Raw genomic sequence first — 57,412 nt, forward strand, 5'->3', positions numbered from 1 at the left:
GATATCACGCGCTTCAGACAGCATTTTGGGAACAACACGCCCAAGCAGCATTGTGGCCAGACTTTCGGAAGCTGCCAGCCTAAACGTTTTCCGGCTCGTTTGCGGATCAAATGTAACCTGAAAATTCAAGGTCTCATCGACCTCGATCAAGAGCTTTCGGACCCGGGCTCGCAATCCCTGCGCAAGCGGCGTAAGAACCCTTTTCCCGTTTAAATAAATAATGAGATCGTCATTCAACTGACCTTTCAGCTTTTTTAGAGCAACACTGATTGCAGGCTGACTGACATGGGTTAACTGGGCGGCCTCTGTCAGCGACGACGTATTCAATATGGCATCCAGCGTATAAAGCATATTCAGGTTCAGGCGCCTGAGAGACATGCGGTCCGGCTCATCTTTAGACATCATGAATTCAGGCTCCTGTACTTGTGGCGACGGACTGATCTCTCATTCTATAACGCAACATCTGCTCATCAAGAGCATCGGAAACGAAGAAAAGATCGTTGCAAACCTGAAGGAACCGGCTCTCGCTGTTCCCGTTATCAGGCGCTTTTGCAAGCTTCATGACAAAGCCTCCAAAAGCGCTTGGAAAAGATATACCGCCGCTTTCGATCAGAAGAACGAATAGGATATCGTACCGCGGAACATCCGAGGGCCACTGACGGAGACATAAGTCGGAGTACTGGTAACCCCGAAAATGTTCCTGTTTTCAAGATTCGTGATCCCGAAATTGAATTTCAGCTTTTTGTACGAATACAGAAAATTCATATCAATTTCATGCTGAGCTCCAATCATGTATTTTGGATAATATGAAACCGCAGCACTGCTGCCATTTCCATATACCCCGAACGACACCCCGGCATTTTTAAGAAAACCGCTTTGCAGTGTGTAGCTGGTAAAGAGGCTGTATTTCACCTTAGGCTGTGCAGCCACAATATACTTATTCAAGCTGTTCGAAAGGAAGCGGAACCCTGCGTATGTAAAGCTTCCCGACACCTGCCAGCCCGGCAGAATGGTACCGCTGACATCAATATCCACACCCTGCGTTCTCATGCCAGGGAGAACGATATATCGATTGGTCGAGCCTGCTGCCAGAATAGGGTAGTTGCTCTGATCCAGCTGGTATACGGACGCGACAACATCCAGCTTCTTCTTGAAAAATTGCCCCTTAACACCGGCTTCGAGGTTGGTGGTTGTCTGAGATGGGAGGAGTTTATTGTCTGTGCCGATCGAGAAGTTCGGCGTGAATCCCTTTGTCCAGCTTGCATAGATGGAAATCTGTTTGTTGATATCGACAACGAGACCGGCAATCGGGGAGAGCTTGCTGATGGTTTTGGCGTTTGATGTATTTCCCCACGACCGGTAGCTGGTATTGCGGACCGCACCAAAGAAATGGAAGCGCCCATACTCTATCAGATCCTGGCCATAAAAACCGAGCTGGCGAGACCCGAGGCTGTACTGAAAATCCGTAGCCGGAATAAAGCCCGCAAGATTTGGTGACTTGTTCACAGGAGCCACTGTAAACGTGGTCAGCAAAGATGCTTTCGGAGCATAATCCGATACGGTATAATCCGAATAATTCAATCCAACAGAGATCGTATGCTTCAGCATAAAAGTATGAACTTTTGCACGGAAATAATCATCCGTTGCGTACTGTGTTGAAACCTGTTTGTCGATTGATTCCATGATTAGGTAATTGGTCCCACCAACATGCGCTGCCGGGCCGTACATGTTTACGAGCGTTGTCGAATTGGAAACGTGGCTTCGACTGACAAAAGTCAGCCAGCGATTAATGTTCCAGGTTGTTTCATAGAACCACCGCGTATTCCACGCCGTAATTCCCTGATTATTGGGACCGTATTCTTTTCCGTAAGTCACGATCTGCGGATCCGCCCCTACGGCGGGGATAACGGCATAGCCGGTCTGTGGCTGACGGACCTTCGAATTTTCCACACCGACCGTCACGTCAATTGTACGATTTTTAAATCTGACCGAAGGCGCAACCGAGTATTCTTTTCTGCCTTTATATCCGGCCCAGTTAAGTTTCTGATCCGCAAAATCGCCAACAATCCGCGCGCTCCAGGTCTTGGCGCGGTTCAGTGCTGTGGAGCCGTCTACAGTGAATTTCCGATCGTTGTAGGATCCATACATTCCCTCAACATTCAGAAGGTTTTCCGCGACAGGCTTCTTCGTGACCACATTCACGGATCCGCCCATGTTGTTTCCGCCCGAAAGCAGGGCCGCCGGCCCTTTAAGAACCTCGACACGTTCGACATTCGCCGTCGGCTGCATGGCGCCTGTCGGGTCAAGCATGCCGTTCGTCATGCCGGTCGCTGTCCAGCCACGAACCGTATAGCTGTTGGAGCCCTGAAGATTGCTGCGGTTGACGGTCATGCCGCTGGCGTTTCGCATGGCATCCGCGATGGTCTGGATCTGCTGGTCTGCAATCAGGGCGCTCGTGATCGTACGCGACGACTGGGGTAGATCCCGGATTGAGCCGCCAGTTCTTGTCGAAGACGCAGATGAGTCCACATTGTACTGTGTTTCGGCCTCGTTCCGCTTGGCGCGGACATTCATGCTTTCCCGGTTGGCCGGCCGGATATAGACCGCCCCCGCTTTGTCCGTATAAATGGTATAATCCGTTCCAACGAGGGCCTGTTCCAGCGCCTCGCCCGCTATCCGGGACTTTACCGGCGCCGCATAGACCGTGTCAGGCAAATCCGGCCCAATAGTCACCGGAACGTGCATCCGGAGCGAAATATCTGTAACAGTTTTCTTCAGGGACTGTCGGGGCAGCACGACGATTGTGTCAGAAACCTGCTTGAAGCTGCTCTGCAAAGCCCCCGTCTCTGCTGCGTAAGCAGGAGCATAAGCCCCCATGAGGCCTGCCGTGACATACAGTGATACGTTTCGCTTTAGCAACGAAGTGTTCATATTAACCCCACCATGATTGCGTGGACCTGTTGCACGCAATTCTCAGTCCTTATTCAAAAAATTCCAGAAGCCGATTTGAAGAGCTGGTGCTCTTCAGCATGTACATCGGACCTGATCCTGTGAATTCTGGAGCGTGGAAATAATAATCTGAAACGCCGCCTGTCTTTGTCTGCTGGCTTCTTCATGCTGGATCCGGTGAAAATCCATCATATCCTTATGTTCTTTGGGGTAACGTTCTTCAAGAATTCCAAAAACATGAATGAATTCTTTTGGATTTTTTCTTGTCTTGCGTTCTTCGGTGTGGATCCTGTCGAGAAGCTTCTAGGTTTCCTCGAAACTGATCAGACCCTGCTCACCGACTTTCTGCTGAACCGCAGCGTCCCGGCGCGCATTGATCCAGGAACGGAACGTATCTGCCACGACAGAGCGTGATGTCCGCGGATTCCAGGCCGCCGCTTCAATCACCGCCCCGAACTTGGCTTCCGGACTGTCCGGGACTGCCTGATCTGTTGCAGCAATCGCCTCGGACCGAGCCTTGCGCCATTCCGCAGGCTGAGGCGATTTTCCTGCCAGTTCAGCGTCATGCAACGCCATCACATCCGTCAGGGCAGCGCGCAAAGGGTGATTTTCCGAGAGAGAGGCGATATCTGTCTCCGTCTCTTTCAAGAAATGGATAAGAACAACATTGCCACATGCATTCAGATCCGCACCCACCGGCAGCGCTTCCAACAGAGAGATCTGTGCTGCCTTGGCGTCTTCAGCGGCAGGCAGTGTCACTGCGACCATATCCAGCAGAAGGGCCATCCATTTCGGCAGGCCGAACTCCTCAACCCACTGATCAAGGTCATCGCTCCCCAGCAAACCACCGACCAGACTTCCACCTTTCCCATCCCAGTAAACGGGACGGCTGTTCCAATCGCCCGATGCTTGGAAGGCCTGAGCTTTCTGCAGCATGAAGCGCTTGAGCGCCGGATTATCCTGAAAAGACTGCATCATGGTCAGCACCCGAGGTTACGGTCAATGAAAGCAGCAATGCGGCTTTTGGTCTGAAGACCCGCAAAACGCTCGCGCTCCTCGCCACCTAAAAAAAGGACGACGGTGGGCAGGCCACGAACATGATATTTGCTGACGATTTCTGGGTTCTCATCGGCGTTGATCTTTGCCACCACCACTTCCCCCGCATACGTCTCGGCTGCATCATCCAGAATGGGCATCAACTGCTTGCAGGGCGCGCACCACGGTGCCCAGAAGTCCACCACAACGGGGAGTTCCGAGTTCAGGACGACATCGTCAAAGTTTTTTTGTGTAACAGCGATGATAGTGCTCATGGATCTTCTCTTCTCAGGATCTGGATTTTTCGGGACGATCTCGGTGCGCAAAAGGTGTCATGATCCCTTCCCGCCCACGATCAGATCGTCCACGCGCAATGTTGGCTGCCCTACCCCGACCGGCAGGGTCTGACCGGATTTGGAACACACGCCGACGCCACCATCGAGCATCCGGTCGCTGCCGATCATGCTGATCTGTCGCAGCGTATCCGGACCGTTCCCGAGGATCGTAGCACCCACAACAGGGGCGCTGAGTTTTCCGTTTTCGATCAGGAACGCCTCGGACGCCTCGAACACGAAGCGACCGCTTGTGACGTCCACCTGACCGCCGGAAAGGTTGTCGACATAAAGTCCATGCCCGACGGATGCGATGATTTCCGCGGGGTCCATGGTGCCGGCTTCCATGTAGGTATTCGTCATGCGCGGCAGCGGCAGGGACGCATAGGACTGGCGGCGGCCATTTCCGGTCGGGGCACAGCCCATCTGCCGCGCACTCAGCAGATCGTGCATGTATCCCCGAAGGATACCGTCCTCGACCAGAACCGTCCGATGGCTCCCGACACCCTCATCGTCCATGTTAAGGGATCCCCGGCCGCCGGGAACCGTGCCATCATCAAGGATCGTAACGCCCGGAGCCGCGATCCGCTCTCCGATCCGCCCTGAGAAGGCCGAACTGCCACGCTGGTTGAAATCACCTTCAAGCCCGTGGCCAACCGCCTCATGCAAAAGAACGCCGTTCCAGCCTGCGCCAATGACTACAGTCATCGGGCCTGCGGGCGCGGGGCGGCCTTCCAGCTTCGTCAATGCCGAAGACACAACCTTCCGGACAAGAATTTCGACCGCATCAGGGGTCAGCACCTCATATCCGGCACGTCCGCCAAATCCGGAGCCGGACATTTCACGGCGACCATCGGCCAGAACCGTCACGACAACGGCCAGCTTGACGAGCGGACGGATATCGCCGCTCGAAAACCCATCATGCCGCGTGACCCAAACTGTCTCGTGCGAGGCCTGCACGCTGGCATTGACCGACACGACCCGCGGATCCAGCGAACGGGCGAGCTCGTCGATCGAACGCAGCAGCGCAATCTTGCGATCCGCATTCCAGGACAGCAGCGGGTCCGCAATCCCGTACAGATCCGCCTGTTCGGAACTGCTTTGTTGCATGGTACCAGCCGGCGCGACCGGGGTGGCGTCGCCATATCCTTCGGTCAACTGGCGCGCCATCATCTCCATGGCGGCGCGATCAATCCGCTGGGACGAGGCGAAAGAAACCTCCGCATCCCGCATCGCGCGCATGCCATATCCGAGATCGATCCCGAAGGTCCCGGCCTTGATTTTGCCGTTCTCGATCCGCCAGTTTTCGGACGCACGGGACTGGAGGTAGATATCTGCGAAATCTCCCCATTTCCCCAACGCGTTTTCAGAAACCTTCCGCAGAAAGGCCTCATCCAGCCCATAGCGCTCCACAAGGGCGGAACGCGCGCCTGCAATACGACTGCTCTTCATGCTGTTTTCCGCAAGACCTGACATCTCAGACGCTCCCCCCGACGGACATATCGGCAAGGAGCCACGATCCCGTCCGGAAAGGCCCGCGCTCGACCGTATCCGCACCGACCGCGACGAGACCCGAGAACATTTCCCGCAGGTTCGAGGCGACCGTGACCCCGGCAACCGGATGCACAATCTTTCCATCTTTCACCCAGCCCCCCCGTACCGCGCGGGAAAATGTTCCGGTGGTCAGGTCTGACGAACCGGCCATATGGGTGATCAGGAGGCCGGTATCGAGCTTCCTGAGCATCTCTTGCAGGGTATCGGAGGGGGCTGTCAGCGCACTGGCAATCTCCATGTTGTAGGTCTGTCCGCCATTTCCGGTCGGCGCCATCTTCAGCGAGCGGGCCGAATACAGATCCAGAAAATATCCGCGCAGCACCCCCCGATCCACCACGTTACGGACCGTCCCGGCGATCCCGTCCGCATCATAAGGCGCGCTGGAGCGCCCTCTCAGACGAAAAGGATCTTCGGAAATGCTGACATGTTCGGGGAAAACCGCCTCGCCCAGCGTGTTGGCAAGGAACGAGTTTCCCTGACGCAGCAGCGGACCGGAAACGGCGCGCATGAACTCACCGAGCAGCCCCGTGACCGTAGGCGCATCGATCAGGACGCGATATGTGCCAGTCGGAATCTGCTGGCCGCAGATGGCGCCGAGCGCACGTTCACCTGCGATGCGGCCGACATCCGCTGCCGTTTCAAGCTGCTCCGCACTCCGCTCACTGCTGGACCAGCCTTCGACCTGACGCGCGCCATCGCGCATGGCGATGGGGGAGCAGGAAATCCCGTGCTGGGTCCAGGGAATGGCGCCCATGAAACCTTTGCTCGATGCCAGAAAGGACAGTCCGGTCGAGCTCCACAGGGACGCGCCTTCCGTCTGCTGGATGCAGGGATCAACAGCGAGCGCGCTCTCCTCCGCTTCAAGCGCCATTGCCAGCGCGTCCGGATAGCGGATGCCCCACGTATGAAAAAGGTCCAGATCGCGGACATCGGCGCAGTAGTCGGACGCATCGGAAAACGCTGCAAAATCGTCACGCTCACCATACCGGGCGATATCGATCGCAGCATCCAGAGCGCGCCTGACGGCATCGGGTGAAAAATCCGTCGTGGCGGCGGAAGCCCGGATGCCCTTGCACATCACGCTGATCAGCGCATTACGCCGGATGGAATTGTTCCGCTGAAGGGGCTGCCCGTTTCGCGCGCCCACAGTCCAGTTTTCGGTTTCCTGCAGGGAAATCTGCACATCATCGGCACCCGTAGCCTTCCCGAAGGTGAAGGCCTGATCTGCGATCTGTTCAAAGTCCTGCCGGAGACGGACGATCTCGCTGCGATGAAGCATGTCAGGGCTTCCTGTTTGAAGAGAGGAAAGAAACTGGCGATGTCGGCGCAGTTTCAGAAATGGTGGCGGTCCCGTTCGCGATATGCAGGCGCCTGTCATGCAGGCGCACGATATCGGGGGTGTGCGCCACACTGATGAGTGTCAGATCAGGACGTGCCAGAAGATTGGCGTAGAGGGCGTTTGCCGTGTTCTGGTCCAGCCCGGAGGTGGCCTCATCGAGAATGAGAATGTCAGGGGGAGACACGAAAGCCCGCGCCAGTGCGAAGCGCTGCTGCTCACCGGGCGAGAGACGCTGGTTCCAGTCTCCCCCAATGTCCAGCTTGGCCACGAGCCAGGAGAGGCGGAACTGGCATAGGAGATCCGCACAAAGTTCGCGGGCCTCTTTGGACGGCGGCTGCGTCTGAAGCATCAGTTCCAGAAGGGTCCCGTGCGGCAGATAAGGCAGCTGCGGCAGAAACGTGATCCGGGCATCCTGCGGAAGGGTAATCGTCCCCTCCCCGATACGCCACAGGCCAGCCAAGGCCCGCAGAAGAGTGCTCTTCCCACTTCCGGAAGCACCCGTGATGACCCATTTGTCGCCCGGCGCGATCTCCCAGTGCGCGATCTTCAGCAAAGGAGCGCTCTTACCGGGAAGAGACAGCACCAGACCCAAGACGGAAACGTCGTCAGAGGCGGTATGGCTCAGAGCGATCCCCGTTTCCTCGGGCATCTGAATGGCGTCAAACAGGACAAACAGTCGATCGAAGGATGCATTCGTCTCGGAATACATCGGATACATCTGCATCAGCCAGGTCAGGGAAGAGCTCAGCGTCTGGAACGCCGACTGCGTCTGCATGATGTCGCCATAGGTCATGCGACCGGCCATGTAACGCGGAATGGTCAGGACCAGTGGCAGAACGCGCTGGAAATGGCTGACAATCTGCATGACGAAGGAAATGACGACGCTCATCCGCTGCTGCGCAAAATAGTTGTGCATCACCGCGGAAAGAGCCGTCACGATCCGCAGATGCTCGATCCGGCTGCGGGCCATGAAGGCGATCTGCTCAGCGTGTTTGCGGACGGAGACCAGAATGAAGCGCAGATCGCCTTCATAATGCTGCTGGCGCATGTTCAGGCGCGTCAGCTTGCGGCCGATCCGAAAAATGATCCCGGTCGCGAGAATGGACGTCACATATGCCGCAAGGACGATATCATAGCGCGTTATGATCTCATGTCCGAAGAGATGAAATGTCACAGGCGCCGATCTGCGAACCAGTAACGCGGTAAAAATCGCAATGGAATACAGGGACCGGAGGCTTCCCATGAAGATGCCGAACACGCCGCTGATGACAAGCCGCACATCTTCCGCAATACGCTGATCCGCGTTTTCAACGCGTTCAGCCCGCTCTATGAAATAAAAGCGATCATTGCTGAGCCATGCTTCCGTCAGCAGGACCGAGATCTTGTTGCGCCACAGCATCCCGAGAACGTTCTCAAGATAAACCCCGAAATAAGTCAGGCTGTAGACGAGTGAGCCGACTGCCACGAACTCGATGGCATAGCGGGGGATGACTGCAATGTTTTTGTACTGAAGCGCATCGAACAGCGCCTTGTTGATGCCAGTCTCAATAGCGAAAAGATAAACGCCACCGAACTGGATGCCCAGGCACAACAGCAGGAGCGGCCAAGCTTTTTTCCAGTCCTTCGACAGGAAGAAAGCCCCGACGACCTTGCCTAGAAAATAGATTTTCCTGAAGGAGCGGCTTCGGGTTTCCCATGCAGATACGGAAAAGGAGGTCACAGGCGTTATCATTGAGCCGCCCTATAGCGGAACTGAAGCCCGTAACCGAAAGCCCGGTTTTCGGATGGATTATCATGCCGCATGTCCGTCCGCCCCCCTCTTTGAGAACACAGATGTTCCTGTGGAAGAGGAATTTCCTAACCCACAGAAGAACTGTCCGTTTTAGAAGAGCAACAAATATAACATAGCGCCAAATGAAAAATTTATATAACGTATATAACTCTAGTTTATGGGAGATGCCGCATCCCACTGCAGAATATGCCGCAATCGAAGGGTAGCGTTTCGCCTTACGGGTGATCCTAGCGAGCCGGCCCCTATGCTTTGGCCTCCACGTCCAGCACTTGAATCACATCAGGCTGATTTTCCAAGCATGCTCTCAGGCTAGAGCACATAGCCACAGCAAGAGCCGCGGACTGATTGGACTGAGCTGCGGGAAGGTTTCTCAGTCGCGCCGACAAAGAAATTGCTCATGAGCAGTGCGGAGGCAGGATACGGCGCATTTGCATGCAGCTGACTGAGAGTTGTTCGATGTGGCTTCCATTCATCAGAGTGCCCCACGTGCTCCATTTCAACCCAACAGCGAAATCCGATATAGACTAAATTCCGCCTGCCATAGCACGTCCCGCGTGGTATTTTGTTCCGTGGTCTGATGGGTTGGCAACATCAATGATCCGAACGCTTTCAAAGCCTTCCTTAATCGTTGGCGGCTCGAACAGGTTATGAACAGAGCGTATGGATTTTTCCGGAACCTGCTTGTCGGGAGCCCGCAGCGCGTTTTGCGCAAGCGCAGTGTCGAGAGAAACCCTGATCCAAACGGCTTCCAGCATGGCGTCGGCTGAGCGGGCAATGTCGATGATCGGCTGGCGATGCCGAGCACCTGGGAGAGCTGCGTCGAAGTAAACTTTTTTACGCTGAGGCAGCTGAGTTGCAATCCATGTTGATTTTCCTGCCCCTTGCAAACCGCAGACGACGATCACCGTGGCATCGGGAGTTGTGGAAAGAAGGCGTTGGAGTGCAGCAAAGGCGCATTGCCACGCTTGAACATTTCGTTCGGGCGTCCAGATACGGCCTGTGTCGGTTTCCAAAAAAACGTCCGGATTGATGACGGTGTTTTCTAACTGTCGTGCAGGAAAAGCTGTCATGCTGGCCTCGGGTGCTAATGCGTTTCATCTCTCGGTAGAAAGTCGAGTGACCAATCCCGAGCTGTCACGCTGTTTCCGTGAAAAAAACGCTCGTATCGATCAACTTTAGCGCTGCGGTAATGTTTTTTTTACCGCTGCTTAAAGTAAGCCGGATACTGGCGAGTACAGTAGAAAACCCTCAATGTGCCGTTCGCCCCAAAATTCTTACGCTAAGACACCCTAATGCTCTTAAAAGGTAATTTTCCGCCTTTTCCTGAAAATTACCCATTATTTACCCTCTTTCGTTAATTCCTGTTCTTGGACAACGGCAAAGCAAAGGAGGGAGACACTCGCAAAATTTCATCGCATTCTTGTCTGACCGCTCTGCATCGATTGAGAAAAGTGAGAATGGGCCTATCCCCATAGGCCTTGGAGCTCCCCAAAAACAGCCTGTCAGACCAGCCCTTCAGCTACAAGCGCATGAGTGACTGACAGCAAATGCTGACGCGGACACTCAAGGCACTCGGACGCGTCGGTATGGTTGAGCGTATTATCTGTGCTACGACGCCTCCACAGGTTGAGTATGCATTGAGCGACCATGGAGGCTCGCTAGCCGAGCCTGTAAGACAAATGGCTCAATGGGTACTCGCTCATCTTCCAGTTATTCACGATAACCGGCAGCGCTACGACGAGAACCATTGAGTAAGAACTGGCCGAGATCTCTTTCCCTCAAAAGAAATTCTGCTCAAACGTGTTGTGAAGACTTTCTCATTTTTGGTTTTGAGGTCGCTCTTCTTGGAAAAGGTGGCACCAGCCCCCATAAAATGTTGCTCTGCTTTGATGCCCTGCCCTGAACAAGGCCTTTCCTCACGACTGTCTCGCGCGAAAGCTGATTGCTGGCCACCTGGATGACCTCTGCATACTCCGCAATTGAGTTGCCTATTATAATGATCCGGGTCATCAACGCCGTCCACAACCTGCGCCTCTTCCTCACAGGCAACAATGTCGCCGCGTACAATCCAAGGCACAGTGATGTCGACTCTTCAGAAATAGCAGAGCGAAAATCCTCAGGACAAACATCAATCACATGCCTTTCGCGTTCTCCATGCGTGGCTTTAGTGCCTCGAAAAGTCGAGTGGGTTCTTAATGTCCAAGAAGGTTCCGACGCTCTCAAGGATTTGCCACCGGTTTCGTTCCATAATCACCATGTGGGTGCCTTCACCGATTTCGACCCAGCGTCGAAAAGGCGCATTCTGAAAGCGCGGGAACAGGTTTGCCATTTGCTCAAGGGTGACATCCCTGTCCCATTCGGCATGAATTAACAAAACAGGGACCGTGATGTGTTCCGGCTCGTAGAAGGACTTTCCAGCAGACCAGAACTCTCTGACATCCTGAATCACCCCCGCAGGTGCACGAATAATACCATTCTGTTCTTTAGGATCGCTGGCCAGAATGACCTGGGCCCACTGCTCGAACCATCCTGAAGGGAGCACTTCAGAGCACTTGTCTTCAGAAACACCTTCGAGCCAGTGCTTACGAAACGCCTGAACGTGGAAGCGGCGATAAGCATGAATGGGCCCACCGGGGTCCAGTCGGGAAACCCCCTTGTTGATCCATTGCGGTGCGATCAGTGTCAGCTTCTCGATCTTGCCGTTATTGGCCGCTGTATATGCTCCTGTCACCGTTCCGCCCCATGACATTCCGATCAGGCACAGGCGAGAAAGGGCGTGTTCTGCGAGGATATGGTCAACAGCCGATCCCAGGTCACGCACAGCCGTCTCGGTCCGGACCTGTGGAGGCGCATCTTCCGGAGCGCCCTCCATGCCGGCCGGACGTGTCGAGCCGCCAAAACCCCGTACATTGAGCGCATAAACGTCAAATCCCTGATGGGCCAGGCTGTCCATGAACGAGCCGTCGTCAACGGGTACGTCGAAAAGACTTTCTGCGGGCAATGTGGCGCCATGCATCAGGAGGACGGTGCGATCCGGACCAAACACTTGAAGATCCGCGCGTCTCTTGTGACGAAGATGGAGTGAAATTCCTGCAGTATCGCTCGGGATATGCAGATTTTCCGTAACGATGTCAGTCATCCGATGTCTCCCTGATTTGGCTGTACAAATTCCCATGAAAACCCGTCTTCACGGCGCTTGACCCGCCCCACACCGGTTTCTGCAAAATGCGAGGTGAAGCACAAACTCCCGCTTTCGGCCGCCTGAGCGAGAAACCATCGACGCGACTGCTCGGCAGGCTTGATGAACTCGCAGTAAACGGATCGCAGATCAGGACGATAGACCTGCAACGGGTGATGCATGACATCTCCCGTAAACCAGGCTTCTTCGCCTCCGGACTGCAGACGGATCGAAGCGTGATCAATGCTGTGGCCCGGGGTCGGATGGAAGGAAAAGCCCGGAACGATTTCCTGTCCGTCGATCTCGATGGCCTGCGCCAGTTCAGCTTCGATGACTGGGAGAATGCTGTCCGTATAAACCCGCGGAAGAGGACGATGATTGGGCACGCCCAACACACCAGGTGGCAAGTCCGGAGTCGGGTCGACACCATCATTGCTGGACCCATATTGTGCTTCGACCGCCGAGAAGATGTGGCGTGCATTCGGGAAAGTTGGCACCCATTTTCCATCGTGCAGATGAGTGTTCCACCCAACGTGATCCGCATGAATGTGTGTATGGAGAACGAGATCAACCTGCTCCGGCTGGACACCCATATCAGCGAGACGCTTAAGAAACGGCGTATGGAGATGATCAAGCGCAGGCGCGTCGGGTAAAGGCTTGTCGTTGCCGGTAGCGGTATCAATCAGGAGAGTGAGACCCGGCCGCTGAACAAGCCAGGCATGGGTGCCCTGGGCGAGCAGACCGGTCGCGGCGTTATAGGAGCCTGCGGTCAAACTGGGAGCGAATGTCGCGAGGGTCTCCACATCAATATCCGGATACAGGTGACCGGGATCGGCATTGTTCCAATGAAGTTCGGGGATGCGGGTGATGCGGGCATCGCCTACCTGAAAAGACGGCGTCATTTTTGGCCTCGAAGCGATTGTGTTGCGTTGCATCGGAAGGTAGGGTGCAGCCAGACATCATACAAATCGATCTGAAAAATGAAGCCAATCGATCACTTCAATTTACGGTCTTTCGACCTTAATCTTCTGATCGCGTTTGATGCGCTCGTCTCGGAACGCAGCGTCACGAAGGCTGCGCGCCGTTTGCGTATTCAGCAGCCTGCGATGAGTCATGCACTGGCGACGCTGAGGCATCTTTTAGCCGATGATATTCTGGTACGAACGGGCGCGATCATGCAGCCGACCGCCAAGGCGGCTGCGATGGCGCCGCAGATCCATAGTCTGTTGAGGCAGACGCAGGGTATTCTGACAGCCGAAGACCAGTTTGATCCCCGAACGGAACAGCGGATCTTTCGCTTTGGATTTTCATCCGAACTTGAAGTCTTCCTGATGCCGAGACTGACGGCTTATCTGCAGCATCACGCCCCAGGAATACGGCTACTATCGCGAGGGTCTCCGAGAAACGAAGTTCATGCCCTGCTAGATACAGGCGCACTTGATATCGCAATCGGGTGCTTTGACTTTGGCCTGGAGCGGCACCTTGGGGTGCCGCTCTACGAACAGTCGCTCGCCTGCTGTTTCAATCCTGATCTGATCCGTCTGGAAGCGCCCCTCACCGTTGAGAGCTATCTGGCGCTGCCGCATGTACTCGTGACATTAAAGGACGACATTCAGGGGTGCCTGTCAGACGCGCTGATGCAGATCGGTCAGGAACTGAATGTTGTTCTGGCGGCATCGGATTTCCTGACGGCGCTGGCCACAGCAGCGGCGGCGCCGGTTCTGGCGACGCTTCCCAATCGGATTGCGCATCAGCATGCTGCACATTTCGGTTTGACGGTGCAACCGGTGCCGCTTGAGCTGCGCATACCGGCAGTCTCAATGGTCTGGTCAGCCCGGAATGACCGTGACCCGGCATCTGTATGGCTGCGTGAGCAGGCTGCTTCTCTGATAAAAACCGCCGAAGCAGCGGCTTGAGCTTTCACGCTGCCTGCGGTCGGCACTGAGATATGAAGACTCTTTTCACGCGAAAGATCAGGCTTCGCCCTCCCAATGGATATTTTGCTAGGCTCAGGACCCATTGATTTTCTTGTAAGAATCTGATTCAGGCTCCGTGAGGAGGCTGAAGATGAACGACCTGTACTGGCTGACGGACGAACAGATGGACCATCTGCGGCCGTTCTTTCCCAAGAGCCTCGGCAGACCCCGCGTTGATGACCGTCGACTGTTGAGCGGGATCATTTTCGTGAACCGTAATGGCTTGCGTTGGCGTGATGCGCCCCGGGAATACGGTCCACACAAGACGCTGTACAACCGCTGGAAGCTCTGGGGCGACATGGGCATTTTCATGCGGATGATGGATGGGCCTGTCTGCTGCGAAAGCCGAGCCTCAGACGATCATGATTGATGCAACGTATCTCAAAGCGCACCGTACGACTCAAGCCTGCGGCTAAAAAAGGGGATCCAGGTCGTCTGATCGGACGGACAAAAGATGGCATGAATACGAAGATGCATGCGATTACGGATCAAAACGGGCGACCGCTGAGCTTCTTCATGACGGCGGGACAGATCAGCGATTATACCGGTGCCGCTGCTCTGCTGGACAATCTTCCTGCAGCACAGTGGATGCTGGCGGACCGAGGTTATGACGCCGACTGGTTAAGGGACGCCCTGGAAGAGAAAGGGATCAGGCCCTGCATTCCGGGGCGAAGATCCCGCGGAAAACCAGTCAAATACGACAAGCGAAAATACAAACGCCGCAACCGCATCGAGATCATGTTCGGAAGGCTCAAGGACTGGCGGCGGGTCACAACCCGCTACGACAGATGCCCGACCGTCTTCTTCTCAGCCATCTGCCTCGCCGCAACCGTCATGTTCTGGCTATGAGCCCTGAGCCTAGGAAAGCGGGGCTCAATGTTGGCGAACGTCGTGTCGGGCTGCTGATGAAGCTCAACGGCATCCGCCCCGTGCGCACCCGCCGGCATAAAGTCATGACCGACAGCCGACACACTCAGGGTTTCGTCGCAAACATTCTCGACGGCGATTTCCTGGCCGAAGCCGTCAATCGGGAATGGGCAGGCGATATCACCTACATCTGGACCAACGAAGGTTGGCTCTATCTCGCCGTCGTCATTGATCTGTTCAGCCGACGCATTATAGGCTGGGCAGCGCAACCGGATGAAAAAGGACCGTGCCATCAAGGCGCTTGATATGGCAGTGCATTTGCGCACGCCGTTGCCCGGCTGTATTTTCCACTCTGATCGCGGGCGCCAATATTGCTCCCATGATTTCCAGCAGAAATTAACGGAACACAAAATGACCCCGTCCATGTCCGGCAACGGAAACGGAAACGGAAACGGCTTTGATAATGCCGCCGTCGAGACCTTCTTCAAGAGCCTAAAGGCCGAACTGCTCTGGCGACAAACATGGCTGACAAAGCGGCAGGCGCAACCCCATTGCCATATTCCAATATATCAACGGCTTCTACAGCTCGCGACGACGCCATTCATATCTCGGCAGCATCAACCGGCTCGCTTTCGAAGCTAAAGCCGCTTAACAAGATCACACACCGGCACAAGTCCACAAGACATTCGTCTCTATCGATTGGTGTAGCCCCAGGCTACCCCAGATAGGCCAGAAGGCCCCGATCACGATCCATCACGCAGACGTGAAGCCCGAAAAAATCCCGTCATGATACTTTTCCGTCTGTTTCCTATGTGTTTCTTGCGCCGTTTTTCGGACACAAAAAACCCGACGTATTAGGGCGGGTTTTTTGTGTCCTGGACAGGACTTACTATATGGTTGCGGGGGCCCGCTTCCCCCGCTGTCATAAAACGGGTTCCCCCTTTTTTTTCATTCAAATAGGAAAAATCGAGGATACCCATTAGTTCACCGCGTAGGGAAATATGAACCTCGCCTCGCTTCTCGCCGGGTTTGAGCACGATCCCGCCGATCAACGAGCGAATGGCCTGCGCCGCCTCCATGCCCCCATCCGGGTCGTCCAGCGCTTCGGTGAACCGCTCTACGTTACGCTGGTAGTGAATGGCAATATTTGGATGCACATCTGGGATATCGGCAGGCGCCTGTACCAGACGGTCCATAATGTCTGCTTTCTGGCGTTCCAGTTCGTCCATACGAGCCTTCATGGAAGAATGATGCATTCCGTCCTCAATCGCAACAACAATGCACTTTATGCTGCTCTCGATCTTGTCCAGTATTTTACGGTCGGCTACGGCCTGCCCGCGACGCTCATGGTTTAGCCGGTTCACTTCTTCCGCAAACGCCTGGACGGCCGCGGCCAAGCTGTCGGACGACATCAGCCGGTCTTTCAGGCCTGCCAACACCCGAGCTTCGATCCGCTGGCGCGGGATCGTGCGGTTATTGCGGCACGTACCCCGCCTATGGTGGTTCAGGCAGCCGAACCGGCTGTTGGCGATCATACCTACCCTGCCCTCACAGCACCCGCAGGATAACAACCCGGAAAAGAGGGAAACAGGCCGGTTCGCTAGATGCAGTCTTTTCGCGCGGCCTTCCCGCGTATTCGTCGGACATGGGCCGACTTTTGCCGCTATGGCCTTCTGCCGGTCTTTGACCGCCAGCCACAGCTCGTCATCCACGATCCGCAGGTGCGGAACGTCAGTCCTGATCCACTCGCTTTCCGGGTTTGGTCGCGAGACGCGCTTACCGGTACTGGGGGCTTTCCTAAAATTTTGCCGGTTCCAGACCAACACGCCCACATACAGTTCGTTATGGAGGATTCCCGTCCCACGTGAGACATGGCCCCTAATACTGGTATCTCCCCACGCGCGCCCTCCAGGACCGGGCACTCCATTCCGGTTCAGTTCTGCTGCGATCGACCGGGGGCTTTGTCCTGCAGCAAACTTTCTAAAAATACGGCGAATAGTATCAGATTCCTCGGGAATGATTTCCCGATCCCCCCTGATTGGTTCGCCCGCGGCATTCCACTTTTTGACCGGTCGATAGCCGTAACACAGGCCGCCGCCAGCCTTGCCTTGCTCCACACGGCCCCGCAACCCGCGATGAGTCTTGGCTGCGAGGTCTTTGAGAAATAGAGCGTTCATCGTGCCCTTGAGGCCGACATGCAGTTCGCTGATTTCACCCTCGGCTAAAGTGACGATCCGCACACCAGAGGATTTCAGATTCTTGAACACGATGGCAACGTCGGCCTGGTCGCGCGAAATACGATCCAGCGCCTCCGCCAGCACGATATCGAACCGTCCGGCCTGGGCATCCCTTAACAGGGTCTGGATGCCAGGGCGCAGAATTGTAGACGCACCCGAGAGGGCGGCATCGTCATAGGTGTCCCCAATCTTCCAGCATTCGCGCTCCGCATGTTCGCTGCAGATACGAAACTGATCTTTGATCGAGTTTTCACTCTGATTGTTCGATGAATAGCGAGCATACAGCGCAACGCGGATCATATCAGCTTTCCTCCTTTGATTTATGAGATGTGTGAATTTTATTGTCTGAAGAAATTTTATTATCATTCGCAACGGAGATATTATTCCAATACTCCCTCGCTAGGCGCCGACCAATCAAACAAGATATAGTTTTTACAACCTCAACCAGTCGAGTTTCAGTATCATTTACTGAAAAATTATCATTTGAAGCGGAATAATTAATTTCATTGTTGTTCATTTCATCCTCGCCGGATTGGAATGAACCTTACATATCATAGTTTTTATTGAGTCTAGATTTGAAGGGTACCGTCATTAAAACACGAAAAATTCCCTTGTTTGAGGAAAAAACCGTATTTTTGATGTTTTATCGACGCCAGCGCCAACTTGGAATTTATCTCTATTTTTCAATACCTTGTAAATTTGGTTAAAAAGTTTTTTAATCTAATTTTGTACTCCGAATCGTAGTCACCTCGCGGGCTTTTCGAACGCCCTACATGCGCCTAAGTCCTGACAGAACCGCAACCATGGAAAATGGCTGAATTACAGTCATCTGGCAGATAGTCGCTTCCAGATACGGTAGCAGCAGCATTGCCGGTTACGGTGTCCGAACGAAGCCCGTCGCCTTCGCAGACTAAGCAAACCTTTTTTATGTGAGAAAAACTGGATGTTCTAAGGCAGGGGGTCAGCTCACAGCTTCCCCACATCCCGACAGATCTGAAGAAGACCGCCCATCCGCTGTTGCAGTACGGCCCCGAGCACCATCACACCTTCGAGCAGACGGGCTCCGTCACTGTCCGCCCTCAGGCTTTCCAAGCGGCCTTTCAAAAGGGCATGCTCGATTTCGATCAGACGCAGCACGTCGTGCAGACCGGCATGCAGGTCCTCGAGGCCGGGAGAACGAGCCGGGGGCGGCAGGAGTGGATCTTCAGTCATGACAATCCCTTCGACAAAATGTCGATTTCATGCGAGGATCTGACCATGACGAGTCACGGGCCCCGCAACATTTCAAGTTCACAAAATACGATTTACCGACTTACATATCAAGCGGAATATCGTATTGATGCCTCATTTCTGAATGAGGACAATCAGCGTGGCCCGACAGCGCAGGCGAAAGCGTAGACTTATGGATGACCAGATCCGCCTGATGCGCGACCGTGGCGAACGCCTCCGTGAAGCGGCCCAGACCATCGGCATCACTCACGCCGCCAAGGCGGCTGGTGTGCCCTACACGACGCTGCGTGATTACATGAATGGCGGTGAGATGAAATTCTCCGCCCTGGCGTCCCTGGCCCGGGTCTGCGGCGTATCCCTGGACTGGATCGCTTTTGGCACGGCAGGCGGTTCCCTCTCCGGCGCGGCAGAGGTCCAAACGACATCGACGCGGCAGATCGTTGTCCCCTGGTATGACAATCGTGAAGACGGTCTCCGTATCGGGCGTGACTGGTTACAGCACGCCGTTCCCAGGGATCTGTCCACACTTTGCCTCATCACCAATGAAGGCGATGCCATGGAGCCGACCCTGTCGTCAGGCGATCTGGTGATCGTGGATCGCGGCGTCACTGCTGTGTCAGGCAGTGCGCTTTATGCGCTTGAGAGTGCTGGCACCCTGATGGTCCGCCGCCTCGACCCGCGACTGGGCGGAGGTGTGCGGGTCATTGCCGACAATCACCGCTATCCGCCACAGGATATTGTAGCTGATCGTCTGGACTGCTTCCGCCTGCTCGGCGAGGTCGTCTGGATTGGCGGTGTGCCGCATTCGTAAGGTTCAGCATACTCGACGAAACGCCGACTATTATATTGGGCGTAAAACCGTATTGACAGAGGGCGTAAAACCGTAGATTACTGCTTGCAGTCACGGCGAACAGGCGCTGCAGAATTGTCTGCACCCTGGTTTCGAGGAGCTGGCAATGATCTCTCTGTCTGATCCCTTCCATGCAAAATGTCAGGACCCTGTTGTTCGGGCGACCGGTGTCCGGCGCACGCCAGGACACGCCTGACATGCTGCTTATGGGAGCTCTCCTCTTCGTCGGCGCCGCTCTTGTCATCGTGGGGATCAGGGTCTGGTTTCAGGCTGTGGACTGGCTCTGTGAGAACGACGTCTTCCCGCCAATGATCATCATGCTCCTTGTGGCTACGATCACAATGATGCTGTTCAACCCTTGATGAGAGGCGAAAGAAACTGATCATGGCACCTTCTGGCAACGCCTCTGAAAACGGGCACGGTGATGATACGCAGAAGGCGGCCTATCTGGAAACATATGGTGAAGAGGAAGCCGAGACGCTTCAGATGCTGCGATACGCGACGTGGATGGACGCGGGCATCTGCGTCGTCTGCGGCGTGATCATGGGCCTGTTATGGCATTCGCTCATCATGTTCTGTGTCGGAATGGGAAGCTGGATTTGTCTTCGGATGGAATTCCGCAAGCAGCGCAAGGCCGCCCGGCTGCGGCGACAGCAATACGGTCTGGACTGAACAGACAGCCGTCCATCGTCCGCAGTCGGCTTACAGATATTTTCTTTCAATAAAACTGTTCTCATCAAAGAACGGAGAGGATTTTCCATGTCCAAACGCATGCTCAAAACACTTGCCGCCACTCTGTCTCTGACCGGGCTGATCGCCCTGACGGGCTGTGCCTCGGAGGGCAATGAAGCCCTCAAAAATGAAACGACCGCCTCTATCGATCAGAAGATCCAGGATGGTGTGACAACCAAAGAGCAGATCCGCGCGCAGTTTGGCGATCCCCGAGAAAGCACTTTTACCGACAGCGGCCACGAACAATGGCGCTACTCGTTCTCCAACGCCTCGTCGGATGCCTCCAACTTCATTCCACTATATGGAGACCTGCATCAGGGAACTCATGGCACAGAGAAGACCCTGACCGTACTCTTCAACGGTGACGTCGTCTGGCACCACACCATGAACTCATCTGCCGTCAAAACGGGGAGTGGCCTCTTCTGAAACTGAGAATACCCCAACTCTCAGACGGCTTCTCCAGCCTGCGACTATCTCGAACGACTTCATGTCTTGCCAATGATCAAAAAGGTAATTCCGTGAGGCACCTCTTTCTTGCACCACTGATAACGGCCCTCCTTTTGCTGCCTTCGGCTCACGCACAGAGCGACAGGCAGGCCATTGCCCAGGCCCACTGGCTCAATAGCGATCAGGGCCGCCCGGTCACGCCTTCTGACACCTTACTCCTCAAAGCAGTCCCTGACCTCAAGAAGACAAAGAGAGGCTATCAGGATATGTGCGACACCCCTGTCACGCCCAAAATCCTGTCTCTCGATGTCGGCGGCTCTCTGGGGAGGGTGAATGTCGTCATTGAAGAGGACTCTGCCTGCTTTGGAGGAGCCGGTGCAGACTATACGATCCTCGACAAAGACCGGCATGTCCTGTGGCAGAATTCTGCCGCTGGCATCGCAACGCTCAGCAGTCGTCACGATGGCGTCCAGGACCTGACCTTTGCCGGGCCTGGCATGAGTGTTCCGATCTGGAGCTGGAATGCGGGAAAACACAGTTTTGTATTCCGCAAGACTGTCGAGACACAGTGAGCGCCCCCGGTATGGACAGGAAAGACATCGATTTCGAGCAGATCCGGGCGCGACTGCACCGGTTCTGGCAAGCTCCGGACGAACTGACTCTGGGAGCCTGGCTCAGCGTTCTGCTCAGCGGCATCTTTTCCTGCGCCTACCGGCACGTCGAACGGGACATGTCCTGGGTCCAGAAAACGGGTTTCAGTGGATTTCATGTCATGGGGTTTGCGCTGTGGCTGGCGATTGCCGCTTTCGGGGCAGCCTGTCTGAGCCGCAGACGCGCTTCGTTTAATGTTCCACGCCTGTATTGTGATCGGGCCGCTTATGCACTGGCGCTGTTCTGCCTGATCAAAACCTATGTCTTTCTGCAGTCATATCAGACCCAGACGCAGAATTTCTTCTTTTTCTTTTCCACGTTTCATCTTTACTTCACACCCGACTTCGGGATCGTGTTCATGCTGGCAGCCCCCTGCCTGCTGTGGCGGGCAACACGGGTCGAGAAAACTGTCCTGAATGACATGCCAGACGATTCGAACCCGGATCATCTTTCTTCACAGGATGATGAAACGCTGTGAAAACGTGCCAGCCCCAAACCGGAGCTGGCACGCGGCACTCAGTCTTCTTGGCGGTTGCTCTGCAGCATGCGCAACAGAGCGATCACGGCGCTGATCGCCGGAACGTCCTGTGGCAGACTGTCACGATAGGCCACCAGTTGTGGCAGAACCATCTCGAACATGATGGCGTTGCGATCTTCCTGGTCGATCAGTTTATGCTGTGTCATGAACATTGTTCTCATACTTGGACTTGACACCAGAACTGCAGGCGTGAAACCTAGCAGTACAATCCGGAAGGATCTTCATGGGGATGAGGGGACAATCCCTAATCAAAACCTTCCAAATACTTCTAAGTGCTCTTCCTTTCTGTCATGCGCGTGCGCCCGCACGCAGGGGTAGTTGCGGCGGCGAAAACCTGCTCTGACACCCCCTGTCATGAGGTAACCGTGAGGTGCCTCTATCGTCGCGAGCGCTGTTTCATCGTCATCCGGGCATAGGCCGCCTGGAACGCCTCTTCGCAGATGGCGACCAGCCAGCCGGGATGCGCCATCATGTCGAGCCAGATGATGCGTAGCAGAGGCCGATCCGGTTCACTGAACCAACGCTCCTTGATTGCCAGACGCTCGAGGGAATGCTCTTCAACATCCGTCTGGCATTCGCGATCTGATCCCAGCATGCCCATGACTTCGAGATAAACCAGAGGCGTGTCGTCATCCGGAGCGCAGATGCCGAAATCACTGCGCAGAAACCGCCCTTTTTCCAGCAGAGGGTGACAGCACAGATCCAGATCGTCAGGCTGTAGGCGCCGCAGGGTTTCCCAGACGATGCGTTCCGGGTTGGATTCCAGCTCAGTGCCGTCAGAAGCGACGTGGCTGCCCTCTGGCAGGTGGGCATACCGACGTGCGAGAGCCCCCAGCAGACGCCCCCAGTCTCCGGCATTCCCGGCAAGTTCGGCCAGATGATGCGCCTGCGGTCCGCAATACCGCATCATCGGCGAGACCGGGGGCGCGCCCAGTTCCTTGGTCAGCTCCGCCATGATCCTCAGGTCCTGCGAGGTCGCGTCCCACACAGAAATGCGACGGGTCTGGCGGAATGTATGGCCGCGCATCCGGGCGCGTGAAGAAAACTGTCTCATTGTCAAAGATCCTTTGGGCCCCGATCGCCTGAGGGCAGATCAGGGCTGAGTATTGATGGAAAAATGTGTTTGTCTGGTCAGGTTCAGGACAGGGGCGACCGGTCAGCCACCTCCTGAAGTCCTTTTTCAAAGCCCCGCAAAAGCTGCCGGAGCAGCAGCACATGGCCGTCCAGCGGACGGCCAAAGGGCATGGTGTCGGCAAGACCATGATCGCGTGCGGCCAGAAGGGCTGGCAGCAATACGTCGTGCATCTGCAGCCAGACATCGACCAGCCGGTCCAGTCCGGTATCGGAGGGAGAGAAATGTTTGGGTGTCATGAGGCAGGGACCCTGTCTGTCTCGTTCCTGCAAGACGCAGATCGACACCGGCCCACCTTGAAGCGTCCGATGACCAATTGAGTGTTCAGGAACGGAAGGAATGAAAGATTTTGGAAAGCGGCGTCTGATTGCCGAATTTCAGCCGTTTCGGGACGGATGATCGGGATCATCCGGAAGTCCCAGCTGATCGAGGCTGGCCCGCAGGTTGTAGCCAGGGGCGCAATCGGTCGCGAACCAGTGAGGATCGACCGCCAGACCATTGATGACAGGCGCAGGCTCGACATCGGTCGAAGAGGACAGACCCAGAAGATCGACCGGGTTGAGGATCTGCAGCAATGCGTCAAGCAGCATCCGGTCCTGAGCCGAAGCCGACAGGCCGACGAGATCCTCGGGCTCCAGTCCTCTGTACAGGTTCTTCAGAGCCGCATGCAGCACGAGGCTCATCGGTGTATGGAACATCAGATCAGGCCAGACTTCTCTTGCGCTGCGGTAAAGACACAGGCTCGGCAGAGCGAGGGCTGTATCGCCCGGTATGAGCCAGCGACGCAGAAAGTGCAGATTGAAGCCCGCAACCGCCTGAGGCGGCATCCATCCCCTCTTGGGGAAACACCAGAGGCTCCTCAAAGCAAAGTCGTCCCGAACCGCTGTGATGGAGATCCAGGGTCCGATAGCGGGTCTGGATCGCGGAGAGGGTCAACGGGGTCCAGCGGAAGTCCTGAATGATGAAATCAAAAATGCTGCCATCCCCGAAAGCCAGGATCGGCTTGTGGGGGCGCCAGCTCACAAGCCGGATCCGAAGTGACGACACCTGCATAAAGCCAGTGCGCGCACGAAAACGCTCAAGCCGTTCGGCCTGAGATACGGAAGAAAGCAATGTCATGATGTCTGTCCTGAAAAGACCAAGCTAAAGAGAGGGAAATGCGTGATAGAAAAACCGTCTCTTTACTCAGTGGGATTGAGGGGAGAATTGCCCTCATCAGAACCCATGAAAGCATTGGCGCCCTGACCCGCCCTGCCCTATCTCTTTTGGTCCCTCTGTTTTGAACGATGCAGATTTTGACCTGTCAAAATCGCGCTGCTCAGCGCGCATCGTTCGACCGCTTGAGGCCATTGCATCCGCCTTATAGAAAATGGCGGTTATCCGCTGTTTTCTCCGCGTTTTGCGTATGCACCGCATACCAAAATGCAGTATCGTGCCTTAAATCGTAGGTTCATTTGGTCGGAGCAGGCTTATTTGCACCATGAACCGACTGGGCACAGGTTTTTTTGGGTCGTTATGACACCAGGACGGACAGATCGTGGCACCCGGCGTCATGCTGTCATCGGCATTTTATAATCGTGCTGTGACAGCTTGAGTTATAGTGTCATCTGCTGTCATGACGGCATCACCTTGTCGACACTCTATGCTGTCAGTTCAGCTTTGTGTCTGATTTTATTGAAGGTTTTTTTAAACACGCTCTGGACGCAAGGCCGCTCTCAATACCGATCCCGCATTGGAACACTCATGCATTATACGAATGACGGAAATGTTAATGAGCACATATCGTTTGCCAACCGCCCCGCTATCATTGCACAAAAACTCATCATTACGGTTCTTGGGCAAGGCTCATCGAAAACTAGGATGGGTGGCAACACAATTAAGGCGATAATTGAACTTCTGCTTACGCCCTCATCCCAGACATACGAGCCGCATTGATTGATGCTTGAAAGCGGCCATCGATGTGATTTCGGGCAGCATGCAGCTATACTGTGATAGATGTACGGATTGGCAATTTCTCTTGCAAAAGATAAGCTCGTTGCATGACCTCGCTGCGCCCAAACCTTATCAAGCGAATTGATCGTCTGCCCAAGCCGACTTCAGCTGCTGCCGCTCTGCAGCCATTGTTTGAAGCTGTAAGTAACGCAATTCACTCAACGCAAACGCGCTTCCGTGACACCGTCCAAAAGCAAGGTCGCGTTGTGGTCACAATTTCGACCAACCGAAAAAAAGAGGGGGTCTGGGCGACTGTCGNGCGAATTGATCGTCTGCCCAAGCCGACTTCAGCTGCTGCCGCTCTGCAGCCATTGTTTGAAGCTGTAAGTAACGCAATTCACTCAACGCAAACGCGCTTCCGTGACACCGTCCAAAAGCAAGGTCGCGTTGTGGTCACAATTTCGACCAACCGAAAAAAAGAGGGGGTCTGGGCGACTGTCGAGGACAATGGACTGGGTCTCGATACGTGCAACTGGGACGCCTTTACCACAACTGATACCGACAACAAGCTCAGTATTGGCGGCAAAGGCGTTGGCCGCCTTCTTTGGCTTGACTGCTTTGAGCATATACAGATCACAACAGTGTATCGTGAGGGCGAGAAACTTTCTCGCCGCAAGTTCACGTTCCGTCTCGCCAATGATGATCAGATAACCGATTATCAGAGTGAGGCTGTTCTACCAACTTCCGACACTTCGTTCCATGTCCGGTTCAGCRGATTACGAGATAACGGCTACCGGGCCAAGTTCCCTGGACGAGATAGTTTTATCTTCCAACACATCACGTCGCACTTCCTACCAACTTTCATAGGGAATCATTGTCCAATAATCGACGTCCATATTGGTGATGAGACCCAGCACTACCCGGCCGATATCGACAAAATCGTTTATCGCAAAGAAATGCCCGTTGAGTTGAATACGCCGGCTTATGGAAGCCTTTATCTCACTCTTATGGAGTGCGACAAGGTCGCAAGCTCTGACCTGAAGGGTTCTCATTTCGTTCACTTCATAGCACATGATCGCACAGTGCATTCCCAGTGCATCGACGGTAAGCTGGGCCTCAAATATTTTGGTCCTAACGGCGACAGGGTTTTTCACGCCATCTTGACGGGTGAATATCTCGACAGCAACGTCAATCAAGAACGCACAGCTTTTATGTTTGAGGACGTCGTTCTTGAGCGAATTATCAACGATGTTTGTACCGATATGATCGAAGCATTCCTCGCCGAGCMACTGGCTCGGCTGAGTGGTGAGCAACGCAAGATCATCGGCCAAATCACGCAAAGCTATCCGTCTGTCGCCTTYGGCGACACCAACGAGTTGCAAGCAAAGCTACCATCCGGTGAGTTGAGCAGCGATGCCATATATGGCCATCTATCTCGCGAGCGATTTCGGCGCGATCAGCGGCAGGCTGAGAAAATCCGATCGGTACTGACCCGCCTGAAAGACGGCGAGGCCACCGTGGAAACCTTTAGCACTGCCATTGCTGATGCTAGYAAGGCAATCGAAGACGCGGAGCAGCGYAGCCTTGCCGAATACATCATCCGCCGCAAGGTAGTGCTCGATTTTATTGAAATTCTTTTGCAAAAAGTTCGGGATGATAACCGTGACAGTGCCTATCAGCGAGAGGACGTCTTACACTCTTTTATTTGCCCGCTACGCATCAACACACTTACTGATGGGCGCAGGAAAGTCGAACCAGCTACGTCACACGATCTCTGGATCGTCGACGAGCGGCTGACCTTCGCCCAATATTTTAGCTCAGACGAGGAGTTCAACAAGCTTTCTGAAGCGATTGACAGCAATGAGCGGCCTGATGTCCTTATCTTCGACTATGTCCACGGACTGCGGCAAGTCGAGGAGCCTTCCAAGGTGCTTCTCGTCGAATTCAAACGGCCGGGACGCACGTCCTACGCCGATGACGAGAATCCCCAACTTCAGGTCGAGCGCTATGTCCGCCGTCTCCAGACCGGGAGCATGTCCGATGTCAAAGGGCGGCCAATCAAACTCGATGACCGCACCGTGTTCTACTGCTTTATTGTTGCCGATATCRTCGGTAAACTCGATGAATGGACCTATAGCTGGCAAAGGACCGCGGATGGCCGGGGKCGTGTCTACCAGCCCCGGGATGGCTTTCGCGGTTCGATTGAATTGGTCGGCTGGGATGCTCTCCTGGCGGATGCGCGTGGTCGCAACCAAGCCTTCTTCGATAGAGCCGGGATCAGCGGAGAGAGTTACTTCAGCGCCTGAATTCACATACCTTCTCAACCACAGGCACATGCCGCCCCGTCTACGATAATTAATTACCATAAAGATCAATCATATAACGGGCATTTTTTCGGATTGGCTGTAAACGTCCGAGCCTGATCGTGTTGTCGACCGGGTGTCCTCTACATGCAGTCTTCCTTGCCTCGGAGCGATTTGGTTATCAATGGTTTAAGTTCATCTAGAATAGGTTCGGTGACGGCTCGGGTATGGAGGTGATTGTCGTAGTGACCGAACTCGTGACATCCGTTTATTTTAATATCAACACAGGAAATAACAGCAATGCAGAAATTTCTTGTTACTTTTGACATTCACGGCGGCGATCAAGGCTCTAATATATATGCAGAAATCTACAAGGATATTAGGCAAAAATATGGAAAAGAAGGATTTTGTAAGGACTTTGGACAATTTTTCTTTCTCTCTCCCTCTCTTTCTTTTTCTTCTATCCCACTCTTCTTTCTTTCTACTCTCCCCTCCAATTCAAATAGTGGTTTAAGTTCATCTAGAATAGGTTCGGTGACGGCTCGGGTATGGAGGTGATTGTCGTAGTGACCGAACTCGTGACATCCGTTTATTTTAATATCAACACAGGAAATAACAGCAATGCAGAAATTTCTTGTTACTTTTGACATTCACGGCGGCGATCAAGGCTCTAATATATATGCAGAAATCTACAAGGATATTAGGCAAAAATATGGAAAAGAAGGATTTTGTAAGGACTTTGGACAGTTTTGCATTGTCAAAACCACTCATGATGTAACTGCGATCCGAAACTTCGTTCGAGATGCGGTCAAATCAAAGTCAAATAGATACCCTTATGACTCCGCTGATATAGTTGTATTTACTGTCGGAGATAAAATTGCCATTATACGCGGCATAGAAAATGGCAAATTAAATGATTTTGCACGTTTTTTTAGAAATGCCGATTGAGGCGCATTGCTATGCCAATTACCCATGCTTCCGCATCGGACCCAACCTACCCGACGGACTGCAGCCGCCTTCATGTCGGACAATCCGAAGCACAAACAAATGCTCCCAAAGCGGACGACGTTGGCCAAGCTTGCCTGGGTGACTTTTATTTTCTCAGGTGAGCATCCATGCCCGACGGGTTCAGGACAGTCCGAACTGGTGTTTCTTTTCCGAAGGCTTGATGAAGCGCGTGGTGAGCAACAGAGCGCCATGAAACAAGGCGAGCAGTCCGAATGTTTCGGCGAATGCCGTTGACGCCACGTGCGGCGCGCCAATTGCGGCCAGTCTCCACCCGAGGAATGTGGCGCACGCTGTAATCAACATCGGCCCTCCGATCCTTTGCATGATGTTCAGCGCAGTCGTTGCCATCGGGATATCCGCGCGTGCGATCGAAGCGTATCCCGCACTCATCGCCGGAATGCCGACGGCGCCCGCGCCGCCGCCACGCAACAACAATGCTATGGTCAGCAGGACGACGTTCAGACCGCTATAAGCAAGCACCACCAAAATCACTGTTCCGACCAACGACAAAAGAGCCCCGCAACCGGTCAGATTGCGCGCGTCAAACCGGTCACTCAGACGGCCAATGAGCGGATAGACGCACATCATCCCCAGACCCAGTGGCGCCATGAACAGACCCGTCCGCTCGGGCGAGACACTGCAGACATGGATCAGCCATACGGGTAGAAGCATCTGACCAGCGAATGACACCCCGTTCGTCAGAAACATGATGACCGCCGACACAGAAAAGGCGGGTGCACGCAGCAGCCGCAGATCGATCAGCGCGTCATCACCCTTGTGTCGAGCGGATCGGACATACAGGACGAACAGCACGAGAGACGCACCCAGGGTCGCTGATCCGTAGGGTCGGGTGACATGATCCATGCCGTAGAGAAACGAGACGAGGGCGGGTGCGAGCAATCCGAGCCCTGTCAGATCAAGCGGTCGGGGGCGCTCCTCATGTCTGTCGTCCGGGAGAAACAGAACGGCGAGGATGAAGGCCGCGAGCCCGACCGGGACATTGAGAAGAAAGATCCATCGCCAGGACGCGAGGGAGAGAATGGCGCCCGCGACGACGGGTCCAAGAAGCGGCGCGAGCAGAACGGGCGCCGTCATTGCGCTCGCGACTCTCGGCATCTGTCGGCCCGCTACACGGGCAACCGTCATCTGCGCCATAGGGGCGAGCAGGCCGCCCGCCATGCCTTGCAGTAGACGGAATATGATCAGAGACGGTGCAGACCACGCCAGTGCGCACAGGCCTGATGTCAGTGTGAAGGCACCGAAGCACCATAAATAGACCGCTCGCCCCCCGAGGCGGCTTACGAGCCATCCGTTCAGCGGCAACGTCAGGGCGAGAGCCAGCAGATAGCCGCTGACCACCCATTGAATGTGCGAAAACGGCGCGTGCAGGGTCGCGACAAGATCGGGAAGCGACACATTGACGATCGTGGCGTCCAATTGCGCCATGAAAGACCCGATCGCCGCGACGCTCACGATTTTCCAGGTGCCTGGAGGCAGTCGATCCGAGCCTTGGGTAGGCGACGATGTTCCGGCGTTCATGAATGATCTCGCCGAGAACCGCGAGACGCGCTAGACATCCGCCCTGCGCTCAGGCATCCAGCGCGATCACCTCGCTCGTCGTTACACGGCCCAGACGGGGGAAAATCTCCTCGCAGGCAAAACGCTGCATCTGGTCCGTGAAGGTAGACATGACATCCTCGGCGAGCACGACATTATATCCATGCTCATGCGCTGCTCTGGCAGTCGATTCTACGCCCAGATTGGTGGCGATTCCGCCTAGCACGATGGTCGTGATACCGCGTCGCCGCAGCTGAAGGTCAAGATCCGTGCCGTAGAAGGCACCCCACTGCCGTTTCGTGACACGCAGATCGGTTGGCTCGGCAAGTCCGTCAACGAGTTCTGCCCAGTCCGGCGCGAAGCCTCCGGGCGGCGAAAAGTTGCGATCGACGACCGCATGCACGGCATCGGCGAAATCTGGTGCGAACGCTACATTAACCAGAATGACCGGAGCCCCGGCAGCCCGGAAACGCATTGCGAGTTCTTTCGATCGCTCAACAATTAAAGCACCCGGTGTCGGAGCTAAAGGAAGCCCCGTGATGCCCTTCTGGAGATCGATCAGGACGAGAGCCGTCCTGGTGGCTGGAAGCGAAATCATGGCAAGACCTTCCCTATCGGCATTAGAACCGCCATCCCGAACCGTTGTCCGGAACACACGGAAACGTTAATAAGTTGAGCATATACTCAAGCAGGAGCATTATTTGAGGATGGACTCAAATTCGTCAAGGGGTAAACGAACGTCTCTTCAGCCGCTGCGCGCGGCTGGGCGTCAGCGCGTCGAGGAATTACTGGAGGCCGCGTCCGACCTCATGGCGGAACGAGGTTACGAGGCGACAACTATGGCGGAGATCGCCGCGCGCGCCGGGGCGAGGATCGGCTCGCTCTATCGTTTCTTTCCGAATAAGGAGGCGGTGGCGGACGCTTTAGTGCAGCGCCATATTGCCATTCTGGCAGACGAATACGCCGCACTCGCCAAACGTGCGGCCACCCTCTCGCCGGACGCTCTGGCGGATATTTTGATCGAACTGCTTGTCACGCTTCATCCTCGCGTGAAATCTCTGTCCGCGCTGATGGAGGCGCGGACAGACAAGATGGAGATCCGTGATCGTGCGCGAGGACATGCTATAGTCGGAATTTCGGCGGCGTTGCGTGTCTGTGCGCCAGGGTTGGATGAGGGGCTGGCGAGAGATATCGCTGCGGTCGTTCTAAACACTATGAAAATCTTGCGCGGCATGCTCGCGAAGGACGCTCCCACGACGCCAAGCGCGCCTGACGAGCTACGGCGGATGAACCGTCTTTATCTTTCGGACCGGCTGGCACCCTTCCGAAATATTTGAGCCCGTGCAACAGATATGAAGCCGTAACTTCCTGGATTGATTAGGCTCAGGACCCATTGATTTTTGTGGGGAATTTTGAATCAGGCTCTGTGAGGAGACTGAAGATGAGCGACCTGTATTGGCTGACGGACGAACAGATGTAGCGTCTGCGGCCGTTCTTTCCCAAGAGCCACGGCAAACCTCGCGTTGATGACCGCCGTGTGCTGAGCGGCATCATTTTTGTGAACCGCAATGGTATGCGCTGGCGTGATGCGCCCCGGGAATACGGTCCGTACAAAACGCTCTACAACCGCTGGAAACGTTGGGGCGCCATGGGCATTTTCATGCGGATGATGGATGGCCTGTCTGCCGCGAAGGCTGAGCCCCAAACCATCATGATTGATGCGACGTATCTCAAGGCGCACCGCACGGCTTCGAGCCTGCGGCTAAAAAAGGGGATCCAGGCCGCCTGATCGGTCGCACCAAAGGTGGTATGAATACCAAGCTGCATGCGGTCACCGATCAGAACGGACGACCGCTGAGCTTCTTCATGACTGCGGGACAGGTCAGTGATTATACTGGTGCCGCTGCTCTGCTGGACAGTCTTCCTATGGCACAGTGGATGCTGGCGGACCGAGGTTATGACGCCGACTGGTTCCGGGATGCCTTGGAGGAAAAAGGGATCAGGCCCTGCATTCCGGGGCGAAGATCCCGCGGAAAACCAGTCAAATACGACAAGCGAAAATATAAACGTCGCAACCGCATCGAGATTATATTCGGAAGGCTCAAGGACTGGCGGAGGGTCGCAACCCGCTATGACAGATGCCCAAATGTCTTCTTCTCAGCCATCTGCCTCGCTGCAACCGTCATCTTCTGGCTATGAGTCCTGAGCCTAGCACTACTTTGGCAGAAAATATTGGGGAAGGGATTCCCTTGGGCGGCGATCACTGATTCATAGGAGACTGGCTATGATGAGGGCTGGCGATGGACCGGGATTGGCGAGAGGATCTGGAGGCGTGGCTCGCGCCGTTTATTGAAGCCCTCGGGCACAAGGCACGGGCAAGGATGTGCCCGGCTTATATCGCCGGGCTGATCGGGCCGGGAGATCGCAAGAGCGTTCAGCCGATGGCCGCGCGCGCAGATGAGATCAACTACGATCGGCTGCACCATTTCATCGCGGCCGGTATCTGGGACAGGGCCCTTGTCGAGGCAGCGCTGGTGAAGGCGGCGGATCGCCTGGTTGGCGACGAGGCGGGTTTCCTCGTGATCGACGATACGGCGCTGCCCAAGAAGGGCACCCATTCGGTCGGCGTGGCACCGCAATATGCCTCGTCGCTGGGCAAGACGGCCAACTGCCAGTCTCTGGTTTCGGTCACATTGGCGTCGCGCGAAGTGCCGGTGATGGTGGGTCTACGGCTCTTCCTGCCCGATGAATGGACCAGCGATCCGGAGCGCATGGCGCGGGCTCATGTGCCGGAAGATAAACGAACGTCCCTGACAAAACCGGAGATTGCGATCGAGGAGATCGATCGGGTCATCGCCTCAGGTGCCCGTTTCGGCTGCGTGCTGGCCGATGCCGGATACGGTTCCAGCGGCCCGTTCCGACAAGCGCTGAGCCAGCGCGGCCTGTCATGGGCGGTCGGCCTGTCCCGCCGGCAGAATGTCTATCCTGCCGACGTGGCGCTGGTTTTCCCCAACGCAAAGGTTGGCAAACGTCGTAAATATCATGTCCCGGATCAGTCGCCGGTCGCTGCCCAAGCATCTCTGGCCACGGAAAAATGGCATAGGGTCAGCTGGCGCCGCGGCACCAAAGGCCGGTTGGCGTGCCGTTTCGCGGCGCGCCGCGTCCGGATCGCCGATGGACACAAGCACCGCATGCTCGACAATCGCGTGCAGTGCATGCCGGGCGATGAGGTCTGGCTCGTCGGCGAACGCCGGGCAAGCGGCGAGCAGAAATATTACGTGTCGAATCTACCGGCCGAAGCGAGCCTCAAGACGCTTGCCGCGGCGATCAAGGCCCGATGGATCTGCGAGCAGGCCCATCAGCAACTCAAGGAAGAACTGGGGCTCGACCATTTCGAGGGGCGGTCATGGAGCGGACTGCACCGCCACGCCTTGATGACCATGATCGCCTACGCGTTCCTCCAGTCCCGCCGCCTCAAGGCAGCGGGACGGAAAAAAAAGAATCGGTGCCCCACCGCCGCAGCCGAGCATGCCGGCCATCAGGCAAGCCATCCTGGACCTCTTTACGCAGCCTCACCCACGGCGATGTCCCCACTGTCAAAAACTTCTCGCCAACACCGCCAAGCCTGTTCTGCCAAAGTAGTGCTAAACACCTAAGAATTTCAATAAACTGTTCTTCGATCCCGCCAAGTTCAGTCCCTGTTCTGTGCCCAGATTCTGGCAGCAGCCCTGTCCAGAATGATCGTGGCATTGTCATGCAGGCGGATCGCCGAGGCGCTCACGGCCTCGCTTACGGGACCGTTCAGGGCCTCATCGACGATCGCCGCCTTCCCGTCCCCGACGGCCACCAGCACGAGGCAGCGTGCATCAAGAATCGTCCCGACGCCCATGGTCAGGGCGCGTTCCGGGACCCGCTCCGGATCGTTGCCGAACATACCGCTGTTCTGGCGGCGTGTGACCTCATCGAGATGCACAACCCGTGTCCGGCTGTCGAACGCGGAGGGCGGTTCGTTGAAGCCGATATGCCCGGTCTCGCCAATGCCCAGAAGTTGCAGGTCAATGCCATTCGCCGCACGGATGGCCGCTTCATAGCGCGCGCATTCCGCCTCCAGATCCGGCGCGACACCATCCGGAACATGTGCCCTTTCAGCAGGCATGTTCACATGCGCGAAGAGGTGCTCCTGCATGTAGTGGTGGTATGAATTCGGGTCTGTCGGCTCCAAACCAGCATATTCATCCAGATTGAAGGACGTGGTGCCGGAAAAATCCAGTGCATCTGCTGCATGCCGCTGCACCAGAAGCCGGTAGATATTCTCCATTGTGCGGCCCGTCGCGAGGCCAAGAACAGGCGCCGGAGACCTGCGGATCTCGTCCGCGATCATGCCGGCGGCACGGCGGAAGGCCTGTTCGGGACTGTCGGTGACGATGACATTCATGGGCTTTATCATTCCTGTATGACGTTCACGCCCGGCGCGCGCCGTTGACCCAGACTTCGAGGACCCTGAAGCCTGTCATCAAGAACCGTGAAATCTGCCAGAAGATCCGGCGCAATAGCGCCCCGGTCATGCAGGCCGAGATAGGCGGCGGCATTCGTACTGACCAGACGCGCGGCCCTGGGAAGGGACATTCCGGCGTCGATGGCATTGCGCAGGGCCTGATCGAGGGTCAGGACACTTCCCGCAAGGGAGCCCCCCGGCAGTCGCACCACGCCGTCCCGGATCATCACGTCCTGACCGCCGAGCTGGCTGGGGCCATCCAGTTCGCCGGTGCCGCGCATGGCGTCCGTCACGAAGAGCAGCCGGTTCCCCATCACACGTTCTGCCAGACGGAAACTGGCGGGATGCACGTGATGGGTATCGAAGATCATCTCTCCGTAGGCCACATCGCTGCACATCAGCGCCGTAACCGGGCCCGGTCGCCGTCCCTCGATGGAAGACATGGCATTGAACAGATGGGTCGCTCCCACCGTCCCGCCCGCCGCACAGACCAGACAGATCGCTTTTTCCGTCCCCTCGAAATCCGTGGTGGTATGTCCAAGACTGACCCTGACGCCTGCCTTTGCAAAGGCCTGCATGGCGGCGGATGCGTGCTCCAGCTCCGGCGCAATCGTCACGACACGGACACAGCCGGTCGCAACAGCTTCAGCCACGCGCCCGGCGGTCGGCTCGATATTGAAAGGCGGCTGGGCACCCAGCTTGTGCGGACTGACAAACGGCCCTTCCAGATGCGCGCCATGAATGCGGGGGCCATTCTGCACACCTCTGTCATGGACCGTCGCAACGGCCCGGAGAGCGTCCATGACATCCGGCCAGGGTGCGGTTGATCGTGGTGGGCAGAATGGTTGTCGTGCCGTGGCCGAGATGGAAACGGGACAGGGTTTCAATGGCCGCCACACCATCCATCGTATCGGCACCGCCGCCGCCATGAACGTGACCATCGATGAACCCCGGCAGGATATAGCGCTCTGAGGCCTCGGACAGCGGAGCGATGTCGCGGATATGGCTGTCGAAGCTGACCCGTCCAGACACGACACGGTCCCGCAGGACGATCCTGCCATCGAGATGCGACATCATGGTTTCTGATCCAGAGGCAAGAGGCCGGTCTGACCATAACGCCGCGCATAGAGCAGAAGGGCAAGGTAGGACGGCAGGACAAGCAGGGCGAACATCGCCTGAAAACCGATGAGAGGCTTCAGGGCGACATAGATCTGCGGGATGATGGCCCCGCCGCTATACGCCATGACCAGCAGGGCGGACGCCAGAGGCGTCCATGCGCCCGCGCCGCGGATGGCGATCGGGAAGATCGAGGGCATCAGCATGGCATTGGCGGCCCCAAGGAGGGCCACACACAGAACCGAGACATAGCCATGTGTCAGGAAGGCTGCGATCGTGAGCAGTCCCCCCAGAACGCAGGCCAGTTCCATGAGCCGCTCCTGCGTCAGGATGCGCGGCACGATCACGAAGCCGGTCACGTACCCTCCGAGCATCGCGGCGAGGGTCAGAGACGTGAAGAAACGGGTCTGGCTGAGTGGCAGGCCGAAGCCCTGCCCATAAGTGCCGATGGCGTCTCCCGCCATGACTTCAACACCAACATACACAAACATGGCGGCAATCCCGAAGACCAAATGCGGCCGGAAAATACGCCCGCTGCTTTCCAGCGGTCCCGGTAACGCTGGCGCCTGAAGATCGGGCAACCGACAGATCGCCACACCGATTGCGGTGACAAGCAGGATGGCGGCCATCGCCATGTAAGGGGCATAAATGGCGTGGACAAACCCGGCGAGAAGTGCGTTGCGCGCCGCAGGATCGGTCGTCTCCTGCGCGCGCTGGGAAATGCTGCCGATATCCCCCATGACCAGCGTCGCCAGCACGATCGGCGCGAGGATCCCGGCGCATTTGTTGCACACACCCATGATGGCAATGCGCTGTGCAGCACGCTCAGACGGTCCAAGCAGGCTGACGAGAGGGTTGATCACAACCTGCATCAGCGAAAGGCCCGCCCCCATGACCAGAAGACCGGTCAGTGCCCCTCCGTAAAGGCGCATGGCGATGAACTGTCCAAACAGCGCCACGCCTGCCGCGCAGAGAAGCAGCGACACCGAAAGCCCCCCACGCAGACCCAGCTTCCGGGCAACAAAGGACGCAGGCAGGGAGAACAGGAAATACGAAAAATAGAACACCATCGGGACGAGAAAGGCGCTCGTATCGCTGAGATCGAACGCGACACGCACGAACGAGATCAGCGGTCCGTTCATCCAGGTCACGAACCCCATGATGAAGAAAATCGCCGCCGCGACACCCAGAGGCGCCAGTCCATAACGACCGGTTAGCCCTCCGCCGGACTGCTGTGCAGACCCGGTCACGACGTCAGTCCGGCGGCACGAAGGGCCTGGGATGTCCGCTCGATCCACGCGTCATCAGGGTCCCAGCCCGCCATGCGCGCGGCATTGAGCAGCCCACCCCCCACAGGAGGAAGACGTGGGGGAACAGGCGCGCCATGCCGGGCCGTGATGATGTCGCGCAGGAACTGGCTCTGGAAAGTTCCGCCGGCGTAACTCCACGGCAACGGGGTCCCGGGGAAGCGGCGCTGGGCGGCATCGATATGGTCGGAGAGATGTTCCGCAGCCTGACGCATCAGGCGTCTGGCCGGCTCAAGACCCTGTTCGGCCAGATCCGACACATGCCGGGCAAGAGCCGCGACACTGGTCCGCGGGTGCTGGAGCGTTCCATACCATTCCAGCAGCGCCGTCCCACAGGCGTCCTTCTCGACCGGCAGCCCCATGGCGCTCGCAAACGGTGCGAGAAAGGCCTGATCCGCCTGGTTGCGCCCGTCCAGAAGCATGGTCAGAAGCGCCAGCGCCTGACGACCGATCCAGAAAGCACTGCCCTCGTCTCCGAACAGACCGCCCCAGCCTCCAACCTTGATCTGCCTTCCTCTGCTGTCCGTCGCCCATGCGACCGAACCGGTGCCGGACAGGAGAAGAACCCCTGCCTGTCCACCGAAAGCCCCGGTACACGCCATTTCCACGTCACCGGTGAAGCTGACAGGGCGAGGAAAAGCTTCCTTTACGACCGCTTCCTGTTTGCGGCCCAGCACGCGGGTTTCGCCATATCCCGCAATCCCGAGCGCGAGCCCCGCCGCCGTGGCGGGGATCTGCGCGAGCAGGGACCGCAGAACAGTCTGCCAGTCGCTCTGGTCAAACGGATTGGAGCCCGCAGCCCGGACCACGGGTCCCAGCGTCCCGTCGCGCCCCAGAACCACCAGAAGTGTCTTGGTCCCCCCGCCATCTATCGCGGCAATACAGGAGGCGGTCGGCGACACGATCGTCGGGGAGGCCGGATACCGGATCTTCATGGTCGGGTGTGAGGCTGGCATGTCTCAACGTTTCGGTTGGAGAGGCAGAAGCGAGAGGGAATGTACGACATTGCACGCTGTGCGCAGGGCATATGGAGCTATTGGGCGAGCGTGAACACGAGCCTGGAAAAATGGCCCACATCATAACGGATCACGACGTCTTTTTGATCGCCGGTATGTCCGACTTTCCTTGCATCGGTCTGGACCTGAATGCGCATATTGCCCGCAATCCAGAGGGTATTGCTGATTTTCAGCGTGTCCGGACAGGGATCATGCAGTGCGAATGTCACATGCCCCTGCCAGGATACTCGGGCTACATCCTGTTGGATCATGACGTCTGCTTCCGGCGTATCGGAGATCCGGAGGGTGCTGATATGTCCGCAGGATGCCCGCCACTGCACGGCGAGCGGATGATACTGCGATTTCCTATCCACGCCGCGCTGCTGATCTGCTGTTTCCCCGCCGAGCAGTATGTCCCGCTCCACCCGGGCACTGACGCTCCGGCTGTTGTCGATCCGTCGTGTTACGTCATGCGACTGTCGGAGTGTCAGAAAATCATTTCTGAGACCGGAAGGCAGTGTGGCCTTGAGAAAGACAAATGTTGGCGCAAACCACAGATCCGCCAGATGAGGGGTCTCAACTGTCATGGTCGCCGGGAGCGGGGCGCTCGAACGTGGCACGAACGTCCCGATCCAGTCCCCCAGTAACGCGACGTAGCTTTCCATATCCATCCCATAGGCACGGTCATAAGGACCGGAAAGGTTTTTCATCGGGGCGCTGTAAAATGCGGCGATGTCCGTCCACAGATGTCGGGAAATGTCTTCTCCCTCTGAACGCATCACCGTGGTCGATCCATAGCGCCGCCACAGGCCCAGCCCGAACAGATCCACGCCGTAATAGGTTGGCGAGTTATATTCCATGAAAGACTGGTGCTGATGGAAGATGGCCACCGTGTCGTGGATCCATCGGTCCCGGATAGCCGCCAGTGCTCTGTCGTGTCTGTAGACTGCATCCTCATCGAGCAGTTGCCCGAACATGATCGCAATATTCGTATAGGATGGGGAAAGACGTCTGTTGTGTAACTCGCCCTGCACAGCCTGATGAATGGACTCATGAAGACGGCTGCGCAGGTCCGGCGTAAGGCGGCCCCCGAAGACATGCAACATCAGCGCGAACTCTGAACCGATGAATTCCCGCCAGTTGGGATCATATTCATTCCAGGCAACAGCTTTTTCCGTTGGCAGGGGTTCGTCGGGAGAACGGCGGAAACTTCCGGCCCATGCAGCCTCATCTTTCATTCCCTCAGACGCCGGATACTGATTGTCGAGAATGACGTTCATAATACGCTCTGCGCGCTGCTGGTCGGTGGGGCCGTGACGCATCATGAGCCCAAACGCATACCAGCTGCTTTCCCGGATTGGATGCGAGACCGGATGCGACGAGCTCAGCACCGTGCCGCGCAGCAGGCCAACAGCAGGATCATAGAGACCGTCCATGGAGACCATGGCCTCGTGGAAAATCCAGCTCTGACGGACATCACTGGCGGCCCGGGTTTCAGGAGTACTCCATGCCGGAAGCGGGATCATCGCACTGGCTCCAAGGAACAGGGAGAGCGCAAGGGAGCGGCGGGATCGTAACGAGCACATGGACGCAATATCTCCAGTCAGGAACATCTTCAGATTTTCAGAAAAATGCGTCGCCGCCAGAGCAGCAGGTTCAGCACGAAACACAGCCCCACATAGGTCACAGCCCAGCCCAGTGTGGCAGTTTTCCCCGCACCGAATAGTCCGAAACTGTGGTCATAACTCCACTGCCATAACGTGACGGGAACTGTGCCTTCACACACGCTCAGCGTCGTCATCAGTCCGTGGGCAAGCTCTGAGAAAACATAGGCGACAATGGCGTTTGAACCGAAAATGACGGCACCTGTGCACATTTTCTGAGCCAGACGGAAGCGCTCCTGGATCCGACGGATATCAAACAGTTCAATGCAGGCTGCGAGAAACAGGAATGATGCGCCTGCACATACCAGCGCATAGGAACTGGTCCAGAGGTTCTTGTTCAGGGGAAACATGAAAGACCACCCCGCACCGGCGATGAGTGTCGTGCTGCCCAGCCAGAGCAGGTGCCGCACCTTCTGCCTGCTGTCGCGGTTCTGCATCACGAGGCCGCCCATCAGCCCGAACAGAGTTGTAGCAAGGCTCGGGATCGTACTCAGGAGCCCTTCTGGATCACGAAAGCCATGATGGAGGCGCCCGGTATGAAACAGGGTCTGCGTCATGGAAACAGAGGCCTGATCCAGCCAGTTGGCAAGATTGTCATGAATATCGAGCAACGGAATATCCGATCCCGGCCATCCCAGTCCGGGAAGCGGCGTTCTGCACAACAGGATCCAGTAGAGCAGCAGTAGCCCTGCGGCCGTGAGGGCGATGGATCGGAAGGATCTGACGTAAAGGTAAAACAGGACTGCGACAAAATAGCAGATGGCAATGCGCTGGAGGACACCGAAATACCGCATCGTTGCCCAGCCGAACGTTGGAAACACACTGATCAGGAGTCCGATCGCAAAAAGGACCAAGGCCCTGCGTGCTGCGCGTCGCAGGATTGCCGCATGAGGTGTCTGCTCGCGTAAAGGTCGTCGCATCGCGAAAATTACGGCGCTTCCCATCAGAAACAGGAAATTCGGAAAGACCATGTCTGTCAGGGTCATGCCGTTCCAGGGACTATGCTGAAGCTGCGAGAACGTATGGGCCGCATCCATGCCGTCATTGACCAGAATCATAAAAGCAATCGTCAGGCCCCGATCAACATCAATTGCGAGCGAACGATCAGACCGGGTCTCAACGATGGAAACATCACGCGCTGTACCGATAAGAGTCATGAATTGATGGCCCCGCTCATTCTGGCAGCCTGCGGCCGCCGGAATGACTGTAAGAATGCAAAAAAAGACGTGATGGCCACCCTCACAGACCGGTCGAAATGGAGGCCATGATGCCGAAATTCGAACCGACATTGTAATTGGGAGAACTTCCGGAAATGGTCGTGCCATAGATGCCTTTGTACGAGCGGGCATTGGCAGTGACCCCGGCAATACCTGACAGATAATTGTTGCCGCCCATATTCTGCACGTTCAGCTGGATCTGGGGATGTTTGAAAACACCGAGCTTTGGGGCGATTCTGTAACCAAGAGTCGTATTGGCCACCACGTAACCCGGCATTTTTTCGTCGTTCATGAACGTCGCGTACTGGGAGGACAGATACCGGAGTTGGAAATTCCCGAAGAAGCGTCCGTCATCATAGGATAGTCCAAGAGATGCCGTGAAATGCGGGCTCTGTACGGCGGTTTTGCCTTTTGTCGGGAGGTAGTCGCTGCCGACCTGATAGTTGTTGTCGATACGCGCATCCAGATACTGGCCGGAGACGTAGGGGCTGAAGTGATGCCAGGGGTGCAGGCCGAATTCCACCTGTGCGCCCCTTACGGTTTCACCTCCCACATTCATCGTCTGGTCGATCAGCGTAGTTGTGCCCGCAATATAGCCACTGGACGTAACCTGATGGTTCGTCAGATTCAGGTTAAACAAAGACGCGGACACATTATAGAGGCCGTGATGGCGAAATCCGATTTCCTCACCGATTGTATATTCGGGTTTAAGTGAGCCTGGCTGCGAAACGGCAGTGGAGGAGGACGGATCGAAGTCCTGCACCTGTGTCTCGCTGCTCCCCGGAACGCGGAAAGCCGTCGTCGCATTGAAATAGACCTGATCGTGCTGCGTGACGTCGAAACTGGCCGCGAGTTGTGGAAGCGGCTCAAAATAATTCTTCACACTCTTGTACGGGTCGGCGCCTGGCATGTCTTCGGTGGCCTGACGCGAGACCATGGCCGCCTTGATACCTGCTTCGAGATGCAATCTGTTCTTCAGAAGATCCAGTCGATCGGACAGAAACAGTGCATTGGTCTGCTGCATCAGGTTGAGGTTGTAACCCCTCAGGACTTTGCCATTTTGCAGGATGATGGGATATTTTCCATCCATATTGGCGACATTGCCGTTCAGATCTACCGTGGAATAGGAATTTTCTTCCCAGTGTGTGGCGTAGGAATACCAGTATCCGAAAGACAGTGTGTTATTTCCCCGCTTCCAGTCGAGCGAAGTCGTCAGGCCGCTGTTCTTTGCGTTGTAATAACCGATCCCCATGGCCGTGACGTTACCATTCACCGTATAGGGTTGGTTGAGCGGTCCTGCAGGTTCGGTTCCGTAATAACTGCCATCTGCGGAAAGATTTGAAGCGCCCGTAGCGGGTGAATACTGAAGAACGAAGTACGGCGTCGCGTTGAAGGATAGCCCCCTTCCCAAATCGAGATGAAGCGGCGCTACGATCGTTATGCCATTCCGGTTCTTGGTCTGGAACTTGTAATAAGCCGTATCGCCGGGTGTATATTCTTCATTGAAATTGAAGCTGCGTCCGTACTCGTTCCACTGGCTCATGTTCGGCCGACGGACAGCATTCCAGAAAAGGCGCGTGTAACTGAAAACGACCCCGAACGAGTTCGACTTGCCCCACTCCTTTACGAATTTTGCATCGGTATGGTAGCGCTGCAAGACGCCAAAACCACGATCCATATGTCCATGCGTATTGGAAAAGGACAGAAAACCGCGAATACCTGAATGTCCGATGTCGCCGGTATCGAAGCGGACGAATTCCTTGTTAACGGAGTAATTTCCGCCCATCAGATCAAGATATCCGCCCATTTTGTGGGACGGGTCGATCATTTTCGCAGAAATCTGTCCACCCACGGTATTATACAGCGGTGCCGTCAGATCAGGTGAACCCTGTGCCACGGTAATACTGCCAATATTTTCGTTATCGACATAAGTGGACGTGAAAGGTTCGTAATTGAAGGCGTCGGCAACCGGTGCTCCTTCGAACAGATACCCCACTTCCGTCTCATTCATTCCGCGCATCGAAAGTGCGTCACCCGTTGCCCCCATAATATCCTGGCTCTGATAGGCAACGCCCGGCATAGCGGAAATGAGTTCGTTTATGTTGGCTGTAGGGGACTGTTTCGCCAGATAGTCCCGGGTCACCGTGCTCTGCGAGCGTGGAACGCGTTGCACAGCCATCATGCCACCGCCTGGCGTCGTATTCGTCACCCCGTTTGCTGAAGCAATGCCGGCATGAATGGTCATGGCTTCTTCGGATGTTGCTTCAAGCGACCGGGCCGCAGGCTTTCTGGAGCCTGCAGGCATGCTGCTTTTCTGACCCGGACTGACAGTCCTGGAAACAGGTGCCTTGTGAGAATGCTTCGTGTCCGTCGCCGCGAAGGAGGCACTGGCGTTCATTGCTGAAATACAGCTTGTCGCAATGAGTAGGCGTCGTTTTATAGGCCGCATGACAAGACCTCATTCTCAGAAAGGATTGTTCCGGATTCAACACATATTCGATCTCGAATTAATTTCCCATAAGATATTATATCCTCTAAATAAATTTCTTAGAGAACTTATTGGTGAGCAAAAAGCCATGAATGAAACAGCTTTCCTCGACGGCATCGCACGAAACATCGTGGCGCTTCTCGCGCGGCAGGGGGGCATGACCCGATCGGATATCGCCTCTGCACTGAAGCTGAGCAAAGGACGGGTGTCCGTCATTACTGGTCAGCTTCTGTCACGGGGGGTCATTGAGGAATATGCCTCTGTTCCCAGTGGGCGCCGTCCTTCATCCCTGCTGCGGCTTCACCCGAAATATGCATCCTTCATCGGGGTCAGCCTGCATAACCGGGAGGCATCCGCAGTCGTTATCGATCCTAACGGTACCATTCTCGCCAAAACTTTTTTCGAGCGCGGAGATGATTATGAAACGACCATCCGCCGTATCAGCGATGCCGTGACGACTCTCCGCAATGAGTGTGCGCCGGAAACGAATTTCCAGGCGGTCGGGGTGGCGCTCCCTGCCTATGTTTCGATGGATAAGCAGGTCTGTATTACGTCATCGGTTCTGGGATGGGAGAATCTTGACGTCAGTGCGGCCATTTCAGAGGAAGTCGGACTGCCCGTTTTTGTCGAGAATGACACGAATGCTTTAGCCGTTTACGAGAGCATGTTTGGCAGCATGCGTCAGATTCCGGCATTTGTCGTCATGGCGGTGGGGGATGGTATCGGGGTTGCCTATACGATCGGTGGCTCGGTTCATCACGGGGAATATGGCGGTGCCGGAGAACTTGCGCATCTTCCCGTGGCCCAAAGTCTGTCACAGGAGTTGCCGCGTCCGTGTCGATGCGGCAACAAAGGCTGTCTGGAGACGGTCTCTTCATCTCAGGCCATAAAAACCCGCGCCCGAGAGGTCGGTTTGCCGTCAAATATTCATCTGATTTCCACAAAGGCGCGTGAAGGTGACCCTGAAGCACTTCGCATCCTGCACACTGCCGCCAACAGTCTCGGTTATGCTGCGGCCAGCCTTATCCAGATCTTGGATCCGCGTCACATTATCGTTGCGATTGATGATGACTTGCTGCATGGCGTTTTCGCCGCCGTCTTGCGTCAATTTGTTGAACAGAACCTGATGCCAAGTTTCAACCGACCGGAACGTCTTCAGTTGACCTGTTACGATACGCTGGTGTGGGCAACTGGCGCAGCGGGACTGGCTTCAAGAAAACATCTATTTCGGTCATGTTAGGTGTTTGGTCCCGGGATTTGATGGTGTGATATTTTCACGTGAGTGGAAGGAAGCCTTATGGGACAGAACCGTCATGGCAGCGCCACGACCACGCACGCCGTGCGAGCAGCACTACAGCGATCGCAGGCTTCGCTCGCGGCGCTGAGCAAGGAATTCGGGATCAACCCGAAAACAGTTGCAAAATGGCGCAGGCGCCAGACTGTCGAAGCTCAGAAAACTGGCCCTAAAGAGCCTCGTTCAACGAGCCTGACAGAAACCGAAGAAGCCATGGCAGTCGCTTTTCGTCGACATACGTTGCTACTGCTGGATGACTGTCTTTATGCCCTGCAGGCCAGCATTCCCCATCTGACACGTTCGGCCCTGCATCGCTGCTTTCAGCGTCACGAGATCTCACGGCTTCCGGACATGGAGGGAGACAAGCCAAAACGACAGCGCTTCAAACGCTATCCGATTGGCTTTTTTCACATCGATATTGCCGAAGTCCAGACGGCTGAAGGCAAGCTGTATCTCTTCGTTGCTATTGACCGGACAAACAAATTCGCTGTCACACGACTGGTCGGGAAAGCCGATCGGAAGACAGTGAACCGCCCCGGGATTGGCGGAAACCTGATCCCACAAATCACGCGATCATAGGAATTGGATCCATGGCCGCGTAAAACTGATATTTGGGCTCAGCTGGCGTGATTTCTCTGATGGACTGAGGATATAGCGGTTGTTGAACCAATCCGCCCATTCGAGAGCCGAGTATTCGGCGGCTTCGAAAGATCGCAATGAGCCGGGTTTTTGGATCAGTTCGGTTTTGAGCAGGGCATAATGGTCGGGGTCAGAGGGCCGCCATAACCGTCGCCTCTGCCGTTGAAAGCAGAGGGAGGCGTTCAAGGGAAAGGCTGTCAGGTCTCCTTTCACTCGTCTGCTGTAAAAACGCGGTCAGTCGTCATGCTGTGCCATCCCTGCATTCCACTTAGCGGCTCTTCTTCTGGTGGCGGAGGAACCGCGGCTGTTGACATCGCAACCAGTCCATTCACTGGAAGTCTGGCCAGCAAGACATCCAGCAGGGTTTCGGCAGAGGCGAACCGGGCCAGCGGCCCGGAGCGGGTCATCAACGGAATATTTTCCGGTACCAGTTCGATGGCGGATAGCTGCAGTCCGAAGTCGGCCACCCAGGGGCAAAGCTGCCGAAGGCCCCGGTAAAGACACAGATTAAAAGGAGGCTGGTCATGAGGCCCACCCAGTATGCGCCTCAGAAAGCTCATGTGATAACCTGCCAGAACCAGAGGCACCGGGCGTCCGACAGGCATCAAACTGCGAAAGAGCCTGTCACTGATCGTCAGATAAGGACGGCCGTCCTCATCGAGACTTTCTTCAAGCTGTCCCGACCGACAGGTAACGTCCGTGAGCCACGTCATTCCTGCGCCGTCCTCGAAGAAGCCTTCGCGACAGCACAGGGTGATGGAGGCGCCGTGATACGGCACCTCCCACGCGGCTGGCGTGATGTCCACGAGACAGATCCGTCCGGCGGGCCAGCGCGGCAGATGAACAACGCCTTCCATCATGGCGCTCTTCTGCGGAGTTGAGCCACGATTTCCAGAAAGCGCCGCCTGAGACCATTGGGGTCGATCAGGTTATCCAGCCACCACACGTCCGGTGCTTCCAGACCATACGCCCTGTAAGCACCCAGCCGACGATCCAGCCCTTCCAGAAGCCGGGCTTCATAGGGATTGCGCACGACCCGGTCTCGACCGCAGCATCCCGCAACCTCGACATACCGAACCCGGTCCTGAAACCGGATCCCCAGATCGGAGAAGAAGAGTGCCGGTGCCGCGATCTGGATGTGAGGTTCGACGTCCAGTGTAATGTCGGATGGGATGATCGGACGCAGCGCTTCCCAGACAATCCGCTCGGGCGTGGAGTTGAGCTGCGTCCCATCTTCAGCAATTTTCCCTCCTGTCGGCAGATCATTCCAGCACGCCATGGCCGCTTTGATGACTGCCGCCCAGGCCCAGGTTCCGCAGTCGCCAAGCCGGGTCAGGTGTTGCCCCGCCGGTGTTGGAATATAACGAAACAAGGAGCTGGGCGGCTGAGCCCGCAGACGCAGGCTCAGTTCGCGATAGAGGCTGAGGTCGTCCGGTGTTGGCTCGAAAAATGAGCGCACGACAGAGCATCCAGCCGTCGGGGTGCTAGAGGAAGGAGAGAGCAACATGATAGATTGTCCTGGCTCTGTTGCAAAATTCGATGTGCGGACGTGATGAGGTCTTTGGGGGGCTACTGCTTACCGGACGGCTTGGGAAAGGGGGATTCCGAGCGCGGTGAAACGATTGAGTATGGCGACGCGGACGTGAAATTCAGTGATCTGACGGTCGAAGTCCCGCGCAGCCAGGCGTTGGCCCAGAAGTTTGATACAGTGCATTTTCGTCTCGACACGGCTCCGCCGATGATAACCGCTCCACCGCCGCCAGATGACCCGTCCGAAGCGTTCAGAAGCCTGAAGGGCTTCATTCCGGGCGATGGCTCCCAGATGACGTGGGGCTCCACGGTTTTGCGTTCTTCCGAGGTGGAATGATGGCCTGGGCCCCGCGTTCCGCGATGGTCTCATGACATCTCTTTGTGTCGTAAGCCCCGTCGGCCGTGACGCTGCCGATGACCTCGTCTTCGGGTATCTGATCCAGAAGAGCGGGCAGAACCGGCGCATCACCGATTTCGTTCCCGGTAATCTCCACAGCCCGGATTTCCATCGATCCTTCATCAATCCCGATATGGAGCTTGCGCCAGATCCGGCGTTTCGAACCACCATGCTTGCGGGTGTGCCATTCGCCTTCTCCCTCGACCTTGATCCCAGTGCTGTCGATCAGAAGATGAAGCGGCCCACCCGAGCCGCGATACGGGATATCGACCGCCAGGGATTTCTGACGGCGGCTCAGCGTGCTGAAATCCGGGACCGACCAGGTCAGTCCAGCTAGGCACAGCACACTTTCGACGAAGCCCGTTGCCTGTCTCAGGGCCAGGCCGAACAGAACCTTCAGCGTCAGGCAGGTCTGGATTGCGACATCGCTGTAACTCCGCCGACGCCCCCGGCGCCCGGTCGGCAAGCCTTCCCAACTCATCGCCGGATCGAACCAGACCGTCAGCGAGCCACGTTTCTTCAGCGCCGCGTTATAGGAAGGCCAGTTCGTCGTCCGGTAGGTCACAGTGTTGATTTTCACTGAGAACTGACCCGGGTAGGGCGGAAATTTTCATCGAGATTTGACCCATGCCTTCACACTCCCCGGCAGCATCTGCTGGGGGTTTGAGGAGTGATTGACATGGAGCTTCTGAGTGTGATCCGTCGGTGGCACTGCCGGGATCATCTTCCGATCCGCGAGATCGAACGCCGGACGGGACTGTCACGCAATACGATCCGGAAATATCTCCGGGCACAGAGTATTGAACCGCGGTTCCAGGTACCCGAACGTCCCAGCCGACTGGACCCGTTTGCTGACAGGCTGAGGGGATGGCTGGTCCTGGAAGCCGCCCGATCCCGCAAGAACCGGCGCACGGCACGACGACTGCATGAAGACCTTGTGGCACTGGGTTATGATGGGTCCTACGGACGGGTAGCCGCTTTCATCCGGCAATGGAAACACGAACAGCACCAGGCACGCCAGACAACGGGTCGGGGTGTTTTCGTGCCCCTGTGCTTCCAGCCCGGGGAAGCCTTCCAGTTCGACTGGGGCGAGAACTGGGCGATAATTGCCGGGCATCGCGTCAAGCTGCAAGTTGCCCACACCAAACTGTCCTTCAGCCGGGCCTTCATACTCAGGGCTTATCCTCTGCAGACCCACGAGATGCTTTTTGATGCGCTTACCGAGGCCTTCCGCGTGCTCGGTGGCGTGCCACGGCGGGGTATTTTTGACAACATGAAAACCGCCGTGGACCGGATTGGCTCTGGCAAGGCACGTCAGGTCAATCTGCGCTTCATGGCCCTGGCCAGCCATTATCTGTTCGAGGCGACCTTCTGCAATCCGGCAGCAGGATGGGAGAAGGGGCAGATCGAGAAGACTGTGCAGGATGCTCGACGCCATATCTGGCAGGATCTGCCTGCCTTTCCTGATCTGGGGTGCTGAATGCCTGGCTGGAAGCCCGCTGCCTGGACTGCTGGGAACGGCTGCAGCATGCTGAATTGCCGCACAGCGTCTCCGAGGTCCATGCCAGTGAGCGTCCTCACCTCATGGTGCCGGGGCGTCCCTTTGACGGGTTTGTCGAACAGACCAAGCGCGTCTCACCAACCTGCCTGATCCAGTTCGAAAGCAACCGCTACAGCGTGCCGGCCTCCTTTGCCAATCGTCCGGTCAGCCTGCGGGTTTATCCCGACAGGCTGCGCATTATCGCCGAAGGGCAGGTTCTGTGCGTGCATGACCGGATCATCACGCGTTCGCATGGTGTGCCAGGCCGCACGGTGTATGACTGGCGGCATTATCTGGCGGTCATCCAGCGCAAACCGGGCGCCCTACGCAATGGCGCGCCGTTTACCGAATTGCCCGCTGCCTTCCGGACCCTGCAGGATCAACTGCTCAGGCGGCCTGGAGGCAACCGGGAAATGGCTGAAATCCTGGCCCTTGTGTTGCAGCATGATGAGCAGGCTGTCCTCTGCGCGGTTGAACTGGCACTTGAAGACGGCGTGGCGACCAAGACCCATGTTCTCAATACGCTTCATCGCCTGATCGATGCCAAGAGAACCGTGGTTCCCCGGCTTGATGCCCCACAGGCCCTGGTGCTCGAACACGAACCGCGCGCCGATACAGGGCGGTATGACATCCTGCGAAGAGACAGCCGCCATGCGTCATGATCCTGCCGCCGCTTCACTTGTCGTCATGCTCCGTGGATTGCGGATGTATGGCCTGTCCCAGGCCACGGCTGCCCTCATAGAGCAGGGCGCACCTGCCTTCGAGGCGGCCATCCCCATCCTCTCACAACTCCTGAAGGCGGAACTGGCCGAACGCGAAGTGCGCTCCATCGCCTACCAGACAAAGACCGCCCGGTTCCCCGCCTATAAGGACCTGTCCGGGTTCTCCTTTGCCGATACGCAGGTCAACGAGCCCATGGTCCGCCAGCTCCATGGTGGGGACTTCATCGAGCGTGCTGAAAATGTCGTACTGATCGGCGGCCGGGAACCGGGAAAACCCACCTGGCGACCGCGCTGGCCATCTAGGCGATTACCCATCACCGGAAGAAGGCGCGCTTCTGGTCAACGGTCGGCCTGGTCAATGCGCTCGAACAGGAAAAACCGCCAACCGGGCCGGGCAGATTGCCGACCGGCAGCTCCGTCTGGATCTCGTGATCCTTGATGAACTCGGTTATCTCCCCTTCAGCGCGTCTGGCGGCGCCCTGCTGTTCCATCTGCTCAGCCGCCTCTACGAGCGCACCAGTGTCATCATCACAACCAATCTGAGCTTCAGTGAATGGGGGGATGTCTTTGGTGACCCGAAGATGACGACGGCGCTCCTCGATCGGCTGACCCATCACTGTCATATCCTCGAGACAGGAAATGACAGCTACAGGTTCCGCGCCAGTACCGCTGCGTCAAAAAACAGAAAGGACAGAGCCTCTTCTTGACCGCCCGCCTCACTATGCCTGAAATAGCATCTGGCAGGGTCAATTCCTGATGAAAAACCCGGGTCAGTTCTCAGTGAAAATTAACACTGAAGTCGGCTGTGGGCAATTACGAAACGAACAATGATGATTGGCGCGAAGCGCGACCGCCTTCTTTGTCCTAGGGGAGAATTCGTCGCGGTTACTCATCACACCTTAATATTCGAATAGCGGGCTTGCTGCCAGCATTCCGAATACCGTTTCCGCTTACATTGTCCCGCTAATCAAAGTCTGCTGGTTGTTGTGGTGCAGCCATCCCCAACAGTCCATTCCTCGCCCGGTCTCGCCATAAGGCGAATGTCCGGTATCCGCATTCGCCGATCGTAAGCTGACTGGCAGGAATCCCCGCCTGATCCGCCTGTCTGCTCAGTGATGCAGGAGCAGACAGGCCGCAGTCGCCTACATCTCGGTCATAAGCAGAGCCGTTCAAGTTTCCGGAAAGCGGACGGTCTGCAATAGTCCTCGTTATCCGCCGATATCCTCGTCCAAACTTCTGATTGCTGCATCTGCAGCTGATCAGGAGAAAGTATCATGGAAAAGAAAACGCGTTTTCCATCACCTACGCTGAAGGCGTCCGTGCCTTGGAATGCAGGAAAAATGGTTGGCGCCAAGCGGGCACTCAAAGAAAAGCACGTCTGGGCTATTCGGTTCTGGCTGGGGAGCGAACAGCGCGTCAGAGACAGAGCTTTGTTTGATCTTGCTCTCGATAGCAAGCTCAGGGGCTGCGATCTTGTCAGCCTTCGTATCGGCGACATCGTTACCAGCGGTCAGGTGCGTCATCGAGCCATGGTCGTCCAGCAGAAAACCCGAAGACCGGTGCAGTTCGAAATTACAGAAACAACGCGGGAAAGTGTGCGAGCGTGGCTGGAACATCGCGGTGGTGGTCTGAATGAGTATGTTTTTCCCAGTCGCTTAAGTGCCAAAGCTCATCTGAGTACAAGGCAATACGCCCGGCTTCTGGATCAATGGGTTCAGGCGATAGGACTTATCCCCGGGGAATATGGAACTCATTCGCTCCGTCGGACTAAGGTTGCCATGATTTACAAACGAACCGGTAATATCCGAGCCGTGCAGATTCTGCTGGGCCATACAAAGCTGGATAGTACAGTTCGATACCTTGGGGTGGACGTCGAGGACGCTCTGGCATTGTCGGAAGCCACGGATCTCTGAAATCGAATATGCCTCGGGAATTCTCTACCTTCTCCTTCTGTGTACATGCTATGATGACACACAAGGAGAAGACCATGAGTCAGCATCTTTCAGATAACGCACCAGCCCCACAGAAAATCGGTGTTCGGGAGTTCCGGGGAAACCTGACAGCTTATCTGCGTCAGGTCAGACAGGGCAGTACGATCCTCGTGACGTCTCATGATGAGGTTGTCGCTGAATTGCGGCCGCCGGCTCCTTCCTATCGCCCCCGCCGTCAGCCAGGAGCTCTTCGAGGACGGATCAGAATGAGCGAAGATTTTGATGAGACACCACCGGACATTCTTGAGAGCATGGAACGCGACCTGTGAAGGTTCTGCTCGATACGCATGCGTTGCTCTGGTGGCTTTCGGACTCCGACCGGCTGGGTGAGAATGCACGAGAGATCATCGCAGATCCGGCCCACGATATTCTGGTGAGTATCGTGTCATTATGGGAGATTGCGATCAAAATCCGTATCGGGAAGCTGGATGCGGATATGAACGATATTCTGGCAGCCATTCCTGGGGAAGGTTTCTCGCTACTACAAATACAGCCCGCACACCTGCAGATCCTGATGTCTTTGCCTCTGCACCATCGTGATCCGTTTGACCATCTCCTGGTGGTGCAAGCACAGTCCGAGCACGCCGCATTCCTTTCGGAAGACGGACAAATGGATCACTACCCCGTCAAGCGAATATGCTGTTCGTGAAGCAAACTGCCGTCAGATTACGCCGTCTTCTCGGTCGTGAAGGCCGTCACGGGAACGTACATAAAGCGGAAACCGTTTTTTAGACTCTACCCATTTTTAGTTATTGGCCCTGCCTATCGGGGAAGGCGAAGACATTTAGGGTGCTCGGGGCGCGTGCCCTGATTAGGAAGCGCCTCAAAAAATTAATACTCTCAAAAATAATTTTGGAACAGACGGTCACTATTCATTCCTGAGGGCGTTATGTGTCTCTAACTATCAGGTCTTGGTGTCATGTCTGATCTCACAAATATTAAAAAAGGTTCCGAAATCATCGGGGCTGATGGCGTTCACATGGGTTATGTGGCGAAAATAGAGAAGCATCGCATACAGATATCCCAGGATGATCTAAAGGCCAGCCCACGAAGATATATTTCGGTGGGTCTCATCGCTGATATTGAAAACGGAACGGTCAGGCTTTCTGCCAATGCCGATGTCGCTATTACATTGGAAGACTGAGAGTGTGGTGGCAGATCAATTAGCCGTTAATGGAGGTCTTGCTCCGAATTTTATTGGAGTAATTACTGAATAGTATCGAAATTAAACATAATATTTTAAAGGAGATGTCTGATTTATAAAATAACAAACATCTCAAGGGTGGCCTTTTTACTTGCAAGTATTCTCCTGATCATACTTGCATCATTACTCATTGTATCCGGCGCTATCGGATTAATATCTGCATTCATATTATCTCTGAATGATGGAAGAGAAGAAATTGTTCAGGCAATCAGCTATGTTGTGATCGCCATAGCAGTTTTTGACGTTGCCAAGTATTTTATAGAAGAAGAAGTTTTACGCTCTCGGGAAAAGCAGTCCCTCTCCGAAGCACGGGTCAGCCTCACAAAATTTATGACAACAATTATTATTGCCGTCTTTATCGAGGGGCTTGTGGGAGTGTTCGAGCGAAGCGGAAAGGCACCCGAAGACATTCTCTATCCGGCAGCCCTGTTGGTGGTAGCAACTTTTATGGTCATGGCATTAGGGACGTACCAAAAACTCAGCGTAAACGCTGAACGGGAGAAAAAGGAAAAAGATCTTATCGGATGAGCTGAGCGGCCCCTTCTACTCTGCAACACAGAGATGTCTCGCTTCAGTTTTGGGGCGCCATTGAATTGTGTCGGACTGGTATTCCGACGATCTATGTCTTCTGAAGCCGGGCGCCCCAGTCCCGCATACTGACAAGAACGGGTTCAAGAGATCGTCCAAGTTCAGTCAATTCGTATTCGACTTTCGGCGGAACCTCTGGATAGACAATACGATTGACGACGCCGTCTGCCTCAAGCTCCCGTAATTGCAGTGTGATCATCCGGGCTGTTGCCGAAGGCACCAAACGGCAAAGCGCATTAAAGCGCAGTTTACCTTCCAGCAAATGAAACAGCAGGACCGGCTTCCAGATCCCGCCGATAACGGAGAGCGTTGCTTCCACAGCACAGCCCGTGCGACCAGCCTGTCGGCGACGGCCTCTACGGGGGACACTATCATCCATGATAGTACATGTTCATTTTGTACGTACTCCTGCCAGTAACCAGATAAGGATATATGTCGTTAGGGAAAAGGAGAATCTCCATGCGACGCTATATCCTGACAGAACATGATCTCCCGAAACTGACACTCGTCCATAGTGAAGACCCTCGTCCGGGCCATGGCGAAATTGTCGTCGATCTTCGGGCGGCATCCCTGAACTACCGCGACCTCATTATGGCGCAACGCTTCAGCGATGTGGTTCCGCTGTCGGATGGCGCTGGAGTGGTTTCCGCCATGGGTGACGGTGTCGAGGGGCATGCGATCGGCGATCGTGTCGTGATTGCCTTCATGCCCAAATGGCTGGACGGTGAATTCACGGACGCCAGAAGGGCAAGCCTTGGCGGCCCAGGCTTTGATGGGGTTCTGACCGAGCGGATCGTGGTGCCCGCAACTGGCGTCGTACGTATTCCTGACGCCATGACTTTCGAGGCTGCCGCCACGCTTCCATGTGCAGGCGTTACGGCATGGTCCGCCCTGTTCGAGCGACGCCCCGTCCAACCGGGGGAGACCGTGCTCCTTCTTGGTACCGGAGGGGTGTCGATCTTTGCACTGCAACTTGCCAAGATGGCAGGCGCCCGTGTGATCATAACGTCCAGTTCGAATGAGAAGTTAGAACGCGCCCGGACCCTAGGTGCCGATCACCTGATCAACTATCGCACTGTGCCAGACTGGGAGAACGAAGTTCTGCGTCTAACAGATGGAGTGGGTACGGATCTGGCTGTCGATGTCGCTGGCCCAGCAACGTTGAACAAAACGTTAAAATCGACCCGCCTCGGCGGCCGGATCTCGCTTATGGGCGTCCTGACGGGTTTTGAAGGTCCGGTCGATACGGGCGTTCTTCTTGAAAAGCGGATCACGCTCCAAGGGATTTATGTTGGTCCGGTCGCGTCCTTACAGGCCTTGGTCAAGACGAACATTACACCGCAGATTGATCGCGTCTTTCCGTTTGAAGACGCAGAGGCTGCATACGATGCTCTGCGGGTCGCAGAGCACTTTGGTAAACTGGTAATACGGATCGGAGAATGACAACCTGATGCACAAACGTAAACCAGAGAGGCGGTAATCGCCTTCTATATCGAGCATATGGGAAGCGGAGATCAAGGCACAGGCTGTTCAATCCGTACGACACATTCCCTCCAGCAACACGTCCAACGCTGCCTGAACTGGCTCCGACCCAACCTTCTCTTCCAGAAGCTGTCCACTAATTGCCAGCATCGCGAGACCATGCACCTGCGCCCAGCCTGCTGCCGCCAGCGCGTTGATGGTAATCGGACGGAAGCTGCCGTCCTGTTGTCCGTTTTTCAGAAGCTGCAGAAGAATTCCGAATGTCCCCATGGCTGTTGCATGTAGATCAGGGTCCGCTGATTTGTCGGCGTCTGTGCTGAACATCAAACGGTACAGGCCGGAATTTTGAATTGCGAAAGCAATACAGGCCCGCGCTCCAGCAACGAATTTCTCGCGCGTAGAGGACTGTGAGGAGGACATAGCCTGCGTCATGGCCTGACCGAGCCGAACAAAACCAATCCGGGCCAGCTCCCGCAGGAGATCCTCACGATCGCGGAAATGCTTGTATGGAGCTGCGTGACTGACACCTGTGCGTCGCGCGACTTCGCGCAGCGTGAAAGTCCAGCTCTGGTCCGTGGCCAGCATGGTGAGGGCTGTCTCGACCAGGGCATGGCGCAGATCGCCATGATGATAGGGACGCTCTTTCGTTTCACTCATCCGTGAGATCCATGTTTACAGAAGAAACTTTGTTGACGTCAGATCGTCATACTCCATATCCTGCCCGCATAAGTTTCCCGTGTAAACATGGAGGACGCAATGTCCGATGTTACTCCCGCTGACCTGCACCGTATTCTCGACCGCCAGCGTGCCGCCTTCATGCATGACGGACCACCCGACCTGAAACAGCGCCGCACCGATCTGCGGCGCCTGAAAGCCGAAATCCTGAAACGGCGGAGTGACATCGTGCGCGCCCTGAAAACGGATTTCGGCCAGCGATCGGAACGGGAAAGCGCCATCGTGGAACTGATCCCGCTGGTGCAGTCGATCAATTACATGATCGCGCATCTGGGACGCTGGATGAAACCGGAACGCCGTCATGTATCGGCCTATTTCCAGTGCGGTCGCGCCTGGGTGGTCCGGCAGCCTGTGGGCGTCGTGGGGATTATCGCACCGTGGAACTATCCGGTCTCGCTGGCCCTGGTGCCGCTGGCGACAGCAATCGCCGCCGGTAACCGGGCCATGCTCAAACCCTCGGAATTCACACCGGCCACATCGGCGGCGATCGGCGAGATCGTTCAGGTCGTCTTTCCGCCCGAGCAGGTTTCCGTCGTCACGGGAGACGGCGAAGTCGGCGCCGCGTTCTCGGCTCTGCCCTTCGATCATCTCCTGTTCACCGGCAGCACAGCAGTCGGAAAGAAGGTCGCAGAGGCGGCGGCACGCAATCTAACCCCCGTTACCCTGGAACTGGGCGGCAAGTCTCCCGTGGTGGTCGAACCCGGTTTTTCCATACAGCGGGTGGCAAACCGGGTTGCGTTCGGCAAGCTGACCAATGCCGGGCAGACCTGCGTCGCGCCGGATTATGTGCTGGTTCATGAAAACGACAGGGACGCTTTTGCCACGGCCTGGCAGGAGGCCGTGCAAAAGCTGCATCCGGGTAGTTATGCCGGGTCACCCGATTATACAGCAATCCTCAACCAGCATCATTATGAACGGCTGAGCGGTCTGATCCGTGATGCTGAGGAGCATGGTGCACAGGTCATCCGGATGGGCAGCGATTCAGCCGCCAGCCATGTCCTTGCGCCGGTTCTCATACTAAACGCCAAACCTGAAATGGCGGTCATGCAGGAGGAGATTTTCGGACCGGTCCTCCCGGTGCTGACATACCAGACTCTCGACGAAGCAATCGGCTTCATCAACGCGCGTCCCCGGCCTCTGGCCCTGTATTATTTTGGCGACAACCGCGTTGAGTGCGACAGGCTTCTGAAGCGCACGGTTTCAGGGAACGTCACCATCAACGGCACATTGATGCATTATGTGCAGGACGATCTGCCGTTTGGTGGCGTGGGAGACAGCGGTATCGGAGCCTATCATGGGAAAGAAGGTTTCATGGCGCTCACTCATCCTCGTGGCCTTTACAGGCAGGGCCGCCTCAATGCAGCAACGCTGCTTCAGCCGCCGTTCGGTAAATTCACCGACGCTATCACAAATTTTATCCTGCGATGACAACGCGCGTTCTGCTTATTGGCGCCACCGGTCTCATCGGACGTCTCGTTGATGCGGACCTTTCCGCGCGCTCCGGCATTATCGTCACCAGCCTGACACGTCGGAAAGCATCCGCATCCGATCATGTCATTGATTTCGAGCATCTGTGTACTGCGCCGGAAATGACATTGCGTAATGCGGTCCCTTCCGGAGCTGACGTGGCGATTTCCTGTCTGGGCACGACCATCCGGGCTGCCGGATCGCAGGCGGCGATGTTTCGCGTCGATCACGATTACGTCCTCGCTTTCGCCAGAGGGGCGCATGCGTCTGGCGCGCGTCAGTTCATTCTCGTTTCCTCCGTGGGAGCGGGTGGTCCCGGTTTTTACCTCAGGACCAAAGGCGCAATCGAGCGCGACATCAGGGCGCTCGGTTTTAGCCGTGTGGACATCATACGCCCCGGCATGCTGCTGGGTCAGCGTGCGGAGGCACAACCGATGGAGGCGATCGGTCAGCGACTGGCTACGGTACTGACGCCGCTCATGGTTGGCAGACTTGCCGGATATGGCGCCATTCACGCAGAAACTGTTGCGAAGGCGATTGATGGGCTTGTGAGCCGGGCAGCCGATGGATGCCGGACATATGACAATGCGGACCTGCGTCGCATCGCCAGTCAAACTGCCAACTCATGGAATGACCCGGTCAGAACCACTGAGATCAGAAATTAAGCGGACGGCCAGCACTCGCCTATATCCCCGACACTGGGATCCTTCCAGGACGGAGCAGAGAGCAGACATTATATAGCGGTCTAAGCACAAAACAGACGCGGCATCGCGTGAGAGTGTTTCTCGACAACGGTGTCTGCCGCACTTATGCGTATCTACTTACCCGACCTGCATCACGACAAAGAGAATAAGACCAGTGAAGTCTTCAGTTTCCGCCGTTCTAGACCCCAGAATATGGCT

General features: G+C 56.0%; 53 protein-coding genes and 7 pseudogenes (2 of these 60 cut by a window edge). 28 read left to right on the top strand and 32 right to left on the bottom strand.

Annotation, left to right across the window (positions count from 1 at the left end):
* From KP707_RS11005 to KP707_RS11045, 9 genes are all read right to left on the bottom strand, one after another.
* Positions 1-351, bottom strand: the 5' portion of a protein-coding gene (locus tag KP707_RS11005; RefSeq protein ID WP_215751851.1) for a LysR family transcriptional regulator. Its footprint begins 543 nt before the window's first position; only the first 351 of its 894 coding nucleotides appear in the window; its start codon is at positions 349-351; its stop codon lies off the left edge, out of view.
* A 58-nt stretch (positions 352-409) separates the two neighbouring features.
* Complete coding sequence (locus KP707_RS11010; protein WP_215751850.1) at positions 410-562, bottom strand: hypothetical protein; 153 nt, start codon at positions 560-562, stop codon at positions 410-412.
* Between the two features lie 47 nt (positions 563-609).
* A complete protein-coding gene (locus tag KP707_RS11015) occupies positions 610-2,931 on the bottom strand; it encodes a TonB-dependent siderophore receptor (protein WP_215751849.1) in 2,322 nt (773 codons plus the stop codon).
* Between the two features lie 321 nt (positions 2,932-3,252).
* Positions 3,253-3,927, bottom strand: coding sequence for a hypothetical protein (locus KP707_RS11020; protein ID WP_215751848.1), 675 nt, complete (start codon positions 3,925-3,927; stop codon positions 3,253-3,255).
* Between the two features lie 2 nt (positions 3,928-3,929).
* Positions 3,930-4,259, bottom strand: coding sequence for a thioredoxin (trxA, locus tag KP707_RS11025; RefSeq protein ID WP_215751847.1), 330 nt, complete (start codon positions 4,257-4,259; stop codon positions 3,930-3,932).
* Between the two features lie 57 nt (positions 4,260-4,316).
* Entirely contained in the window at positions 4,317-5,768 is a 1,452-nt protein-coding gene (locus KP707_RS11030) for a metallopeptidase TldD-related protein (RefSeq protein ID WP_215751846.1), read from the bottom strand.
* 25 nt (positions 5,769-5,793) lie between these two features.
* A complete protein-coding gene (locus KP707_RS11035; RefSeq protein WP_215751845.1) occupies positions 5,794-7,149 on the bottom strand; it encodes a TldD/PmbA family protein in 1,356 nt (451 codons plus the stop codon).
* A 1-nt stretch (position 7,150) separates the two neighbouring features.
* Positions 7,151-8,929, bottom strand: a complete 1,779-nt coding sequence (locus KP707_RS11040) for an ATP-binding cassette domain-containing protein (protein ID WP_215751844.1) — start codon at positions 8,927-8,929, stop codon at positions 7,151-7,153.
* 596 nt (positions 8,930-9,525) lie between these two features.
* Entirely contained in the window at positions 9,526-10,071 is a 546-nt protein-coding gene (locus tag KP707_RS11045) for a hypothetical protein (RefSeq protein ID WP_215751843.1), read from the bottom strand.
* Between the two features lie 477 nt (positions 10,072-10,548).
* On the opposite strand from KP707_RS11045, the gene KP707_RS11050 reads away from it, so the two are divergent.
* Positions 10,549-10,752 (top strand): helix-turn-helix domain-containing protein, encoded by a 204-nt coding sequence (locus tag KP707_RS11050; RefSeq protein ID WP_215751842.1) that lies wholly within the window; start codon positions 10,549-10,551, stop codon positions 10,750-10,752.
* A 413-nt stretch (positions 10,753-11,165) separates the two neighbouring features.
* Here KP707_RS11050 and KP707_RS11055 read toward each other — a convergent pair whose 3' ends face one another.
* Complete coding sequence (locus KP707_RS11055; protein WP_215751841.1) at positions 11,166-12,140, bottom strand: alpha/beta hydrolase; 975 nt, start codon at positions 12,138-12,140, stop codon at positions 11,166-11,168.
* Positions 12,137-13,081 (bottom strand): MBL fold metallo-hydrolase, encoded by a 945-nt coding sequence (locus KP707_RS11060; RefSeq protein ID WP_252348858.1) that lies wholly within the window; start codon positions 13,079-13,081, stop codon positions 12,137-12,139. The genes KP707_RS11055 and KP707_RS11060 overlap by 4 nt, the downstream gene beginning before the upstream one ends.
* Positions 13,082-13,159: 78 nt before the next feature.
* Here KP707_RS11060 and KP707_RS11065 point away from each other — a divergent pair, with 78 nt between their 5' ends.
* The 3 genes and pseudogenes from KP707_RS11065 to KP707_RS16840 form a co-directional block, all read left to right on the top strand.
* A complete protein-coding gene (locus KP707_RS11065) occupies positions 13,160-14,095 on the top strand; it encodes a LysR family transcriptional regulator (protein ID WP_215751839.1) in 936 nt (311 codons plus the stop codon).
* Between the two features lie 151 nt (positions 14,096-14,246).
* Positions 14,247-15,004, top strand: a pseudogene (locus KP707_RS11070) (IS5 family transposase).
* A 5-nt stretch (positions 15,005-15,009) separates the two neighbouring features.
* Positions 15,010-15,674: pseudogene (locus tag KP707_RS16840) on the top strand (IS3 family transposase); the annotation flags it as partial.
* A gap of 202 nt (positions 15,675-15,876) precedes the next feature.
* On the opposite strand, the gene KP707_RS11085 reads toward KP707_RS16840, so the two are convergent.
* Positions 15,877-17,559, bottom strand: coding sequence for a recombinase family protein (locus KP707_RS11085; protein ID WP_215751836.1), 1,683 nt, complete (start codon positions 17,557-17,559; stop codon positions 15,877-15,879).
* Positions 17,560-18,225: 666 nt separating this feature from the next.
* Entirely contained in the window at positions 18,226-18,471 is a 246-nt protein-coding gene (locus KP707_RS11090; RefSeq protein WP_215751834.1) for a hypothetical protein, read from the bottom strand.
* A 190-nt stretch (positions 18,472-18,661) separates the two neighbouring features.
* On the opposite strand from KP707_RS11090, the gene KP707_RS11095 reads away from it, so the two are divergent.
* The 6 genes from KP707_RS11095 (at position 18,662) to KP707_RS11120 (ending at position 21,647) form a co-directional block, all read left to right on the top strand.
* Positions 18,662-19,300, top strand: coding sequence for a LexA family transcriptional regulator (locus KP707_RS11095; protein ID WP_215751860.1), 639 nt, complete (start codon positions 18,662-18,664; stop codon positions 19,298-19,300).
* 170 nt (positions 19,301-19,470) lie between these two features.
* Positions 19,471-19,701 carry a hypothetical protein gene (locus KP707_RS11100; protein WP_215751833.1) on the top strand — a complete coding sequence of 77 codons (231 nt, stop codon included), beginning with the start codon at positions 19,471-19,473 and terminating at the stop codon, positions 19,699-19,701.
* 22 nt (positions 19,702-19,723) lie between these two features.
* A complete protein-coding gene (locus KP707_RS11105; RefSeq protein WP_215751832.1) occupies positions 19,724-20,011 on the top strand; it encodes a hypothetical protein in 288 nt (95 codons plus the stop codon).
* Positions 20,012-20,098: 87 nt separating this feature from the next.
* Positions 20,099-20,497 carry a hypothetical protein gene (locus tag KP707_RS11110; RefSeq protein ID WP_215751831.1) on the top strand — a complete coding sequence of 133 codons (399 nt, stop codon included), beginning with the start codon at positions 20,099-20,101 and terminating at the stop codon, positions 20,495-20,497.
* A gap of 92 nt (positions 20,498-20,589) precedes the next feature.
* Positions 20,590-21,090, top strand: a complete 501-nt coding sequence (locus tag KP707_RS11115) for a hypothetical protein (RefSeq protein ID WP_215751830.1) — start codon at positions 20,590-20,592, stop codon at positions 21,088-21,090.
* 11 nt (positions 21,091-21,101) lie between these two features.
* Positions 21,102-21,647 (top strand): hypothetical protein, encoded by a 546-nt coding sequence (locus tag KP707_RS11120; RefSeq protein ID WP_215751829.1) that lies wholly within the window; start codon positions 21,102-21,104, stop codon positions 21,645-21,647.
* A 38-nt stretch (positions 21,648-21,685) separates the two neighbouring features.
* On the opposite strand, the gene KP707_RS11125 is transcribed toward KP707_RS11120, so the two are convergent.
* From KP707_RS11125 to KP707_RS16850, 5 genes are all read right to left on the bottom strand, one after another.
* Positions 21,686-21,853, bottom strand: a complete 168-nt coding sequence (locus KP707_RS11125; RefSeq protein ID WP_215751828.1) for a hypothetical protein — start codon at positions 21,851-21,853, stop codon at positions 21,686-21,688.
* Positions 21,854-22,083: 230 nt separating this feature from the next.
* Complete coding sequence (locus KP707_RS11130) at positions 22,084-22,761, bottom strand: hypothetical protein (RefSeq protein WP_215751827.1); 678 nt, start codon at positions 22,759-22,761, stop codon at positions 22,084-22,086.
* 83 nt (positions 22,762-22,844) lie between these two features.
* Positions 22,845-23,078, bottom strand: a complete 234-nt coding sequence (locus KP707_RS11135) for a hypothetical protein (RefSeq protein WP_215751826.1) — start codon at positions 23,076-23,078, stop codon at positions 22,845-22,847.
* Between the two features lie 138 nt (positions 23,079-23,216).
* Entirely contained in the window at positions 23,217-23,537 is a 321-nt protein-coding gene (locus KP707_RS16845; protein ID WP_252348859.1) for a hypothetical protein, read from the bottom strand.
* A 4-nt stretch (positions 23,538-23,541) separates the two neighbouring features.
* Positions 23,542-23,958, bottom strand: a complete 417-nt coding sequence (locus KP707_RS16850; protein ID WP_252348860.1) for a hypothetical protein — start codon at positions 23,956-23,958, stop codon at positions 23,542-23,544.
* 3,416 nt (positions 23,959-27,374) lie between these two features.
* Here KP707_RS16850 and KP707_RS11145 point away from each other — a divergent pair.
* Both KP707_RS11145 and KP707_RS11150 read left to right on the top strand, forming a co-directional pair.
* The gene (locus KP707_RS11145; RefSeq protein ID WP_215769417.1) at positions 27,375-27,632 is read left to right on the top strand and encodes a hypothetical protein; all 258 of its coding nucleotides are present in this window, start codon (positions 27,375-27,377) and stop codon (positions 27,630-27,632) included.
* A gap of 63 nt (positions 27,633-27,695) precedes the next feature.
* The gene (locus tag KP707_RS11150; RefSeq protein WP_215769418.1) at positions 27,696-28,022 is read left to right on the top strand and encodes a hypothetical protein; all 327 of its coding nucleotides are present in this window, start codon (positions 27,696-27,698) and stop codon (positions 28,020-28,022) included.
* A gap of 180 nt (positions 28,023-28,202) precedes the next feature.
* On the opposite strand, the gene KP707_RS11155 is transcribed toward KP707_RS11150, so the two are convergent.
* A complete protein-coding gene (locus KP707_RS11155) occupies positions 28,203-29,621 on the bottom strand; it encodes a DHA2 family efflux MFS transporter permease subunit (RefSeq protein ID WP_215751753.1) in 1,419 nt (472 codons plus the stop codon).
* 49 nt (positions 29,622-29,670) lie between these two features.
* Positions 29,671-30,237: a hydrolase gene (locus KP707_RS11160; RefSeq protein ID WP_215751752.1), complete on the bottom strand. Its 567-nt coding sequence runs from the start codon at positions 30,235-30,237 to the stop codon at positions 29,671-29,673.
* 109 nt (positions 30,238-30,346) lie between these two features.
* Between KP707_RS11160 and KP707_RS11165 the strand changes: the two genes are divergently transcribed.
* The 3 genes from KP707_RS11165 to KP707_RS11175 all read left to right on the top strand — a co-directional run bounded on the left by KP707_RS11165 (position 30,347) and on the right by KP707_RS11175 (position 33,295).
* A complete protein-coding gene (locus KP707_RS11165; protein ID WP_215751751.1) occupies positions 30,347-30,976 on the top strand; it encodes a TetR/AcrR family transcriptional regulator in 630 nt (209 codons plus the stop codon).
* A gap of 146 nt (positions 30,977-31,122) precedes the next feature.
* Positions 31,123-31,838 (top strand): IS5 family transposase gene (locus KP707_RS11170; protein ID WP_252348868.1). Its coding sequence is split into 2 segments (ribosomal slippage): positions 31,123-31,398 and positions 31,401-31,838, totalling 714 coding nucleotides; the frame shifts between segments, so codons are not numbered across the junction.
* A gap of 101 nt (positions 31,839-31,939) precedes the next feature.
* Complete coding sequence (locus KP707_RS11175; protein WP_215751750.1) at positions 31,940-33,295, top strand: IS701 family transposase; 1,356 nt, start codon at positions 31,940-31,942, stop codon at positions 33,293-33,295.
* A 35-nt stretch (positions 33,296-33,330) separates the two neighbouring features.
* Here the strand turns inward: KP707_RS11175 and nagB are convergent, their stop codons facing one another.
* From nagB to KP707_RS11210, 7 genes and pseudogenes are all read right to left on the bottom strand, one after another.
* On the bottom strand, positions 33,331-34,074 hold the full coding sequence (gene nagB / locus KP707_RS11180; protein ID WP_211497511.1) for a glucosamine-6-phosphate deaminase: 744 nt from the start codon (positions 34,072-34,074) through the stop codon (positions 33,331-33,333).
* A 25-nt stretch (positions 34,075-34,099) separates the two neighbouring features.
* Positions 34,100-35,208 (bottom strand): annotated as a pseudogene (locus tag KP707_RS11185) (N-acetylglucosamine-6-phosphate deacetylase).
* The gene (gene gluP / locus KP707_RS11190) at positions 35,208-36,500 is read right to left on the bottom strand and encodes a glucose/galactose MFS transporter (protein ID WP_338125641.1); all 1,293 of its coding nucleotides are present in this window, start codon (positions 36,498-36,500) and stop codon (positions 35,208-35,210) included. The pseudogene KP707_RS11185 and the gene gluP overlap by 1 nt, the downstream one beginning before the upstream one ends.
* Positions 36,497-37,513 (bottom strand): N-acetylglucosamine kinase, encoded by a 1,017-nt coding sequence (locus KP707_RS11195; RefSeq protein ID WP_249196957.1) that lies wholly within the window; start codon positions 37,511-37,513, stop codon positions 36,497-36,499. The genes gluP and KP707_RS11195 overlap by 4 nt, the downstream gene beginning before the upstream one ends.
* A 77-nt stretch (positions 37,514-37,590) precedes the next feature.
* Complete coding sequence (locus KP707_RS11200) at positions 37,591-39,222, bottom strand: hypothetical protein (protein WP_215751749.1); 1,632 nt, start codon at positions 39,220-39,222, stop codon at positions 37,591-37,593.
* Positions 39,168-40,373, bottom strand: coding sequence for an acyltransferase family protein (locus tag KP707_RS11205; RefSeq protein WP_211497513.1), 1,206 nt, complete (start codon positions 40,371-40,373; stop codon positions 39,168-39,170). Before KP707_RS11205 ends, KP707_RS11200 begins: the two co-directional genes overlap by 55 nt.
* 82 nt (positions 40,374-40,455) lie before the next feature.
* Positions 40,456-42,738, bottom strand: coding sequence for a TonB-dependent receptor (locus tag KP707_RS11210; RefSeq protein ID WP_249196958.1), 2,283 nt, complete (start codon positions 42,736-42,738; stop codon positions 40,456-40,458).
* Positions 42,739-43,009: 271 nt separating this feature from the next.
* On the opposite strand from KP707_RS11210, the gene KP707_RS11215 reads away from it, so the two are divergent.
* Both KP707_RS11215 and KP707_RS11220 read left to right on the top strand, forming a co-directional pair.
* On the top strand, positions 43,010-44,161 hold the full coding sequence (locus KP707_RS11215) for an ROK family transcriptional regulator (RefSeq protein WP_215751748.1): 1,152 nt from the start codon (positions 43,010-43,012) through the stop codon (positions 44,159-44,161).
* A gap of 57 nt (positions 44,162-44,218) precedes the next feature.
* Positions 44,219-44,734 (top strand): annotated as a pseudogene (locus KP707_RS11220) (IS481 family transposase); the annotation flags it as partial.
* Positions 44,735-45,063: 329 nt separating this feature from the next.
* Here KP707_RS11220 and KP707_RS11225 read toward each other — a convergent pair.
* From KP707_RS11225 to KP707_RS11235, 3 genes and pseudogenes are all read right to left on the bottom strand, one after another.
* A complete protein-coding gene (locus KP707_RS11225) occupies positions 45,064-45,714 on the bottom strand; it encodes a hypothetical protein (protein WP_211497515.1) in 651 nt (216 codons plus the stop codon).
* Entirely contained in the window at positions 45,711-46,313 is a 603-nt protein-coding gene (locus KP707_RS11230; protein ID WP_338125642.1) for a hypothetical protein, read from the bottom strand. The genes KP707_RS11225 and KP707_RS11230 overlap by 4 nt, the downstream gene beginning before the upstream one ends.
* Before the next feature lie 117 nt (positions 46,314-46,430).
* Positions 46,431-47,361: pseudogene (locus KP707_RS11235) on the bottom strand (IS5 family transposase).
* A 99-nt stretch (positions 47,362-47,460) separates the two neighbouring features.
* Between KP707_RS11235 and istA the strand changes: the two are divergent.
* From istA to KP707_RS11270, 7 genes and pseudogenes are all read left to right on the top strand, one after another.
* Positions 47,461-48,983: pseudogene (gene istA, locus KP707_RS11240) on the top strand (IS21 family transposase).
* A pseudogene (gene istB, locus KP707_RS11245) lies at positions 48,973-49,750 on the top strand (IS21-like element helper ATPase IstB). Before istA ends, istB begins: the two co-directional pseudogenes overlap by 11 nt.
* A 567-nt stretch (positions 49,751-50,317) precedes the next feature.
* Positions 50,318-50,956: a tyrosine-type recombinase/integrase gene (locus KP707_RS11250; protein ID WP_063902821.1), complete on the top strand. Its 639-nt coding sequence runs from the start codon at positions 50,318-50,320 to the stop codon at positions 50,954-50,956.
* Positions 50,957-50,964: 8 nt separating this feature from the next.
* Positions 50,965-51,303: a type II toxin-antitoxin system Phd/YefM family antitoxin gene (locus KP707_RS11255; RefSeq protein ID WP_215751746.1), complete on the top strand. Its 339-nt coding sequence runs from the start codon at positions 50,965-50,967 to the stop codon at positions 51,301-51,303.
* Positions 51,300-51,683: a type II toxin-antitoxin system VapC family toxin gene (locus KP707_RS11260; RefSeq protein WP_215751745.1), complete on the top strand. Its 384-nt coding sequence runs from the start codon at positions 51,300-51,302 to the stop codon at positions 51,681-51,683. The genes KP707_RS11255 and KP707_RS11260 overlap by 4 nt, the downstream gene beginning before the upstream one ends.
* A 270-nt stretch (positions 51,684-51,953) precedes the next feature.
* Entirely contained in the window at positions 51,954-52,178 is a 225-nt protein-coding gene (locus KP707_RS11265; protein WP_215751744.1) for a DUF2171 domain-containing protein, read from the top strand.
* A 120-nt stretch (positions 52,179-52,298) separates the two neighbouring features.
* On the top strand, positions 52,299-52,766 hold the full coding sequence (locus KP707_RS11270; RefSeq protein ID WP_063902824.1) for a hypothetical protein: 468 nt from the start codon (positions 52,299-52,301) through the stop codon (positions 52,764-52,766).
* Positions 52,767-52,857: 91 nt separating this feature from the next.
* Here KP707_RS11270 and KP707_RS11275 read toward each other — a convergent pair whose 3' ends face one another.
* Positions 52,858-53,205, bottom strand: a complete 348-nt coding sequence (locus KP707_RS11275; RefSeq protein ID WP_063902825.1) for a helix-turn-helix domain-containing protein — start codon at positions 53,203-53,205, stop codon at positions 52,858-52,860.
* 80 nt (positions 53,206-53,285) lie between these two features.
* Here KP707_RS11275 and KP707_RS11280 point away from each other — a divergent pair, with 80 nt between their 5' ends.
* A complete protein-coding gene (locus tag KP707_RS11280) occupies positions 53,286-54,269 on the top strand; it encodes an NAD(P)-dependent alcohol dehydrogenase (RefSeq protein ID WP_215751938.1) in 984 nt (327 codons plus the stop codon).
* An 87-nt stretch (positions 54,270-54,356) separates the two neighbouring features.
* Here KP707_RS11280 and KP707_RS11285 read toward each other — a convergent pair whose 3' ends face one another.
* Positions 54,357-54,965 carry a TetR/AcrR family transcriptional regulator gene (locus KP707_RS11285; RefSeq protein WP_063902827.1) on the bottom strand — a complete coding sequence of 203 codons (609 nt, stop codon included), beginning with the start codon at positions 54,963-54,965 and terminating at the stop codon, positions 54,357-54,359.
* A gap of 99 nt (positions 54,966-55,064) precedes the next feature.
* Here KP707_RS11285 and KP707_RS11290 point away from each other — a divergent pair, with 99 nt between their 5' ends.
* The 3 genes from KP707_RS11290 to KP707_RS11300 all read left to right on the top strand — a co-directional run.
* The gene (locus KP707_RS11290; protein ID WP_252348861.1) at positions 55,065-56,471 is read left to right on the top strand and encodes a coniferyl aldehyde dehydrogenase; all 1,407 of its coding nucleotides are present in this window, start codon (positions 55,065-55,067) and stop codon (positions 56,469-56,471) included.
* Entirely contained in the window at positions 56,468-57,175 is a 708-nt protein-coding gene (locus KP707_RS11295; protein ID WP_215751940.1) for an NAD(P)H-binding protein, read from the top strand. Before KP707_RS11290 ends, KP707_RS11295 begins: the two co-directional genes overlap by 4 nt.
* 193 nt (positions 57,176-57,368) lie before the next feature.
* Positions 57,369-57,412: the beginning of an MFS transporter gene (locus KP707_RS11300; protein ID WP_215751941.1), read on the top strand. Its footprint extends 1,165 nt past the window's final position; 44 of the gene's 1,209 nt are visible here — the first part of the coding sequence; the start codon lies at positions 57,369-57,371; the stop codon falls past the right edge of the window.

Source organism: Gluconobacter sp. P5E10, assembly GCF_018812145.1.
Lineage (GTDB): Bacteria > Pseudomonadota > Alphaproteobacteria > Acetobacterales > Acetobacteraceae > Gluconobacter > Gluconobacter cerinus.

What these genes read in the sequence shown, in the direction of transcription:
- KP707_RS11065 (WP_215751839.1), top strand. Translation starts at nt 13,160, where the DNA reads ATGAAGCCAATCGATCACTTCAATTTACGGTCTTTCGACCTTAATCTT.
- KP707_RS11165 (WP_215751751.1), top strand. Translation starts at nt 30,347, where the DNA reads ATGGACTCAAATTCGTCAAGGGGTAAACGAACGTCTCTTCAGCCGCTG.
- KP707_RS11210 (WP_249196958.1), bottom strand. Translation starts at nt 42,738, where the DNA reads ATGCCTGCAGGCTCCAGAAAGCCTGCGGCCCGGTCGCTTGAAGCAACA.
- KP707_RS11250 (WP_063902821.1), top strand. Translation starts at nt 50,318, where the DNA reads ATGGAAAAGAAAACGCGTTTTCCATCACCTACGCTGAAGGCGTCCGTG.
- KP707_RS11295 (WP_215751940.1), top strand. Translation starts at nt 56,468, where the DNA reads ATGACAACGCGCGTTCTGCTTATTGGCGCCACCGGTCTCATCGGACGT.
- KP707_RS11035 (WP_215751845.1), bottom strand. Translation starts at nt 7,149, where the DNA reads ATGCTTCATCGCAGCGAGATCGTCCGTCTCCGGCAGGACTTTGAACAG.
- KP707_RS11155 (WP_215751753.1), bottom strand. Translation starts at nt 29,621, where the DNA reads ATGAACGCCGGAACATCGTCGCCTACCCAAGGCTCGGATCGACTGCCT.
- KP707_RS11225 (WP_211497515.1), bottom strand. Translation starts at nt 45,714, where the DNA reads ATGATGGAAGGCGTTGTTCATCTGCCGCGCTGGCCCGCCGGACGGATC.
- KP707_RS11150 (WP_215769418.1), top strand. Translation starts at nt 27,696, where the DNA reads ATGCAGAAATTTCTTGTTACTTTTGACATTCACGGCGGCGATCAAGGC.
- KP707_RS11015 (WP_215751849.1), bottom strand. Translation starts at nt 2,931, where the DNA reads ATGAACACTTCGTTGCTAAAGCGAAACGTATCACTGTATGTCACGGCA.
- KP707_RS11120 (WP_215751829.1), top strand. Translation starts at nt 21,102, where the DNA reads ATGGACAGGAAAGACATCGATTTCGAGCAGATCCGGGCGCGACTGCAC.
- KP707_RS11105 (WP_215751832.1), top strand. Translation starts at nt 19,724, where the DNA reads ATGGCACCTTCTGGCAACGCCTCTGAAAACGGGCACGGTGATGATACG.
- KP707_RS11195 (WP_249196957.1), bottom strand. Translation starts at nt 37,513, where the DNA reads ATGCCAGCCTCACACCCGACCATGAAGATCCGGTATCCGGCCTCCCCG.
- KP707_RS11045 (WP_215751843.1), bottom strand. Translation starts at nt 10,071, where the DNA reads ATGACAGCTTTTCCTGCACGACAGTTAGAAAACACCGTCATCAATCCG.
- KP707_RS11175 (WP_215751750.1), top strand. Translation starts at nt 31,940, where the DNA reads ATGGACCGGGATTGGCGAGAGGATCTGGAGGCGTGGCTCGCGCCGTTT.
- KP707_RS11060 (WP_252348858.1), bottom strand. Translation starts at nt 13,081, where the DNA reads ATGACGCCGTCTTTTCAGGTAGGCGATGCCCGCATCACCCGCATCCCC.
- KP707_RS11160 (WP_215751752.1), bottom strand. Translation starts at nt 30,237, where the DNA reads ATGATTTCGCTTCCAGCCACCAGGACGGCTCTCGTCCTGATCGATCTC.
- KP707_RS11290 (WP_252348861.1), top strand. Translation starts at nt 55,065, where the DNA reads ATGTCCGATGTTACTCCCGCTGACCTGCACCGTATTCTCGACCGCCAG.
- KP707_RS16845 (WP_252348859.1), bottom strand. Translation starts at nt 23,537, where the DNA reads ATGTTCCATACACCGATGAGCCTCGTGCTGCATGCGGCTCTGAAGAAC.
- KP707_RS11125 (WP_215751828.1), bottom strand. Translation starts at nt 21,853, where the DNA reads ATGACACAGCATAAACTGATCGACCAGGAAGATCGCAACGCCATCATG.
- KP707_RS11130 (WP_215751827.1), bottom strand. Translation starts at nt 22,761, where the DNA reads ATGAGACAGTTTTCTTCACGCGCCCGGATGCGCGGCCATACATTCCGC.
- KP707_RS11205 (WP_211497513.1), bottom strand. Translation starts at nt 40,373, where the DNA reads ATGACTCTTATCGGTACAGCGCGTGATGTTTCCATCGTTGAGACCCGG.
- KP707_RS11050 (WP_215751842.1), top strand. Translation starts at nt 10,549, where the DNA reads ATGCTGACGCGGACACTCAAGGCACTCGGACGCGTCGGTATGGTTGAG.
- KP707_RS11020 (WP_215751848.1), bottom strand. Translation starts at nt 3,927, where the DNA reads ATGATGCAGTCTTTTCAGGATAATCCGGCGCTCAAGCGCTTCATGCTG.
- KP707_RS11110 (WP_215751831.1), top strand. Translation starts at nt 20,099, where the DNA reads ATGTCCAAACGCATGCTCAAAACACTTGCCGCCACTCTGTCTCTGACC.
- KP707_RS16850 (WP_252348860.1), bottom strand. Translation starts at nt 23,958, where the DNA reads ATGACATTGCTTTCTTCCGTATCTCAGGCCGAACGGCTTGAGCGTTTT.
- KP707_RS11285 (WP_063902827.1), bottom strand. Translation starts at nt 54,965, where the DNA reads ATGAGTGAAACGAAAGAGCGTCCCTATCATCATGGCGATCTGCGCCAT.
- KP707_RS11100 (WP_215751833.1), top strand. Translation starts at nt 19,471, where the DNA reads ATGCAAAATGTCAGGACCCTGTTGTTCGGGCGACCGGTGTCCGGCGCA.
- KP707_RS11135 (WP_215751826.1), bottom strand. Translation starts at nt 23,078, where the DNA reads ATGACACCCAAACATTTCTCTCCCTCCGATACCGGACTGGACCGGCTG.
- KP707_RS11255 (WP_215751746.1), top strand. Translation starts at nt 50,965, where the DNA reads ATGCCTCGGGAATTCTCTACCTTCTCCTTCTGTGTACATGCTATGATG.
- KP707_RS11010 (WP_215751850.1), bottom strand. Translation starts at nt 562, where the DNA reads ATGAAGCTTGCAAAAGCGCCTGATAACGGGAACAGCGAGAGCCGGTTC.
- trxA (WP_215751847.1), bottom strand. Translation starts at nt 4,259, where the DNA reads ATGAGCACTATCATCGCTGTTACACAAAAAAACTTTGACGATGTCGTC.
- KP707_RS11280 (WP_215751938.1), top strand. Translation starts at nt 53,286, where the DNA reads ATGCGACGCTATATCCTGACAGAACATGATCTCCCGAAACTGACACTC.
- nagB (WP_211497511.1), bottom strand. Translation starts at nt 34,074, where the DNA reads ATGAATGTCATCGTCACCGACAGTCCCGAACAGGCCTTCCGCCGTGCC.
- KP707_RS11030 (WP_215751846.1), bottom strand. Translation starts at nt 5,768, where the DNA reads ATGAAGAGCAGTCGTATTGCAGGCGCGCGTTCCGCCCTTGTGGAGCGC.
- KP707_RS11055 (WP_215751841.1), bottom strand. Translation starts at nt 12,140, where the DNA reads ATGACTGACATCGTTACGGAAAATCTGCATATCCCGAGCGATACTGCA.
- KP707_RS11215 (WP_215751748.1), top strand. Translation starts at nt 43,010, where the DNA reads ATGAATGAAACAGCTTTCCTCGACGGCATCGCACGAAACATCGTGGCG.
- KP707_RS11090 (WP_215751834.1), bottom strand. Translation starts at nt 18,471, where the DNA reads ATGACTGAAGATCCACTCCTGCCGCCCCCGGCTCGTTCTCCCGGCCTC.
- KP707_RS11095 (WP_215751860.1), top strand. Translation starts at nt 18,662, where the DNA reads ATGGATGACCAGATCCGCCTGATGCGCGACCGTGGCGAACGCCTCCGT.
- KP707_RS11275 (WP_063902825.1), bottom strand. Translation starts at nt 53,205, where the DNA reads ATGGATGATAGTGTCCCCCGTAGAGGCCGTCGCCGACAGGCTGGTCGC.
- KP707_RS11145 (WP_215769417.1), top strand. Translation starts at nt 27,375, where the DNA reads ATGCAGAAATTTCTTGTTACTTTTGACATTCACGGCGGCGATCAAGGC.
- KP707_RS11085 (WP_215751836.1), bottom strand. Translation starts at nt 17,559, where the DNA reads ATGATCCGCGTTGCGCTGTATGCTCGCTATTCATCGAACAATCAGAGT.
- KP707_RS11265 (WP_215751744.1), top strand. Translation starts at nt 51,954, where the DNA reads ATGTCTGATCTCACAAATATTAAAAAAGGTTCCGAAATCATCGGGGCT.